Below are 54,986 nucleotides of genomic sequence, written 5' to 3'. Positions count from 1 at the left end.
GCCCGGCAATTACGACGTTGAAGTCATGCTCTTCGCCGATACCGTGATCCTTGCCCGCACAATCACTCATTTCGAGCTGGTCAAATCCGGCTTCGAGCAGCAGGTGGGCGAGATGGCCCGGGACTGGAGCGCGTTCTATGGCTTGGCAACAGCCGCGATCGCGATCTTCTTCGGCTGGATCGCCAGCGTGACCTTCAGGCGGGACTGATCTGCCTCAGCAAAAGGATTCCACGATGACGATCAGATGCGGAACGGTCCAGTTTCACCACAGGGCGAACGACAAGGGCTACAACCTGTCAGTCGTGGAGAAATTTTGCCGGGAGGCCGCTGAGCGTCAGGTCAAGATCCTGGCGTTTCCGGAAATGTGCCTGACCGGCTATTGGCATGTCCGCAATCTCACGCGCGACCAGCTGGAAGCTCTCGCCGAGCCGGTGCCTGCCGGCCCGTCGACGCAGGCTCTGGCTAGGCTGTCGGCCCAGCATGACATGGCCATCGGGGCCGGCCTGATCGAGCGCGCGGATGACGGACGGCTCTTCAACACCTACGTGGTGTGCCTACCCGACGGCCAAGTTCATCGCCATCGCAAGCTCCACGCCTTCGAGAGCGACGACATCTCGAGCGGCGATAGCTACACGGTGTTCGACACCCCATGGGGCGTCCGGGTTGGCATTCTTATCTGCTGGGACAACAACCTGATGGAGAATGCGCGCGCCACGGCCCTTCTGGGCGCGGACATCGTCATGGCTCCGCACCAGACCGGCGGCTGCAACTCGCGCAGTCCTCAGGCGATGGGGCTGATCGACCCGGCCTTATGGGAGAACCGCCACAAGGACCCCGAGGCCATCGAGGCTGAGTTTCGAGGCCCCAAGGGGCGGGAATGGCTGCTGCGTTGGCTGCCGGCGCGAGCGCATGACAACGGCTACTTTCTCCTGTTCAGCAACGGCGTCGGGGAGGATGACGGCGAGGTCCGCACCGGCAACGCCATGATCATCGACTGCTACGGACGGATCGTGGCGGAGACCTGGAAGGCGCAGGACGCCCTGGTCGTTGCCGATCTCGACCTCGATCTCCTGTCTCTCGCCACAGGGCGACGATGGATCCGGGGACGTCGACCGGAACTCTATGATCTTCTGACTCAGCCTCAGGGTCATGAGCTTTCCCCGAGGCAGGCGCGCTTCTCGGGGGCTCCCGTCAGCCACCCGAAGAAAGCCGCCTCACCGACCTAGCCAAGGCCCGGCGCAGGAGCTCAATCCCGGCAGAGCATCGCCTTCGCGATGGCGTAGATCCGCTCCTGCCCGATCAGGTGCGCCGTGAAGCCTTTCGGGAAGAGGGGCTTGAAGGCTGCGTCGCAGGCGTTGAGCCCACCCGCGTAGGCGCCGAGCGCCGGCATGATGCAGCGTGATCCGTCCGTGAGAAAGCACCGCCGCCGGGTCGAGCGGCCGCGCATCACCACCTTGCCGACCGGGTGGAGATGACCCGCGATCTCCGTTTGCGCGCCTTCCATCGGCTCATGGCGCAGGGTGAGCGGGCCGAGAGCCATCTCCTCCACAACCTGGCCGCCGATGCTGTCCGGCAGGGTGCGATCATGGTTGCCCGTGACCCAGATCCAGTCGCGCCCCGCCTGGACCTGTGTCAGCGTTGCGCGCTCCTCGTCGCCCAGACGGTCAGGCCCGCCGATATCGTGGAAGCTGTCCCCCAGGGCGATCACCATTCGGGGATCGTAGCGAAAGACCGCGTCGGACAAAGCACTCAAGGTCTCGCGGGTGTCGTAGGGCGGCAGCATCATGCCGCGCCGGGCAAAGGACGAGCCCTTCTCGAAATGGAGGTCCGCTACCAGGAGCGTATCGTCCTCGGGCAGATACATGCCTCCCGTGAGGTCGAGGACCGCCGTGCGTCCCGACAAGTCGATTTCGCTTGTTGTCTGTTTGTTCTTGAGCAAAGCCGTCACGCCAAAGCCTCGTCGAGAAGCGCTGCTTCCGCCTCGGCCAGAATCTCGTCCGCATTGTCGCTATAGACGCGCTCGCGGCCGATCTCCAGCATGACGGACACGCTTAAGGGAGAAACCCGGTCGAGCGGTTTATGGATGATTCGCCCCCGGATGCGTTGAAGCAACATGCCGAGGCGCCTCACGTCGAGGAGTCCCGTTGCCGCATCCGCCCGCGCGGCCCGCAGCAGCACATGGTCGGGCTCGTGCTTGCGCAGCACATCGTAGACCAGATCGGTCGAGACCGTGACCTGACGGCCGGTCTTCTCCTGCCCCGGGAAACGGCGCTCGATGAGCCCTGCGATGACCGCGCATTGCCGAAATGTGCGCTTCATGAGGGCGGACTCGGCCAGCCAGTCCTCGAGATCGTCGCCCAGCATGTCTTCGGAGAAGAGATCGTCCATGAAATCCGGGTTTCGGGCCGCTCGCCCGGCAATGTCCCCTGAGGCGTAGACCGCAAGGCCATAATCGTTGGCCACGTATCCCAGCGGCTTGAGCCCAGCCCGCTCCAGGCGTCGGGTGAGGAGCATGCCCAGGGTTTGGTGCGCGGGCCGGCCCTCGAACGGAAAACACGTCAGGTAGAAGCGGTTCTGCCGGGGAAAGGTCTCGACCAGGAGATCGCGGGGCCCGGGCACCACGGAGCGGCGGCGCTGCTGCAAGAGCCACTCGGTCATCTGCGGCGGCAGCCGGTCCCACTCGAAGGAATCGGCCAAAATCTCGCGCACCCGCGCGGCCAGGAAGGTGGAGAGCGGAAACTTGCCGCCGTCATAGGCTGGGATCTTCGGCTCCGTACCGGCGGAAGTGCGGGACGCAATCGCCTCGTCCTCATGGATGCCCTCGAACCGCAGCACCTCGCCGGCGAACAGAAACGTGTCGCCGGGCGTCAGCGTCTCGGCGAAATATTCCTCGATCTCTCCCAGGATGCGCCCGCGCGGCAGCACCGCCCCGGGCTTCGCGCGTGGCTTGCTCCCCACCCGCACCTTGATCATCGTCGCTTCGATGATGGTGCCCACATTCAGGCGATACTGCTGCGCAACACGGGCGTCGCGCACACGCCAGAGACCATCCGGCCCCTTGACGATTTTGGCGAAGCGCTCATAGGCCCGCAGGGCATAGCCGCCGGTCGCCACGAACGCGACCGCGGCCTCGAAATCCTCCCATGTGAGGTTCGCGTAAGGCGCGGCCGATCGGATCTCCTCATAGAGATCCTCAAGTCGGAAGGGATCCGCGCAGGCCATGCCGAGGATGTGCTGGCACAGCACATCGAGCGCGCCGACCCGCGCGTCCGGCGTATCCTGCGCGGCCTCGTGCACCGCGTCGAGCGCAGCGCGACATTCGAGAATCTCGAAGCGGTTCGCCGGCACGAGATAGGCCTTGGACGGCTCGTCCATGCGGTGGTTTGAGCGGCCGATGCGCTGCATGATCCGCGACGCGCCCTTGGGCGCGCCCACATTCACCACGAGGTCCACGTCGCCCCAATCGATGCCGAGATCGAGGGTCGCGGTGCAGACCACCGCCTTGAGCTTTCCGGCGATCATCGCATCCTCGACCCGGCGGCGCTGCGACACGTCGAGGGAGCCGTGATGAAGCGCGATGGGAAGCCCGTCGTCGTTGAGCTTCCACATCTCCTGAAAGGTGTATTCGGCCTGCAGCCGGGTGTTGACGAAAACCAGGGTCGTCTTGTTCTGCCGGATGAGATCGTAGATCGCCGGCATAGACATGGAGGCCGTATGGCCTGCCAGGGGCAGACGCTCGTCGAGTTCCATCATGCGGATGTCGGGTTTCGCGCCTCCCTGCACCACCACGAGGTCGGCGAGGTTGCTCTCACCCTCCCCAGCTTGCGGCACCAGATAGCGCCTCAGATCATCCGGCTCCCGAACCGTCGCAGAAAGCCCGACGGCCGTGAGCTGCGGCGCGATCCTGTAAAGGCGCGCGAGATCGAGGGACAGCAGGTCCCCGCGTTTGGACGTGACCAGCGAATGCAGTTCGTCCAGCACCACGCGCCGCAAGTCCTTGAACAACTCCCCGGCCTCCCGATGGGCGAGAAGCAGGGCCAGCTGCTCCGGCGTGGTCAGCAGGATGTCCGGCGGGCGCTCGATCTGACGCGCCCGCTTGTGGGAGGGGGTGTCGCCCGTGCGGGTCTCGACGCGGATGGGAAGCTCCATCTCCCGCACAGGTGTTTCCAGATTGCGGGCCACGTCGGTGGCGAGCGCCTTCAGGGGCGAGATGTAGAGGGTGTGAAGCGAACGCTTTTCCTTAAGCTTCGAGCCGCCCCTGTCGGCCAACTCGACGAGGCTCGGCAGGAAGCCCGCCAGGGTCTTGCCGGCTCCGGTGGGCGCGACGAGCAGGACGGAACGCCCGCTTTGGGCCTTCTTGAGCAGTTGCAGCTGATGCTTGCGCGGCTCCCAGCCACGGCTTTCGAACCATTGGCGGAAGACAGGCGGGAGGGACGCGAACGCTTTCGACATGAAGCATAAACATAGGATGCTTCGGCCGGTTCGCCATTCTGCCGATGATTTCAGATGTGAAAGCCTCGCCTCTCCGGCTTGCTATCGCGACCGGGCCGTTTCAGTTTGGCCCGACGCCAATCAAACAAAGACAACAACGCCATGCCGCAGACATCCCAGTTCGAGAACGCCATCGCGGTCGTGACCGGTGGAACGCAAGGCCTCGGGGAGGCCATCGCTCGAACCCTGGCCGAACGGGGCGCGGCGGGCCTCGTGATCTGCGGCCGCAATGCGGAGCGGGGCGAGGCCGTGGCGCGGGAGATCACGGCCCAGGGCTGCCGGACGGAGTTCGTCAAGGCGGACCTCGCCGATGTGGACCAGGCCCGTCAGGTTGCCGCGCGGGCCGACAGCGTGTTCGGGCGGGTGGATGTTCTGGTCAACGCCGCCGGCATGACGGATCGCGGCACCATCTTCGACACGAGCCCGGAACTGTTCGACCGCATGTTCGCCGTGAATGTGCGAGCGCCCTTCTTCCTCATGCAGGAAGCGGCCAAGATCATGCGCCGCGAGCAGATCCAGGGCGCAATGGTCAACATCCTGTCCATGTCGGCCCATGGGGGCCAGCCCTTCATCTCGGCCTATTGCGGCTCCAAGGGAGCGCTCGCCACGCTCACCAAGAACGCAGCCTTCAGCCTGATGCCGTGGCGGATCCGGGCGAACGGTCTCAACATCGGCTGGATGAACACTCCCGGCGAAGACCGCATCATGAAGACCTACCACGGGGCGCAGGATGGCTGGCTCGACAAGGCCGCCCAGGAACAGCCCTTCGGCCGCCTGCTCGACCCCCGGGAAGTGGCCCGCAGCGTGGCTTTCCTGGCAAGCCAGGAATCGGGTCTGATGACGGGCTCGATCATCGATTTCGACCAGTCGGTCCTTGGATGCTACGAGGATGCTCCGCATCCGTCGAAGCCGGCAGCCGCTTAACGCTCCAGCACCGCGAGGTAGCCCGGAACCGGCCGCCCCTGGTCCTGCCGGGTCGAGACGTTTTCGAAAAGGACGGCCGTGAAGCCGCTTTTTGCGGCCAGATCCCGCAGATAGGCTTCGTTGTGCGCGTACCGGGCGTCCTGGCCCAGCACGAAGCCTTCTCCGTCGTGGGCCTGGACCGTGAAGGCGAACAAACCCTCGCGCCCGAGCACCCGGTGCGCCTCGCGGAAGGCTGCCTCGAGGCCTGCCATGTAGACGAACACGTCCGCCGCCAGAACAAGGTCCGCCTCGCCTGTCGCGCGTCCCGAAAGGAAAGCCACCAGCTCGCCTTCGTGGAGGGCGTCATAAAGCTTCGTCTTGCGTGCTTTCTCAAGCATGAGCGGCGAGAGATCGACGCCCTCAATGGTCTCGCACAACCCTTCGAGGGCCTGCCCCATCAGTCCCGTTCCGCAGCCGAGATCCAGCGCAAGTCCGAAGCGGTAGGGACTGATGCGCTTGGAACAGGCTCGGCGCAGGGCGTCGGCGATAAGTTCCGGCCCTCGATAGGCCAGGGTTTGAGTCAGGTGCCGGTCGAAGCTTGGCGCATATTCGTCGAAAAGAGCCCGCACGTAACCGCCTGAAATGGCCTCTTCGGGCGCCAATGCGCCCAACTTCGCCAGATCGAGCCGCACCCCGAGGGCGTCGTCTGGTTCCAACTCGAGGGCCTTGCGAAGCGCATCCACAGCCTCCTCGCGACTTCCCTGCTCCGCCGCGGCACGGCCGAGAAGCGCATGGGCAGCGGCGAAGTCGGGGGCGATTTCAAGCACCTGCCGGGCCAGATCGGCCGCCGCCTCGAAGTCTTTTTCGTCGAAGGACGCGCGGGCATATTCATAGCGGCGGTCGGCATTGAGGTCGCCGGAGGAGCGATGGGTCGAGGTCAGCGGCATGGCTTTGCCATGGGGGAGACGAAACCGCCTGTCAACGCCTCTTACGGCTCCTATATCATCCGCCCATGGCGCTCCGTTCCACCGATATCCTGACTCAAACCCCACAAGGGCTCTACTGCCCCCTCGGCGACTTCCACATAGACCCGGTCCGCCCGGTCAAGCGGGCCCTCATCACCCACGGCCATTCGGACCATGCCCGCTCGGGCCATCGCACCGTCATGGCGACGCGCGAGACCCTGCTCATCATGGCTGTGCGCTACGGCGAGGATTTCGCGGGATCGACTCAGGAAGCACCGCTCGGCGAAAGCCTGCGCGTCGGGGACGTGACCGTACGGTTCACCCCGGCGGGCCACGTGCTGGGCTCGGCGCAGATCGCCATCGAGGTGGGCGGCACCCGCGTGGTCGTCTCAGGGGACTACAAACGCGCGGAGGACCCGACCTGCCTTCCCTACGAGGTCGTGCCCTGCGACGTGTTCATCACCGAGGCGACCTTTGGACTGCCGGTATTCCGGCATCCGGACACAAGGGGCGAGGTGCGCAAGCTCCTCGATTCCGTAGCCCTTTTTCCTGAACGCGCCCACATCGTCGGCGCCTATGCGCTTGGCAAGGCGCAGCGGGTCATGGCGCTCCTGCTCGAGGAAGGCTACGACAAGCCGATTTATCTTCACGGCGCCATGGAGCGTCTGACCGCATTCTATAAAAGCGAGGGCATTCCCCTGGGAGAAACGCCCAAGGTCGTAGCCTCCGAGCACTCGAAGCTGACGGGCGCCATCGTGATCTGCCCGCCCTCCTCCATCCAGGACCTCTGGTCCCGCCGCTTCCCGGATCCCGTCACCTGCTTCGCGTCCGGTTGGATGCGGGTTCGCGCCCGCGCCCGGCAGAAGGGCGTGGAGCTGCCGCTGGTGATCTCGGACCATTCCGACTGGGACGATCTCTGCCGCACGATCCGCGAGACGGGAGCCGGCGAGGTCTGGGTGACCCATGGCCAGGAGGACGCCTTGGTCCATTGGTGCATGACCCACGGCATCAAGGCTCGCCCCTTGCACATGTTGGGTTATGGCGACGAGGGCGAGGCGGAGGAAACGCCTCCGGCCAAGGAAGACGCGGGAGAAACGGCATGAACCGCTTCGCCGCTCTCCTGGACCGCATCGCCTATGAGCCGCGCCGAAACGCCAAGCTGCGTCTGCTGATGGACTATTTCCGCCATACGCCTGATCCGGACCGGGGCTACGCCTTGGCGGCCTTGACCAACGCGCTCATGTTCAAGGAGGCGAAGGCCGGTCTGATCCGTGGGCTGGTGGAGGAGCGGACGGACCCGGTCCTGTTTCGCATGTCCTACCATTATGTGGGAGATCTGGCCGAGACCACTGCGCTGATCTGGCCGTCGCCGGGGCATGAAAGCGTTGCTCCCACCGAGGGCGGGCGGGACACAGGTCCGCCCAGTCTCGGCCACAACAATCCTCCGCCTCATGTGCCGACGATCACCGAAGTCGTCGAAACGCTCGCCACCACGAGCAAGAGCGACCTGCCCGCCAAGGTGGCAGGCTGGCTCGATGCCCTGGACGAGACCGGGCGCTGGGCCCTCATCAAGCTGATCACGCGGGAGCTGCGCGTGGGCGTCTCGGCCCGCCTCGCCAAGACCGCCGTTGCCCAGCTTGGCGGGTTCGAGGCGGACGAGGTGGAGCTGATCTGGCACGGGCTGGAAGCGCCTTACGAGGATTTGTTCGCCTGGGTGGAAGGCCGGGGCGAGAAGCCCGAATCCGGCAACCCTGCGCCGTTCCGCCCGCCGATGCTGTCCCATCCTCTCGAAGAGGAGGATTTCGAGAAGCTTGATGCATCCGAATTCCTGGGTGAATGGAAGTGGGACGGCATCCGTCTTCAGGCCGTTGCGGGTCTTGCCAGCGACGGCCGCTCCGTTCGGCGCATCTATTCCCGCACCGGCGAGGACGTGTCTCGCGCCTTTCCAGACCTCGTAGAGGCGCTCAACTTCGAGGGCGCCATCGACGGAGAGCTGCTGATCGTACGCGACGGAAGGGTGCAAAGCTTCAACGTCCTGCAGCAACGCCTGAACCGCAAAGCCGTGACCCAGAAGCTCGTTGCTGAATTTCCGGCTCACCTGAGGGTCTACGACATCCTCACCGAAGGAGACGAGGATCTGCGCGACCTGCCTTTCCGGGAACGCCGCAAGCGCCTGGAGACCCTCGTCGCCCGCATCGACGACCCGCACATCGACCTGTCGCCAATGGTGGCCTTCTCGTCCTGGGACGAGCTTGCCGCCGCGCGGTCCGATCCGGCTTCCGTGGGCGCGGGCCCTGACGCCGACGCCATCGAGGGCTGCATGGTGAAGCGGGCCAGCAGCCCCTACTTGCCGGGCCGCCCCAAGGGCTATTGGTACAAGTGGAAGCGCGACCCGTATATCGTGGATGCGGTCATGATGTATGGCCAGCGCGGGCATGGAAAGCGTTCGTCATTCTATTCCGACTACACCTTCGGGGTCTGGCGCGACGGGCCTGACGGCGAGGAACTGGTGCCCGTGGGCAAAGCCTATCACGGGTTTACGGACGAGGAGCTGGTCAAGCTCGATCGCTATGTCCGCAATCACACGGTCAACCGGTTCGGACCCGTGCGCGAGGTGGAATACGGCAAGGACCGGGGCCTCGTGCTGGAGGTGGCGTTCGAAGGATTGCAGCGTTCGACCCGGCACAAATCCGGCGTCGCCATGCGGTTTCCGCGCATCAGCCGCATCCGCTGGGACAAGCCCGCCGCCGAGGCCGACCGGATCGAAACCCTGGAAAAGATCCTCGAGCGGGGGGAAAAGGAGATCCATCCCCTCAAGGGCCAGGAACCGGAAGGCCAGGAGACATGACGATGCCAGCCGTTGAAACCATTGCCGAGGGCAGCGTAACGCAACAGGTGAGCGGGCGCCTCGTGGTCGAGACGCCGGGACAAGGCTTTACCGACATCACCGACGCGACCGCCCGGTGGGTCTTCGGCACCGGCATTCTCCAGGGCCTGTTGACCGTCTTCTGCCGCCACACCTCAGCCTCGCTGGTCATCCAGGAAAACGCCGACCCGGATGTGCTCGCGGATCTCATGACGGCCTTCGACCGGCTGGCCCCGCGCGGGGCCAGCTATGTCCACGCCACCGAGGGACCGGACGATATGCCGGCTCATATTCGGTCCATGCTGACCGGGTCCGGCCTGAGCATCCCGGTCATGGAGGGCCAGATGGTTCTCGGGACGTGGCAGGGCCTCTATCTGGTCGAGCACCGGGATCGACCACATCAAAGGGACATCGTTTTCCACCTGATCGGGGCGTAACCTCCCTTCTCAGATAGTTTAACTCTGTATAACCCGCTCCATACCCCCTAGAGATTGGGTTAGTATTAGTCGTGGTCTGATCCCTGCCTTGCTATTTTGGCAGGGATACGGCTAAGGCTCAGGAGTTGCGTGGGAGAAGACCGGGTGCAAGCTCAAACCGCCACGATCGTGATTACCGACGACCATCCGCTGTTTCGTGGCGCCCTGAGGCAGGCCATCGCCTCGGTGATGCCGAAGGCCCGCGTGGTCGAGGCGAGCGGCATGGACGAGTTGAACGCCACACTGGGCCAGGAGCGGGATGTGGATCTCATCCTCCTCGACCTGACGATGCCCGGCGTCCAGGGCTTTTCCGGCCTCCTGTCCCTCAGAGCGCAGCATCCCGAACTCCCGGTCGTGATCGTCTCGGCCACCGAGGAGGCCACCGTGATCCGCCGAGCCATGGAGTTCGGCGCCTCGGGCTTCATTCCCAAATCCATCGACGTGGACAGCATCGGCGGCGCCATCGCGGCCGTGCTGGCGGGCGACACCTGGACCCCGCCGGATGTCGACCTCAACGCCGCCGAGGATAAGGAAACCGCCGATCTGGTGCGTCGCCTCGGCACCCTCACGCCGCAGCAGGTCCGCGTGCTGACCATGCTGTCCGAGGGCCTTCTCAACAAGCAGATCGCCTACGAGCTCAACGTCTCCGAGGCCACCGTGAAGGCTCACGTGTCGGCCATTCTGGACAAGCTCGGGGTCGACAGCCGCACTCAGGCAGTCATCGCCGCCTCCAAGATCGGCGTCACCCAGCGCCCCTCCCCGGCCGGAGCGGACTAAAGCGCCTTTACGAAATCATCGATCCGCGACAGAGCCTGCTCGGAGAGCGCGCTCTCGAAGCGCGGGAAGACGTGGCAGCCGCCCGGCCAGACGGCAAGATCGGCCTTGTTTCCGGCAGCGGCCCAGCGGGACGACATGAAGAGGGTGTCGTCCAGCAGGATATCGCGCGTGCCAACGGAGAAGAGCGCGGGCGGCAACCCTCTCAGATCCGCATAGAGAGGCGACACGTCCGGGTGACGCCTGTCGAGGTCCGGGCCGCAGAAATTATCGAAGATGATCCGGATGTTGTCGGTGTTCAGGATAAGTTTTTCCTCGCCCCAGTTCGCCACGCTCGGCGTCATGGTGAGGTCGTAGCAGCCGGCGAACAGGTTTGCGCCCCGGAAGGGCATCAGCCCATGCCGGTCACGCAGGCGCAGCATGGTCAGGGCCGACAGGTGCGCCCCGGCGGACTCGCCGCCGATGAAGAAGCGCGATGTGCCGAAATGGCTTTCAGCTTCCCGCAGGAGCCAAAGGGCCGCCGCCTCGCAATCGTCGGGACCAGCCGGATAGGGATTTTCCGGAGCCAGCCGGTATTCCACCGACACGGCCGCGAGGCCGCAACGCTCCACTAGGCGTTCGAGCCAGGGGTCCTGCTCATCGGCGGTGCCCAAAGTCCATCCGCCGCCGTGGATGTGGAGATACACCCCTGTGGGCTTGTCCGGCGCGATGACCCGCAGGGGCACCGGACCGGCCGGACCGTCGATCATGATGGTTTGGGCCCGGGGGCTCGTGGGCAGAAGGGGAAACGGCCCAAGGCCCTGCCGGCGGCGCGCGCGCACCACGGCCGGGGGAGCCGACCAGGCGTCCGGCAGGCCTGAGAGCTTTGCCACGATATCGGCGTTCTGGGCGCGGATTTCGTCGCTGACGGCGGCGGGGTCGAAAAGGGCGGGATCGATCATGCCAGGCTCGGGACGGGTTGCGTTCATCGCGGACCCTTGCGATGAAGCACACGCCAACGCCAAGGTCCAGCCAGCTCTTCGACGAGGATGAGAGGATGTCCGACATGAACCGATTTATTGGAGGCTCGCCCGGGTCCGTGCTGGTCAGGCTGCTTTTCCTGTCCCTTCTGGTCGGGGCCTTCATGGCGTTTCTCGACATCACGCCCTTCGGGCTGATCGAGGGCCTCTACAACTGGATCAGCTCGGTGCTGGATCTCAGCTTGGAGACCGTGCAGGAAATCGGCCTCTGGGTGCTCTATGGGGCAGTCGTCGTCGTTCCGCTCTGGGTCCTCTCGCGACTTTTCAGCCGGCGCTGAGAAGGCTTATGCACGGCTCCGTTTCCACGCGGCGGATCGAGGTCACGCACGGGCGCATGTTCGCCCTTGCGCTGCCCATGACCCTGTCGCACGTGACGACGCCCCTGCTCGGCCTCGTCGACGCCACGGTGATCGGCCGCCTGGGAGAAGCACATCTCCTCGGCGCAGTGGCGCTCGGTTCGGTGATCTTCGACTTCGTGTTCTGGAGCTTCGGCTCCCTGCGCATGGCGACCGCCGGCCTGACCGCGCAGGCGACCGGCGCGGGCGACCGGCATCTGGTGGATTGCACCCTGGCGCGCGCCCTCCTGGTCGCAGCCGTCACGGGCTTGCTGCTGATCCTGCTGCAATGGCCCATTGCGGCAATCGCCTTCCCGCTCGTGGGGGCGAGCGAAGCAGTGACGGGAGCGCTCTCGACCTACTTCTTCGTGCGCATCTGGGCGGCCCCCTTCACGCTTGCCAATTATGTGATCCTAGGCTCGACCCTGGGGCGCGGGCGCACGGATCTGGGCCTGCTTCTTCAGGTGGCGATCAACGTCGCCAATATCCTTTTGACCATGATGCTGGTGCTCGCATTCGATCTCGGAGTAGCGGGCGCGGCGATCGGCACGGCCGTGGCCGAAGTGGCCGGCGTGGGCCTCGGGGTTCTGGTCCTGCGCCGCCTCGGCTCGAACCCGTTTGCCGTGTCCATGGGCGAGGTTCTGAACAAGGCCGCGATGCTGCAGACCATGGCGGTCAATCGGGACATCATGATCCGCAACGTGGCTCTCATCCTCGCCTTCTCGATCTTCAGCGCCCTCGGGGCGCGCACCGGGGACGTGACGCTCGCGGCGAATGCGGTGCTCTACAACATGTTCCTGATCGGCGGCTATTTCCTCGATGGGTTCGCGACGGCGGCCGAGACCCTGTGCGGCCAGAGCGTCGGCGCCCGCGACGAACGCAGCTTCCGCCGCGCCATTGCGCTGAGTCTTGGTTGGAGCCTTGGATTCGGCCTCGCCGTCTCGACCATTTTCCTCGTCGGCGGCGGTTTCTTTATCGACTTCGTGACGACAAACCCCGAGGTGCGCGCTTATGCCAGGGACTACCTGGTCTTCGCCGCCCTCACGCCTCTCGTCGGCGCCGCGGCCTTTGCGTTCGACGGTATCTATACGGGCGCGACCTGGACCCGGTTCATGCGGGATCTGATGTTGGTTGCGCTAGCCGTCTATGGGTTTGTCCTGCTCGCAGCCGGAGGCCTCGGCAACACGGCCCTGTGGATTGCCCTTCTGGTCTTTCTTGGAACCAGAGGCATCGGCCAGGCGCTCCTATGCGCAAGGCTTACCAAGCAGACCTTCGCAACACCGTAGGAACGGCTCTCGTCAACCCCCCACGGCGAATGCTGTGGCGTCCCTGCCGACCGCTTGCGCGAGCGACGTGTTCTCGGCTGCGAGCGTTTCGACCAATCCCCGCTTGATGTCGTCGATCAGACCCGGCCCCTTGTAGACCATGGCGGAATAGAACTGGACGAGGCTTGCTCCCGCCCGGACCTTCGCCCACGCGGCCTCGGCGGAATCGACGCCGCCCACGCCGATGAGTGGGATCTTGCGCTCGACGCGCAGGAAAGTTTCCGCGAGCATCTTCGTTGAGACCGCGAAAAGCGGCTTGCCCGACAACCCTCCGGTCTCACCCGCGAGGGTCCTCTCCCTCAGGGTCGCGGGCCGGGCGACGGTAGTGTTCGAGACCGTCAGCCCATCGATGCCGCGCTTCAGCGCTGTGGCGACGATCGCATCGAGGGTCTCCAACGAGATGTCCGGCGCAATCTTCAGGAGAATGATCGTCTTGCCCCGCCCTTTATCGGCCTCATCCCGCGCCTCGATGCAGCGGGCCAGAAGATCGTCCAGAAACGCCTCGCCCTGAAGGTCGCGCAGGCCCGGCGTGTTGGGCGAGGAAACGTTGATCGTCAGAAAATCCACCAGCCCTGCAAGGCCGCGGATGCAGAGAGCATAATCCGCAATGCGATCGGTCGAGTCCTTGTTGGCCCCGATGTTGACGCCGACGATGCCGGGACGCCCCTGCCGTCCGGCCAGACGCTGCCGCGCAACATCGAGCCCATCGCTGTTGAGGCCGAACCGGTTGATAATGGCCTCATCCTGGGACAACCGAAATACCCGCGGCCGGGGATTGCCCGCCTGCGGCTTCGGCACGACCCCGCCCAGTTCGACGAAACCGAAGCCCAGGGACAGAAGCTGATCGGGAACCTCGCACTGCTTGTCGAACCCAGCCGCAAGACCAACCGGATTGGGAAAGCGCCGGCCAAACACGTCGACCGCAAGACGGGGATCGTCCTTTGGCGCGGGCGTGGCGGGCATCAGCGAAAGGCCCTTGATGGTCAACTGATGGGCGGTCTCGGGATCGATGGCGTGAAGAACGGTTTTCGCCAGGGGGAAGAGTGCGCTGATCATTGAGCAAGATCCGGAAAGACGTGTTGGCCGTCGCGGCCCAGCGGCAGCGGCTTGACCCAAAGGACAGCCGTGAGGGGAAGCGACGCATAAAGATGTGGAAACAGGTCCCCGCCCCGCGAGGGCTCGTAGCGCAATGCCGTGCCCAGGGCGTCAGCGTCGATTGCGATCAACAGAAGATCGTCCTGACCGGCGAAATGCTTCGCGGCCGTCTCATAGACCTGTTTTCCCGTCGAAAAATGGAGGTACCCATCAAGAACGTCGATGGGCGCGCCCGCGAAAAAACCGGTCTTCTCGGCGCTCCGCCAGAGATTTTCGGGACAGATTTTATAGACGATGTGCATGAGGACGCTGAGTACCGGGGTATTCCCTACGTAGCAACCCGAAGATGACGCGCCGCCGCTCCGTGGCGATCATGCTTGTCGGGTCATAGAACAACCTTAATTCCTAACCATAGCCTCGTGTACAGTTAAGTTTTTTCGCACCCCGCGAAGGTTCACAAAATGCTTTCCCATGATCGCGTTTGGGCTGCTATCGATGCGCTGGCCGCACGCCACGGCATGACCGCATCAGGGCTGGCTCGCAAGGCCGGTCTCGACGCGACGAGCTTCAACAAATCGAAGCGTACAAGTCCCGAGGGCCGGGATCGCTGGCCCTCGACGGAGTCGATTGCAAAGATCCTGCGGGCGACCGGTGCGACGCTGGAGGATTTCCTGCGCCTCGTCGAGCCGTCCGGTTCGCTTCGCCGCTCGATGATCCCCCTCATCAGCATGACCCAGGTCGGCACCGGCAAGCTCTTCACCGACGAGGGTTTGCCGACCGGCGGACCCGGGTGGGACGAGATCGACTTTCCGGATTTCGGTCAGGAGAAGGTCTTCGCCCTGGAGGTGACGGGCGACACCATGGTGCCGCTCTACCGGGACGGCGACATCCTGATCGTTTCCCCGACGGCGAGCGTCCGCAAAGGCGACAGGGTCGTGGTCCGCACCACGGGAGGCGAGATCCTGGCCAAGGAGCTCAGGCGCCGCTCGGCCAAGACTCTCGAATTGGCCTCCTTCGGCGGGGAAGCGGAGGACCGCGTGATCCCGGCCGAGGAAGTATCCTGGGTTGCTCGCGTCATGTGGGCGCGACAGTAGAGGGCGCTTACGCGGCGCGGCCCTTTTCCCTGCCCCGTAGGAATGTCTCGTGGTCCTTCACGAGGTCTCCGGCGAGCGCCTTCTCAATCAATGCCCGCGTTTCCCTCACGCCATAGAGAGCCACGAAGGAGCCGAAGCGTGGTCCGCGCGGTTCTCCGAGAAGCACCTGGTAGATCGTGTTGAACCACTCGATGGACACGCCTGGCCGCTCGGGCGTGGCGCCCTTGGCCTTGAAGTCCTGATAGCGCGGCTCCGCGCGGCCGACATTGTAGATCTCTTCCTGAATGGCTTCCGCGGTCGCTGGCCGGTCCCCAGCCTCGAAGGACGCCAGCACGTCCGACAGGCGACGCAGGGACGCAGCCTCCACGTCGTCCGGCAGGCGGTAGGTCTTCTGTGGCTTCACGAAGTCCTCGAAATAGCGCACGGCCCGCTTCACGAGGCTATCGAGGCGCGGATGCGTCTCCGGCGAGACACCGGGCGCATAACGGCGAATGAAGCCCCATAGCACGGCGGGATCTTCCGAATTCGCCACCGCCACGAGGTTGAGAAGCATCGAGAAGGAAATCGTCGTGCCCGGCTGGTTGCCCTCGCCCGACGAGACAAGCTCCGCCGCCGGGGGATTGCCCGCGTGCAGATGCCAGACGGGATTCATCAGACGCGCCCGGGCATCCTGCCCGGGGAACTTCTCCAGGAAGGTCAGGTAGTCGTCCACCTGGCGCGGGATGACATCGAAGAAGAGACGCTTGGCCTCGCGCGGCTTGTTGAACATGAACAGGCCCAGGCTGTCGGGCGTGCCGTAGTCGAGCCACTCGTCGATGGTGAGACCGTTGCCCTTCGACTTCGAGATCTTCTGTCCCTGCTCGTCCAGGAACAGCTCGTAATTGAACCCTTCCGGCGGAAGGCCGCCAAGCGCCTTGGCAATCTCGCCCGACAGCTTCACGCTGTCGATCAGGTCCTTGCCGGCCATCTCGTAGTCGACGCCGAGCGCCACCCAGCGCATGGCCCAGTCCGGCTTCCATTGCAGCTTCGCGTGCCCGCCCGTGACCGGCGTCTCGAAGCGCTCACCCGTATCGGGATCGCGCCACACGATGGTGCCCGCATCGAGCTTGCGCTCGTCGATGGGCACCTGCATGACGATGCCGGTCTTCGGATGAACGGGCAGGAAGGGCGAATAGGATTGCTGACGCTCCTGGCGCAGGGACGGCAGCATGATGGCCATCACGGCATCATAGCGCTCGAGCACCGTGAGCAGCGTCTGGTCGAACCGTCCGGACTTGTAGCACTCGGTGGCCGACAGGAACTCGTAGTCGAACCCGAAGGCGTCGAGGAATTCCCGCAGGCGCGCGTTGTTGTGGTGGGCGAAGCTCTCATGGGTGCCGAACGGGTCCGGCACCTGGGTCAGCGGCTTGCCGAGGGCCGACGCCACCAGCTCCTTGTTGGGGACGTTGTCCGGGACCTTGCGCAGGCCGTCCATGTCGTCCGAGAAGGCCACGAGGCGGGTCGGGATGGCGTCTCCGGTCAGGACCCGGAAGGCATGGCGCACCATGCTCGTGCGGGCCACCTCGCCGAACGTGCCGATATGCGGCAGGCCCGAGGGACCGTATCCGGTCTCGAAGAGAGCCTCCTTCTTGCCCGTGCGTTTGAGCCGCTCGACCAGCTTGCGCGCCTCCTCGAAAGGCCAGGCATTGGCGGTCTGGGCGGCTTCGACGAGGGCAGGATCGACAGACAGGGACTGAGACATGGGACCAGGATGATTGAATGAGCGCGGCACACAGAAACGTGGTCGGCAAAAGCGGCAGAGAGGCGATTACGTCTATGCTCTAAGGAGCACGGTTCCAGGGGTCAATGCGGCTTAAAAGGGGCTGACCGGGAAGAAGCGCAGGTAAAGCTCCGCATACTTGCCCTCTTTCCAGAGCTGCTGCAGGGCGTAATCGAAGGCGCGCCGCAGATTTTCCTCGTCCTTGCGCACGATGAAGCCGATGCCCTCTCCGAAGTAGCGGCTCTCGAGATACGGCCCTCCTGAGAAGTCGCAGCAATCGCTCGCCTCCTCGCCGCCCATCCAGAGGGCGAGGCTCAAGCCGTCGGCGAACAGATAATCAATCTCGCCAGCCTTGAGAGCCGTCTGGGCTCCCTGAACATCCGGGAATGGCTTGAGGGTCGCCGAAGGCAGGAACGCCTTGGCAAAGGCCTCATGAGCGGTTTTTTCCACGACGCCAATGGTCTTGCCCTGGAGCGCCTTGCTTTCAGGCGCAGGCATGTTGCGGTCCTTCCTAACCGCGAAGCGGGCGGGGATCTTGAAGTATGGAGCCGTCACGCCGAAGCGCTCCCGCAGGCTTCCGGACAACGGAATGGCGGCCGCCACCACATCGCCCTGCCGGTCCGAGAGGGCGTCAAGCAGCATGTCGAAGCGGCGCACCTGGATGGTGCAGGTCAGGTTGAGCCTCTCGCAAGCCGACCGGGCAAGCTCCACCGAAAAGCCGGTCGGGTTGCCGTCGAGTCCGGCGAAATGGAGAGGGGGAAACTCGTCATCCACTAAGAAGCGAACCGTGCGGACTCCGGTGAGGTCCGGGCGCTCGAGCTGAGCGCGAGGGTCCCAGAAATTGGGGATCGACACGCCCTGCGCTTGGCCTCCCCCCTGCGGGAGAACGGTCAGCAGAACGAGCAAGGCCGCACCAAGCAACCCGGGATGGGGCTTGATCTCCCGCAGGAAGCGGGCGACACATGAAACAATGTTTCTGTTCTTCAACGGCTGATGTCCTTTTGCAAGCTGCCTCGCATGATCCCCAGAAGCAGATCTTGCCCGTGAGGCAGGGTCTAGCGGAGGCACACCGACAGTCAACCGTTGCCGCGCGTGCGCTGCCGGTCGAGATCGGGTTTCTGGCGCGCCATGGATATGCGCCCAACGCGCTTCTCCAGGCATCGGCTCTCGCATCCTTCGCGGGCATTCCGGTCGATGAATTCCTCATCAAGGGCGGCTACATTCCCGAACAGGAGTTCTACCGCGCCTTGGCGAGCGAGCTGGGGCTTCCCTTTACGTCCTCACCCCGCCTGTCTTCCCGGGCTCACTATCCCAACAGCATTCTGGCCGGGCTCGCCCCCGCAGCCGGACAGGCTGCGGGTTTCATCCTGGCTCCTCGCGGCCCCACTCTCACCCAGCTCCTGAGGACCCGGCATCCACCCGGAGGGCCACTGCTCATCACGACGCCGTCCATTTTGGCCAGGGCCGTGATCAGGGCCCAAAGCCGCGCGGTCGCCTATCGGGCGGCGCACGAGCTCCCCGATCGCAGACGCGACCTCTCGAGCCTGCATGGCGCGTCCCTGGCCCAGATTGCCGCACTCGTCGCCCTTGCCCTGGTCGCCTCCTTCGCCGGTGTCATGGTGCCTGCGCTCACCATTGCGCTCCTGGGTGCTGCCCTGAGCCCGTTATTCTTAGGGCTGATCGTCCTGCGGTTGGCCTCTTCGATGCTGGGAGCCTCTGTCGAGCCGACGACCCGTCTGCCCAGGCAGGACGATGCGGCGCTGCCGGTTTATACGGTGATCGCTGCGCTTTATCGGGAACGGCGTGTCGCATCACGCCTTGTGGCCGCCCTTTCCCGGCTGGACTACCCGCCCGCCAAACTCGACATCAAGCTCGTGCTCGAGGCGGACGACCCGCAGACCCTCGCGGTACTCAGGCGCATTGCCATGCCGGGCTTCATCGAGGTGATCATTGCGCCGCCGGGCGAGCCGCGCACCAAGCCCCGCGCGCTCAACGTGGCCCTTCCGCTGGCGCAGGGCGATTTCACGGTGGTCTATGATGCCGAGGACGTGCCCGATCCGGACCAGTTGCGCAAAAGCGTCGCGACCTTCGCCTGTCTGCCGGATGAGTTCGCCTGCCTGCAGGCAAGGCTCACCATCGACAACACGGACGATTCCTGGTTGGCGCGGATGTTCACCATCGAGTATGCGGCTCTGTTCGACGTGTTCAATCCAGGATTGGCCGAAATCGGCAGCCCTATCGCGCTGGGCGGAACATCCAATCATTTCCGCACCGCGGTCTTGAAGGAAGTGTGCGGCTGGGATGCCTGGAACGTCACGGAGGACGCCGATCTCGGCCTGCGCCTCTCACGGCTCGGCTATCGCGTCGCGGACCTCCTCTCCGCCATCATCTCTATTTAATACTCTGTAACTGCAAGTAAAATTTTTCCGCTTGCAGACCCTTCCCCACCCCATTCCCCACCCACGGGCGCCGCTTGGGTTCAGACGGCTTTATTGTTGCGGCTATCAAGCCGCTCTGCGGCGTGCACCCGCCAGCGGCAACACTGCAATGCAGATGTCCTGAACACGTCACGCCCATCCAACTCACGTTAATCAGAAGCCCTTGGCTGCTCAACTCGGCCAAGGGCTTCTGCAATTTGGGGTCTGGCCTAAGAGCCTGCGATAGAGCAAGCATCCGGTTCATGCTAGTTTCAGGCTGCAGCGGTGCTGACCAGGATGGATGAACCAATGGGCAACAAGCATGACTGGCGCAGTTTGCTGTTCATCTTAGGCGCGGGTCTTGTTGTCGGCTGGATCAGCGGGCAGCTGGTCAGCCTAATCCCTTCACACGACGTTGCAACAACGGAGCGGCCAAGGCTCTCACCCCGATAAGGGCAGTCATTCCGAAAACTGGAAGAACGAGCGACCTTCCAGCCGGCGCCCTAGCTGGCCGATAGACTTGGCCATTAGCTATTTCGTAGGGAGCGCGGGCTACAACCTGTGACAGCTGGGTTAGCTTGACAAAGCCTCCCATGCACAGATTGCCAGAGCAACGAGCAAGGCTGCCCCGGCAAACACAAGCTCCTGCCATGATAGGTAATCGACCAGAACTTCACTCAAGGACACACATCCAAACGCTTGACAGCAGTGCAGCTTATTAGCATGAGCGCGAGCGACAGGAAACATGTCCTCAAATGCCTACCCGCCCGACAGGCCAGATGAAAAGGGAGGGGGCGGCAGTCCGTCCGTGCTCGCCCCTGGCAGTTGATCCTGCTGACGTCTTTAGGCTGTATGTTCGCTGCCCTTCCTGGGCAGTTCCTCCCGAAACTTCGAGCCGCTCTCACCGGCTGTCTTCAGCAGCCTGGGCTCGCCTTGGCCTTTAAATTAGCCATCGGAGAGCGAATAGTCGGACTGTCCCTAGGGTAAACCCCGCACTATTAAAGCCAAGTCGGCAAGCTTGTGCAGGCAGGAACATGGGCTCCACGAGTGGTGCAGGTATTCTGCCCTGCTAGTTACAAGTCACAGCGACGCTGACTAGAATAGGACAACCGATGAGGCGGGCGTGGCCGGCGTATGTTGTTGGTCGTTATGGTCGCAAGCCTTGCTGTCTGCTGAGCTAACAGACAACTGGTTAGCCTTATTTCTTCCCGAGACATTGCTACAACCAAGCGGCCGATGCTCTTGACGCAATGAGGCAGCCGTTGCCTCCAACGTCAAAGAAAGAGCGCCCTTCCGTCTGGCGCTCCAGTTAGGCCGCGTCTGCGACCATGTCAGGGAGGAATGTGCCGACAAGGCACAGGAGAAGGCTGCGCTTGAAAAATGAACAAACCGTGACGAGCGATTGCACCTCAATGCTGGATGATGAGTCAGCTCACCAAAGCCAGTGGCCCAATCACTCCTAGAGCGAACGATACCGCTGAGTGGGCCATGGAAACCTCCTGCCTGTCGATACACGATACCGCTCAACTGGCTTGGGCTGCTGTGTGTCGCAGCACGTCTTGCACGGGTTCATCGGGCTCAGACGTTGTCTCCACCTAATGGCTTCGCTTGTTGGATGGAGCCTTTCGCTGCTGCAATATCATCGGGATTGGTGGGCTGAGTAGCGCTCTTTCGGCTCTGCCGCTTGTAGAGCAGCCATGCCAAACCCGAGGTGAGGGCTGCAATCGCGACCAGAGCCGAACTCGGGTAATCACGGAAGCTGATGCGCGCGGCCTTGTCGAAATCATCTGGAACAGTATCGGGCCGGCCTTGGTCGTCATGCATTGGAGGCACCTCGTGGAACGCCGCTTCAGATATGGGCATCGCGACCGAGGTCTGCATCCCGATACTGACTGCTCTGGTTGTGCAAGCCGAGGCCGCATCATCGATCCGTCCTTGGAACAAAACAAGAACTTATGACGTTCCTGCCAAGCTAAGGGAGGGTCAGTGCGTTCGATGTCCAGTCGTCTCAAGGATGACGATATTGAGGCTGAGGCCCGCTCTATAATCCGGAAGAGGATCCAAGATGCAGGATGGTATCCCCGCGCTTCCAAAGAGGAGCGCAAGAGACTCATCGAACAAGACGTGGACCGCCACTGGCATCTGCTGATCCATGAGGCGGCAAGACGGTTGGCTGATAAAGAGGCTCAGGGCCCCTTAGGCTGAGGCTCAACCGCTCTATCAGCCCTGCTTGGCGTGAGCGTCATAGAAGGTCCAACAGTGCGCTTGGCCTAGAACATCAACTGGCCCTGCTTGCACTTTGGTCGTCCGCCTCCCAAACCTCCTTGTCTGCTTCTGCTCCATCCAGCCGTCTCAGCTTCGTCCTTAGCCAATCAAGAACCGCACGGACCTCGTCGGCTGCTTTTCCGGAGGGGGCAAACTCAGTAACGCCCAACCCTGACGCAAGAGCGTCCATGTGGTCAGAGCGAAGAGCGAGGGTTGCGTCACACAGGCTGCCGAGCAGTTGGAGCGCCATGCGCGCGTTGGAGGTCCGGCTCGTTCGTCCGCCCGTCGGGCATTGGTTGAGGACAAAGGCGAAGGGCTTGGCTCGCTCGTGCAGGTAGCGCACGGTGGCCTTGCTGGCTTCGATATCAGCCACGCTGGGCCGGACCGGCAGCAGGCAGAAATGAGCCTCTCTCATGCACCCTTGCGCGGCATGGCTGTCCGCTCCAGGAGTGTCCACGATTGCGAGGTCGTAGCCTTGCCGGTCGAGGGTGTAGATGCGCGAGGACAGATAGGTCCAAGGCAGGGAGTGTACCTCTGGCTGCTCGGCGGCGCGCCGCTTGTACCATTCGCCAGCCGTGTCCTGCGGATCGGTGTCAAGAACGGCAACCCTGAGGCCGCTCTGTACTGCAGCCACAGCAAGGGAGAGTGCTAGACTGCTCTTTCCAGTGCCTCCCTTCTGAGTGACGAAGGCAACAACGTGCATCAAGGCATCTCCGGTCAGCACCCGATTCGTTGAGCGTAAAGATACTTACTGGACTGCGCCAGACTGAAGATTGTGGTGGCATCCCCGCCTACCGTAACGGCTTCACCTCATGCCTTCTTAGGCGGCTAGCGCTTTGGCAGGTCGCTTACACAACCGGTTGCCAGAAATAATTCCGTCATCAGGGACCGGAGAAGGTTGCGCCTGAAAGCAGATAGCCTTTTGAGGTGAAGAAGTGGCGCCGCTATCGAAGCACCAACCCAGTGCCATGAGTCTTAGCATAAAGCTCTGAAGGTATAAGAGTGGCTGCAGCGCGAAAGGCATTCTGTGTTACAATGCTGATGCGGCCGGCAAAGGCGAACGAAGCCGGTTCGACGCGCTCCAGTCTCAAGGAGAGTCGCATGGCTCTGACGGGACACTATGACTTCCGTAGAACGATAACCGGTCAGCTCCGGCTGTGGGTCGAATACGACTCAAACGGCTTCTGGGACTTCCTCACACGCAAGAAAACCTACTGTCGCCGCTGGCGGAACGCCACCATCATGGATTTAACTGCGCCGCAGCTTCGGCACTTGATGGACATGCGCTTCACCGGTTCACAACGCATGCCACAGGCACGGAACACGATGAGGGACCGGCCCGAACACGTGCCTGAGCGCGAAAAGGCGTCCATCAGAGTGCTGCTTGCTCCGCCCGATGGGGAATACCCAAAGTCTGACCCGCTCCTGGATAAGTAGCCCAGCGCTGTTGACAGGTTAGACCATCACTAACCCGGCAAGGCGCATAGCACCTATCCGTCCCATCTTAATTCAACTAGGACGGACCCAAGCGCTTGAGGGGAAGACGGCTAGCCTATGCAACATCAACTGGAAGAAAGAAGGAAGACATCTACCGAGCCTGCTGCTTCTGAGGCAGCCACGGCGAAAGCCGGGGTCCTTTACGCGCTTGCTGCGTTCTTCATGTGGGGCCTGGTCGTCCCACTTCACTTCAAGCTTCTCTCGGCTGTGCCACCCCTCCAAATCCTTGCTTATCGCATCGTATGGTCAAGCCTGTTCGCTCTGGGCCTGATTGTCTTCGCTCGGCAGGTGCGGCAGCTCACTGACGCCCTGGTCTTCAGCCGACGGCTTGCGCTGCTATGCCTTTCAGCCGGACTGATTGGTGTGAATTGGCTGGTCTACATTTGGGCGGTGAATAACGGTCATCTTGTTCAAACGAGCTTGGGGTACTTCATCAACCCGCTCATCAATGTTGCCCTCGGCGTTCTCTTCCTCAGGGAGAGGCTTCATCCAGCGCAGGTGGTGGCATGTGGGCTTGCGGGTGCCGGCGTACTTCTGCTTGCTGTGTCGTCGGGCGAGATGCCATGGGTTGCACTGACGCTGGCTCTCAGCTTCGGCGTCTATGGCCTTGTCAGAAAGACTGTACCAGTCAGTCCCTTGATTGGCTTCAGCATCGAGTCTCTGCTGCTCACACCTCTGGCGCTTGGCTACCTAGGGCTCACCCTGCTCCAAGGCAGTACCATTGCCTTTCAAGGCGACTGGAGCCTCGACTTTCTGCTCGTCCTAACCGGACTGAGCACAGCGGCACCCCTCATCTGGTTTGCAGCGGCAGCTCGGAGGCTAAAGCTCTCAACCATCGGCTTGCTGCAGTACCTGGCGCCAACAGGCCAACTTGCACTTGGCGTGCTCGTTTATGGCGAGGCATTTGGGTGGGTTGAGGCGCTAGCCTTTGCGGCCATCTGGGCAGCGCTTGCGATTTACAGCGTTACAGCGCTGAGGTCTGCACATCACCCGACTGCTCATCCGAAACAGGCATAAGCCAGTGGTTACAGGAACGGGACCGCCCCAGTTGGAAAGGCTGGAGCGTTCCGATTCCCAAATCGGAATCTCTTGGCCAACGCAACTTCGTCACCCGTGCTGTGGGCTCGACGAGCTAGCGCTTAGCATGCGCAAAGAACATACTATGCCATTGTGCCAGCGATATGCCTGGAGGCGCCAATGGCGTGCGAAGACCTGGTTGCTCAGTGCTTCATGGATGAGCAAGCGCCCCTAGCGGTTCCTGAGCTAAACCGCGAACGGACATTGAAGTACCTGGAATGCTGCTATCAGCAGGGTATGTCGTGGGAAGATGCCAAGCTGCAGATCCAAACCTATCTTCAGGGAAGGGGTGTCCCACACCAGGGCATTGTGAGACAGCTGCAACTCGCCAAGCCGCTCCTCCAGTCCTGGTTGGACTAACCGTGGACCTCACGTAAAGCCGTTTTATCAGCCGCGCCCCTGCCACGGCAGGCTGACTATTAAGCATATCCTCGGCGGCGTCATATCTGCTACCCACCGCTCGTAGGTAGCCCACCGCATGACCTTCGGCTTGGGTGGGTCTCGCTCGCCCAAATCCTTTTTCTAAGGAGCCGCACCTTCACCTATTCACCCATTCAACTCACCGCAGCAGTTTAATGTAAGTTAAAAAACCCTTGCGGTGTGTCGGCTTCCCGACAGACCGATTGCTCCCGAATCAGCATAGTCCCATGCATACGAGGCGAGATTTCGGGGCGCGGTTACCGCCAGCATATTGCTAAGCATCAGTTTAAGAGGGCGATGGCATCGCTGTGCATGGGGTGAGTCAATGAAAGGCAATAAAAAGAAGCTGCTGCCGAGCAAGCGCCGGCAAATCAGCCGACTTGAGCGTCAACTCGCAGCCGTCGAGGCGCAAATCGCGCGCCTCGAAAAGGTTCAGGATTTGGGCCTTGCGGACCAGAATCATTTTTTCGTCTGGAAGCGGCCGTCCCTTTTTATGACTGAGCGCCCAGAGGTGCTCCATTAGTCTCCAATTTCTCAAGAGCCAGGCCTGCTCTCCGTAGATCTGCACCAGAGCCTCACACCATAGCGTCGCGCGTCAGCGACGTTACTCAAGAACAGCAAGAACTCGGAGGACCACAATGTCGTCTGCCATGCTCAAACGCTTGATCTCGGGAACGTCTCGACAGCCTCCTGACACCTACTCGCCAGATATTCTGCCTTTGATGCAGTCATTGCTGGGGGCTTTGGCCGACATCGATTTTGAGTTTCAGAAGGATCGGGAGACGATCCTGAAGAGCCCAATCGAAGAGCCTCTCAAACAGAGAGCCATTGCAACACTCGCGAAGTGCCATCGCGAGCGACGTGATCCCTACGTGCGAGAGATTGACAAGCTGGAGAGGCAAATCCAAAGGACATTTGCATAGAGGTTGTGCTGTCCGCGAAATGCCACTCTGGAGGCGATAGTCAGGTGACTGTAAGAACCTGAGCTACTCCCGTGCGGCCCAAAGACTGCAGACCGGCCTTTCTAGCTAAGACGACCACACATACTTCGTCGCTACAGCCGCTTCATCATCCGCGCTGCTGCCATGATGAGTTGCGCATCCAGCATCTTCTCCGCATCGTACTTAGCCCCCCATCGCTCATAAGTGCGCCACCGCACGCCCTTTTCAGGCCTGGACAGACGATCCTCTTCCATGCGGGCACCCTTCAACTCCCGCTTGCAATGCGGAGACTTTCTGGCCTTAGCCTCGCGGTTATGGTCCGCATCCGCGCCTCATGGGCAGCCCACATCTGCCGAACTGCCATCCTTCTGGCTTTCTGTTTTTCCTGAAGTCGAACGAGGTTACGGGCTTCTGCAGGAGACAGTCCGGGTGGGCCTGCCATCGCCAGCCGTAATCCCTTCGCGGGTCGCTGAGGAGGTAAAACGTGGACAGCTGAAGTTGCGCTCCCCTCTCTCCTGACAGGGGTGAAAGCAACAGATCTGGCCACTGCCTTGATGTCAGCGCTTACCACAGTCCTGGCTGCTCCAAAGGGAGTGGAAGCCACACCTTTTGCAGGAACGGCTCCAGCCCCCAGTGGAGATCCGATTGTGGCTAAGTGGCTCCGGACCCGCTGGCAATACTCCACGGAGAGCTGTGTCATACGCTCCTCGCCATGACCGGCGCGGTATTTCATCAAGGTGCGGCAGAGGTTGCCATCAGCAAGCTTCCAGGAACGAGCCAGATACATGACCCCATAGCGGATGTTGGTCTCAGGCTCGAACAGCCCATTCAAGGTGCCCCTGTAGCCGAGCATCGCCGCGGTCGTCGGGCGTATCTGCATGAGTCCGACCTCACCAACGCCCCCCACAGCTCGCGGATTGTAAGCACTCTCAACCTGCGCCACTGCATCCGCAATCTCGGCAGGAAGGCCCGCTTGCTCTGCCTCACGCCTGATAGTGTCGAGATGAGCCCGACGCCCTGGTGTATAAGCTTGTGGCATCCCTATGAGCTCCTCAATGACGGGAGGCAGGGGGATCAGCGGGAAGTCGGCATCCGACGTTTCTGCCGAGGCAGAAGAAGCAAACAACACGAAAGCACATGCAACGAAGGCGTTGGACTGTCTTGGATTACGCAAAGATTGCCCCCTAGTGCCGCTTAAGCTTATTGAGCCATGGAAGATGAAGGTAGCGTGAGGGCCTCCACGTTGGAAAGGAGCAACTTGGGTAGCTATAGAGCGCACCCCTCGGCGTCAAAGCGCTCTATTGACTTCGGATTGGAAATCTCCTCGCTAGAGCTGCGTCACGGCTATGGCTGAAAAGATATAGAGCCTGAGCGAGTGCGCTTGAAACATTCCTAAAAACTTCGTGATGGAATAGACTGGAATCTGCCTGCGTTTGCTGACCGACCGCTGTTAACCCGCATGCAGGAGAAGCTTATGAACACCATCCGACATTCCGAAGCCGTACGGAACATTCATTCGTACTCTGAGCACCTCCCCAATACCGGCCCGTCGTTCCAGCGCGCATCCGTGCTTTTTGTTGCCTCAATTGGTTCGTTCATCGGGGTAAGTCTTCTGCTGGCCAGCATCTGACCGGAATGCCGCGCCTTCCGCATGTCGTGTTGGGGCATACAAAAGATGATTGGAAGGGAACGGCTGCGCTTCCTGCCCGTTGAGACAATGAAGTTTTTCAGGAGTTTTCCCTTATGTCTCGCAGAATACTTATCGCTGGAGCCGCTCTGACGCTCCTACTGCCGACTGTGGTATTCGCGCAGTCGGGTGGGGGCGCAGCGACTGGAGCGGCGACAGGTGCGGTTGGCGGCGCAATTGTTGGCGGCCCGATTGGTGCCGCTGTTGGCGCAATTGGTGGTGCGATTGTCGGGGGCATCTCCGAGCAACAGCAGCCCCAGTTTCGTCAGTATGTCGTCACACAGAGCCCGCAACCCTACCGTTATGCGGAAGAGGTTCGCGTGGGTGCTGTTTTACCTGAATCCGGAGTGACCTATTATGAGGTTCCAGCCGAGTACGGCGTGCGCGGCTATCGATATACGATTGTCAACGACACCCCTGTTCTCGTCGAGCCGGGCACCCGTCGGATTGTTCAAGTCGTCCGCTAAAGGCTAATCCCTACAAGACCCTCTATCATTGGTGGAGGTCCGAATGAGCATCGACTCATTCGGACCTTTCTTGTGCAAAAGGCCCGCGAGCGTTCTCGGTCGGATGACGCATAGCGTTGATAGCCAAATCTAGTGGTTACCGCCACTTCATCAGCCGCGCTGCTGCCAGGACTAGATGCGCATTGAGCATCGCCTCAGCGGCATTGTACTCGGCCTCCCACTTCTCATATGTTGCCCACCGCATGCCTTTCGGCTTGGGCGGCAGGTCCCATTCGTCTGGATCCTCCTCTCCGAGGAGAGCCGCTTTGACCTTTGCCTTCGTTCGCCACGCCCGCCCGATAGGGTCAAGGAACTGCGAGGCATAGGCCGCCTTGCGGCCCCAACCGTGTCGACTGGCGAATGCAGTCGCTCCAACGTTCTGTAGAGTACGCGAGCCCGCCGTCTGCTTCTGGGACAGATGGCATACCATTGCAGGCCCCCAAAATGCCGTGGCGAAAACACCAGCGGGAATGTCTGTCGGTCACTACCGCATGACAGTTCCAACAAACCGCCATCCTCGTGCAGCTTGAGATCCGCTCTGACTATCTCGCCCGAGCCATAGGTGAGCACGCATTGGATATGGCTGCCCGGCCTACCAGAGCCGCTTGGGATGAGCTTTGCCAGATCCACCTTGGGCCCGCTCTCAAGTGTAAGGCGCAACCGGTCACGAGGCATGGCGGTGCCCTCCAACTTGCCCGCCCGCAACTGCTCCTGAGTGTTGTTCCACTTCCTCCACCCCACACCCCCTCTGGTAGATTATATGTGTACCTGTAGTGACACCGTTGGCGGCTTCCAAATGGCTGCAGCGGTCCCGTGTGGGGGACAGATCCCGGCAATTTTCTTTCGTGCGGCGGGTTACTGTCTCTGTGGTGGCACCGGCTGTACCTCTCGCGGTACCGGCTACAGATTCTGGTTGGTCAGGACGCCAGCTCATAAAGCGTTTTGAGGAACGCTCGCCGGTACGGTCGCATCGGTGCATCGTCAGACGGTACTCCGCCGCGTGCGGAGTCTTGCGGTCGAAATGCCCGCGAGAGCATAGGTCGGCAAAGCCCTTTTGTATCAGCTCAAAGAATGCCCGCGCGGCTGTGTTCTTGGAGCAGCGCATCCGTTCGGCGGCATCGCGGGCCGACAGTGCTAGGCGACCGTTGTTGCTACAGTTGTAGATGGCGGCGAGTTCGATAAGGATACTGCGCGCAACAGGCGAGAGCGAGCGCCAGGCAGGTGACAGCAGCATGTAGTGCGGAAGAGACACGAAGCGCTCTGTTGTACTTCGTCCCTTGTTATTGTGACGTCTGGGCATGAGGTGCCTTACAGCGGCCCTGAGAAGCTCAAGGACGCTCTCTCTTGATGATTGTCAAAAGGGGTGCAGCCGGAGCGCAAACCCCGGCTGCTGAGCTTCTTAGACTCAGGAAACGCTATCCGGCGCATAGCCTGCACTGTGGTCGTTCCTGCGTGCGGATCTCACAGCATCGGCTCTGCCGGAACGACGCTTATCCTCCGCAGTGACGACTTTTAGAACGGTCAGAGGCGCGCGTAGGACGTAACGCCCGTGAGCACCGGGATAAGGTCCTGCGTGGTGCTCTTCTACCGTGTCGATAGCAAGACCGCGCTTGCGCAGGGTGTGCACGTATGCGGACCAACGGGGCGCCGGCCTCTCCAATGGCGTGAGACCGCCCTCACCTACTTCAATCAGGCTGGCTAGTGTCCATGCCTCGCGGCCCTTCAATCTCAAGACTTCGCGGGAATCATCCCGTTGCACGAGGAGTTCGACAACACTGCTATGCATGGTCAGCCTCCATGCTAAGGCCAGCAAGTTCCGCAACGGTGATGGCCAAGGATGCAGACAATCCGAACCGTCGCGAGAGCCTTGTAACGACGTGAGGGCGGTTATGGAGCGGCTGCGCCGATGCCCACGCAAAGAGCGGAAGTTGGCACAGGTTCGCATTGCGGCGCGAGCGCCGATTGTGTAGTCTCTTCATAGCAAATTACCTTGATGCCCCGTGCGAGAAGCCCTCGTTCGGGGCTTTCTTTTGCACGGTCAGGAATGGGATGGGTTCAGTTTACCGAGCGTCTGAACTCAGTGTCATCACGCGGCCTCTGTGATGAGGGCGCGGATGTCCTCCACGCGCCAAGCGGTGATGCGCGGCCCGAGCTTCACGGGCTTGGGATAGCGGCCGTCTTTGATGCCCGCCCACCATGTGGATTTGCTGATTGGAATAGGCCCGTTCGGGGCAAGGATACCGGGGAGCCGGACAAAGCCGGTCAGAGGTAGTTGGGAAGGTGCCGAGACTTCAGTCTGCAGCCATGATTGTCCGTAAGGCAAGCCAAGATTTGGGCTCCTGTGTCGCTAGTGTTGAGTTGGCGCGACAGGCGAGGTTCACGAGTTGTGATTGACTCATCTCATGAACCCCCGGTAGGCTTAGCCCGCTCGTCCAAGAGCGCGGGTTTTGACCCACCAGAGCCGTCCACGATTGGCGTCGTGGGCGGTTCTCTTTTTCCTTATCGCTAGCCTTCCTGTGGAAGACCGGTCAGCAGCGGATCGGTCCGACCCGCGTAGGACAGTTATAGACAATGGCGGTAAATTTTTCCTGCGTCATCCCCGGCCAGCACAAACAGGTGGATTTTCCGTTAAGGCCCACCCGCACGGGAACACCTGTTGGATATCGTTAAGTTCTTAGATTGAAGAGCCTCTTGCGCCTGCATTCAGAGGCACGATATTGGCGCCAGAACCTTGACCAAGAAAGCCAGCCCAAGCGTCCATGAGGCGCCGCCGTTTCTCCAGAGCATCTCCGCGCCGGTAAGCCCGCTCGACAGCATCGCCCACGAGGTGCGCGAGAGCTGCCTCAGCGACTTCTCGTGGAAATGACGTGCGCTCGCCTGCCCAATCCCGGAACGCGCTCCGGAAGCCATGAACGGTTACAGCAACTCCCATACGTTGGAGAAGCAGTGGGAAAGCTCTCACGGAAAGAGGTCGTCCGCGCTTCACGCCGGGGAAGACAAATTCGTTGAGGCGGCTTTGCTGCATCTCTCGAAGAATTTCGACGGCGCGGGTTGGGAGCGGAACCCGATGTTCCCGACCAGCCTTCATCCGAGCTGCTGGCACGGTCCAGAGGCGAGCTTCCAAGTCAACCTCATCCCACCGGGCTCCGAGCACTTCGCCCGTGCGAGCCGCCGTCAGGACTAGGAACTCCAGTGCCCGTGCGGCAATCCCCTTCCGCTCTCGCAAGGCAGCAACAAAGATGGGCACTTCATCGAAGGGCATAGCCTTGTGGTGCCCACGTGTGAGCCTAGCGTGTTTGGGCAAAATTGCGTCTAAATGCCCCCGCCACCGGGCAGGATTTTCACCCGACCGCTGCCCTCGTACACGGGCAAAATCAAGCACTCGCTCAATGCGTCCTCGCAGACGCGACGCGGTTTCAGGTTTAGTCCTCCACAGAGGCTGCAAAACTTTCAGGACATCTTCAATTGCTACTTCTGAAACCGGCTTGGACCGGAATGGCGCGCAGTACGTAGTGACAGTCATCTTCCACTGAGCCCGATGCTTCTCATTTCGCCAAGACGAGGAGAGGTTGTCGAAAAGAGCATCCGCCGCCTCGCCGAATGTCATCACCTTGGGCCTCTTCCGGGCTGCAATTGGGTCAAGTCCGCCTGCCAGCTTCTGGCGGGCTTCTGCGGCTCTCTCACGGGCCTTGGCCAGGGGTACGTCCCGTAAGGGACCGAGCCCCATCTCCCGGCGTTTGCCGGCCACCTTCCACATGAACACCCAAGAGCGCGCACCACTGGGCGAGATGTTGAGGTAGAGCCCTCCTCCATCCGAGTGCCGCCCTGGCTCTGAGAGTGCCGCGACTGTTCTGGCGCTCAACGTGTGAAGCTGTCTTGGCATCGGCTATTCCCCACCGTCTTCCCCACCTTCAAAGCCGGATTGTAGCGGACAAAGCTGGATGCTAGAAGACCTACGTCATTAGGAACACAAGTCTTTTTGCTTGTACATCGGACATTATTGGACTGAAAAGGACTCTAGTTCGGCGGACCTCCCCTCCTCCACCCTGGAGGAAGCGCCGATTACCCTGCGCGCCTGGATGAATCAGCGCACGCGCTGGATGAAAGGCTACGTTCAAACCTGCGTGGCCCACTCGCGCAACCCTCGAACAACCCTGGCCCAGCTTGGGCCCTGGCGATTTCTCGGAGCGCTTGCGATCACGTTCGGGACCGTGCTCAGCGCCCTCGGATATCCGTTCTTCACAGGGCTTTTCCTCGCCTCACTCCTGCGCGGATCTCCAGACACCCTAGGTGGTTCATGGCATGCTGCGTGGTCGGCTGGATCGTATGCGCTTTTCGTTTCGGGCGCGGCGGCAATCGTCATCCCGGCCTGCGTGGCTCTCGGGCGCCGCAAGCTGTGGCGGCTGCTGCCATGGGTGGCACTCCTGCCGGTCTACTACGTGCTCGTGAGCGCGGCCGCCTGGCGTAGTCTGGTAGAGCTCGCCACCTCGCCATTCCGATGGAACAAGACGAGCCACGGCTTGGCGCGGACATCACGCACCGGCCTGATTCAGAAGCACATGGCGAGGCCGGCCAGGACCATGTCGTTGAAGACGGAGCCGCCATAGCGCCACCAGAGCAGCCCGCCCGATGCGACGAGGCACAGGACGCCGGCCACGATCAAGCCGCGGCCGAACTGCCGCTCCCGAGGCCTGGTCTGTTCCGTGCCGATGCTCATGCGGATCCCATATCTGGTCGAACCCTATTATAGGCATGCCGAGGTCGGTATGGAAGGCGCCAAGCTTTGCGGTCAGGACTGGAGCCAGGTTCGCAACCTTGACCAGCGTGGCTCTTCCTCGGCGGCGACCGCTTGCGCGAGGGCCGCACGGCTGCCGACCAGAATGACCAGGCGGCTGCCGCGGGTGACACCCGTGTAAAGGAGCTTGCGTCGCAGCATCGGCGCTTGATGAAGGGCCACCGGGATGACCACGGCCGAATATTCCGACCCTTGCGCCTTATGGATCGTCATGGCGTAAGCGAGAACCAACTCGTCGAGCTCCTTGAACGAGTACACCACGAGTCTGTCGTCGAACGCGACGCTGAGTTCGCGATCGCCCCGTCTGACCTCACGAACGATCCCCACCTCGCCGTTGTAGACGTCCCGGTCATAGTCGTTTCTGACCTGCATGACCTTGTCGCCCGGACCGAAGATCCAGCCCGCCCGGTGGATGCTGTCCGGCCCTGGCGGATTGAAGATCTGCTGTAATTCGGCATTCAGCATATGCGTGCCGAGCCGTCCCCGGTTCATGGGGCAGAGCACCTGGATGTCCCGCACGGGGTCGAGGTCGAACTTCCTGGGAATGCGGTCTCGAACGAGAGTTGTGATCTTGGCGGTGGCGTCTGCGGGATTGTCCGCCTCAACGAAGAAGAAATCAGAATCCGACCTCGCCTCAAGCTCAGGCATGGCTCCGCGATTGATGGCGTGAGCCGCCGCGATGATGCGGCTTTCCTGCTCTTGGCGAAAAACCTCCTTGAGGTGAACGACCGGTATGGCCCTAGACCCGATGATGTCGGCAAGAACTTGGCCCGGGCCGATGGACGGCAACTGATCCACATCTCCGACGAGCAGCAGGGATGCTTCATCCGGCAAAGCGCGCATCAGAGCCGCCGTCAGCCGGATGTCCAGCATGGAGGCTTCGTCCACCACCAGGAGATCGCAATCGAGCGGCGCTTGGGCATTGCGGCGGAAGCCGCCCTCGGAGGCTTCCAGGAGCCGGTGGATCGTCTTGGCCGGAAATCCGGTGCTCTCGGACAAGCGCTTGGCGGCGCGCCCTGTCGGTGCGCAGAGCGCGACCTTGAGCCCCTGCTCTTCCGACAGATGCGTCAGGCCTCTGATGAGTGTGGTCTTGCCGACGCCCGGCCCGCCCGTCACAACCAGCACCTTCTCGCGGCCGGCAGCCATGAAAGCCTCGCGCTGGCTTGGCGAGTACGCAAACCGGGCCGATGCTTCGATGCGGGTTATGACCTCCTCGACGTTCAAGTTGCTCCACGGATGAGGGCCTCTCGCCAAATCCTTCAGGCGCTGGGCGATGAAGAGCTCCGCTCCGTAGAGGCTCTTCAGGAAGACGCATTGCCTTGCATCCAGATTGTCGGCAATCAGCCGGCCTGCCTTACACTGGGTTTCCAGGACCGGCTGCAACCCGGCCTCCGGAACCTCCAGCAATGCGCTTGCCTGCCGGACCACTTCATCCGCCGGGAGGCCTGAATGGCCTTCCTTGACCGCATCCGCCAGAACGCTCGTCAGGCCGGCCTGCAGCCGCACGAAAGCTTTCGAATCGATGGCAAGCCGCATGGCGATCTGATCGGCGGCGGCGAATTCGAAACCCGGGATATCCAGTGCGAGGCGGTACGGGTTGCCAGAGATCGTCTCGATCGCATCCGCCCCATAGACGCGATAGATCCGCATGAGCAGGAAACCGCCGATCTCATGCTCTCGCAGGAAAGATGCGATGTCGCGCAAGGCGCGGTGTTCGGCCCAGGCCTCCGCGATGCTTTGCGCCTTTGCCATCCCAATCCCGTGCACACGGGTCAGGTCGTGCGGACGCCGCTCGATCACATCCAGGATGCGCGTTCCGAAGGATGCGATCAAACGTTGGGCGCAGGAAGGCCCGACGCCTCGAAGCAAACCCGATCCAAGGTACTTTTGGAGATCCTCGGCGCTCGTCGGCGCGGAGGTCGCAAGGGAACTCGCCCGGAACTGGACACCGTGGTTGCGATCGTTCAGCCAGTTCCCGCTGGCCTCGACGACCCCGCCGAGGGCGACGCTGGGCGCGTGGCCGACAACTGTGATCGGCCTGCGGTGACCGCGCGCCCGGACCTTGAGCACACAAAAGCCAGTATCATCGTTGTGAAACGTCACACGCTCGACAGAGCCGACCAAGTGTTCGGACAGGGTCAACGAACCCTGGTCGTAGGCTGCGGCCGTAGCGGAGGAGTTCTGCATCTACCGACTGGAATGCGCCGCGCCGAGGCGTGTCTTGAAAGGTATGAGCGAGGCGGCGTTGGGCCGCCTCGCATCGAAGAGTTTGGACGATCAGGCCGCCTTCTTGGTCGGCCAGCCAAGCTCCACGAGCCGGGCCTTCGCAAAGTCGCGAATTTCATCGCGCACGCCTTCCGGCAGGTCGCCCAAGATACGCTGCGTGTCCGCGCCCAGCATCAGGTCCGTGACCGCGTTGATGGTCTTGGCCTTGGTGATCTTCTGCTTGAGATCGGCCTCGATGGCGCTGTCGGAGCCGACAACTTCCACCTTGGTCTTCTCGGATTTCTCGACCTCCACATGCTGCTCGGCCGTGACCGGGCGGCTGTTCTTGAACTCGTCGGCTTCCTCCTCCGAGTAGACGAGGCCGTGCAGCTCGATGAGCTTGAGGATCACCCGATCCTTGGCGCGCTTCTCGGCCATGGCATAGACATAGGCCGCCTGCTTGCCGGAGACGCGATAGTTGACGCCGATCAGCGCCTCGCCGATGGACCATTCGAGCCGCTCACCCATTCGACCCGTCACCAGAATGACGGCCTCGTCGCGCTCGGCGCGAACAATCGTCGGCGTGTCGAACTGGATCTGGGCCTGCGCGGCGATGCGCTCCAAAGCCTTGTGATAGATCACGGCCGTGCCTTGGACGCGCCAGACGTTGCCGGCCATGGGTTCACCGAACTTCGCAAGCACCTCGGCAATTTTCTTGTCTGTCGTATTCATCCTCGATCCTAACTTTCACAGGAGCCCGCAACCGGTCTCACGCTCTTGTGCATGCCTCTCGCGAGGCGGGCGTGTTCGTTCTTTGTTCTATAGCAAAATCAGCTGATTCCGTCCAGTTCCAGGGGCGTATTCAAGGGGCCTTAATGCCTGTTTCCTAAGCGTTTTTCCGGCAGCGGCGTTTTGTCTCAAGATCATGACAGTCAAGCTATCCTCGAACGCCGCAAATCTTCGCTTCGATGCTGGAAGGGGTTTGACGGAAAACTGATTGTTCTATATTTGTTCTCGATACAACAACAAGTCAACACTTACGGTGAGCCTGCCAGGAGGTCTTGCCCACAGCCACTGCTACGCTGGAGAACCTGATGTCAGCCCAAGCTCTCCTTGATCTTTCGTCCCGCCGCCCAGCCACGCGACGAGCCCGGAAGCAGGCGGCCACTCCCCTGACGCGCAATGTGCTCATCACCGATTTTCTGACCATCTGCGAGTTCGACCCGGAGGTGGAATCCCTGCGCGCGCCGGCCGAGTCCGCCGAATTCCAGTTCGGCGACCGGACGATCGAGCACGTGGCGGATTTCGAGATCATCCGGGACGGCTCGTCTTACCTCGTGGATGTGGTGACCGACGAAGACCTCATGCTCCATCCCATGCGGGCCGCCGCTCTCCATGGCACGACCTCAGCCGACGGGCGTCCCTTTATGATCGAGACGGCGGCGAGCATTCGGGCCGAACCACGCTTCACGACCGTTCGCCTCATCATGGCGTGCAAGCGCACGCCCGTGACGGCCGGGGACCGGGTGCGCATCCTCCACCAACTCGATGAGACCGGGGCCATGAAGCTTGTCGATTGCGCCAGCACCGTGATGAACACGGCGGACGGCGTGGCGGCCGTGCTGGCGCTCGCCTGCGAAGGCCTGATCAGCGTCGATATCAGCCGCCCGATCCTGCCGGAAACCCAGGTGCGTCGACGCCGCCTGCCCTATTCGGATCCCTTTGCGTTCTAGCTGTTGGCGTGGCGCTCGACAGCCTCGCCCAGCAGAGACCGCACGATGGCCCTCACTGCATCCGAGGTGTCGTCCTGCATGAACTTGGCTTCGATCTCGTCGCGCACGATCGAGCCGTCGCCACTGCGCTTCAACTCCGTCGGAGACTCGGCCTGAAGCAGGGTCACGAACGCACTCTCGACCTCCCGTGCGACCACGGACCCATCCGCCGCATCGACCACCCGTCCGGTCAGGTCGAACACGTTCGTCTCGAAAGGCAAAGCCTGCGCTTCCAGCTCACCGCCGCCATCGAGAATCCACGCGCGGGGAACGTGATCCACGAGATCGACCGACTGACGTGTAATATTGCCAGGGTTCATCCAGCGCGTGCGCCCGGCCGTAATCCCCTTCTGGGTCTTGTGAATGTGCCCGTTGACGAGAAGATCGCACCCTTCGACCGCAAAGGGCGGCACTGCTCCGGGATATCCTCCGTCGAATGCGATGTCGTGATGCGTGAACCAAGTGTGCAGATCGGCGCCTGAGAAGGAGCCGCGCACATCCGTCGGAATGGTCTGGCCATACGGCGTCATGCCCACGCCAACGCGCCGCTCGCCGATCTGAAACTCGGCCACCGGAGCAGAGGCGGCGACCACGTCGACCACATCGCAAAGCCCGAGCAGCGCCAGTGTGTCATTGTCGGTGAGGGTCGTGTGCTGAATATCGTGGTTTCCCACATTGACGAGAGGCCGGCGCCTGAAGCCCTTCAGTGTGCGAATGAGCTGGTTCTTCAAGGCTTCGTCTGTCTCCACCGGACGGTCGAACAGATCGCCAAGGATCACCACGGCGAGATCGCGCTCGTTGGCGATGGCGACGCAACGCTCGAGCTTGGCGAGCACGGGGAGCGGCCACTGCGTATCCTTGCGGCGTCCAGGACGGCGCGATCCCACATGCGGGTCCCCGATGACGAGAAGCCCCTTACAGGACACAGGTGCGAGACGTTCTCCGGATAAGATCATGCGGTTAACCGTTCCATAGGCGAATGGGCGTGGTGGTCCAGAAGGTTGTCGGCGCTGACGGGAGACCCGCAGGTCGGGCAGAGCCCGCCGGTATCCTCTATGAGGCGCGCCATGTCAGCCTGCACGGATTTGATGCCCTCATCAATGCGAGCCAGCCGATCCTGGGCAATCGCGGCAGCTTTGCGAAACTCCTCCAGGCGACCTAGGATATTTTGACCTGAGGATGTGTTTTCAAGAGCGGGAACAGCCTCCGGGAGAGCCTTCAGGGACGCAAGGCGTGCCTTGGCGCGAGACAGCGCGCCCGCAAGTTCGAGAACCTGTCGGCCAACGCGATCCCGCTCGCGCGCGCGCTCAAGATTGCTCGTCAGCGTGATGAGACGCTCAGAGGCGGGCAATGTGCTTGTGATCTCGGCTCGCGCCTGTGCCCCAGCGAGTTTCTTTCGAAGCTCGACCAGCGACGCTGCGCGGACCTGCAGGTTCTGCAGATGCGCCGAGACGCTCTTGATCTCCGCCATCTGTCGGCGGGTGGAAGCGAGCCGCTGTTTCAGCGGTTCAAGCTCCTTCAAGCCGTCGAGCATTTCGGTCAAGGAGATCAGTTCTCGCTCGCCATTGCGCACGAGGGCACTGTCCCGAACGCAACGCTCGCGGTGAATGACCAGCATGTCGCGGATGTAGCTTGCTTCCTGGCCGATCGACAGCACCGCCGAGCGACGAGAGGCGGTTTCGCCAAGGAGGAAGACTGGGAACTTCTGATGGGCGATGTGAACGTCGAGCTCCTCCACCTTCCTGATCTGAAACAGGTCCGCCACCCAGTCCGGGACAGTACGGCCGCCGGTCTCGTACCGCATCCCCTGCTCCTCGACGATGGAGCCATCCGCTTCATGCAGGGACCAGATGTTGACCGGCGTCCGGCGCGGCTGGCGCAGGAAGCGCAAGGTCCGGTTTCCGGCAACCCCGATCTCGACCCTTGCCGACTTCGCGCCGGCCCGCACTAAGCTGTCCCGCGCCTCCCCATAGAACACCGCCCGCAGCGCCCGGATGAAGGTCGACTTGCCGCGGTTGTTCGGCCCGATCAGCGCATTGACGCCGGGACCGAGATGAAGCGTCGCATCCTTGTAGGCCTGCACATTGACGAGGCGGATGTAGCGCAAGCCTGGCTTTGCTTCGTCCCATGCCGCGCTGCAATCCGCCGACTGAACATCGACGCCGGACAGCGGCTCACCGACGATGCGAGCGATATGGAACTGCCCGGAGAACTGGGACAAATCATGGTGCGATACCGCAAGGCACTGCACGCCGAGGCGCGCTGCCCCGTCCTCCAGCACGCGGTAGAAGGAGGCGACGCGATCTGGCGCGATCCAACAATCCGCCTCGTCGAGCGCCAGAAAACGGGCCACATCGGCCTTCACGACCGCGATCAGCCTCAGCGCCATGCCGATGACGTTGGTAAGGGCACCGCCATTGTCCTCCAACACGTCTTCCAGGGAGCCGTCCGGCCGCGCCACGCAGATGTCCAAGGACGCCAGGCCGCGCTCCGTCGAAAGGTCGAGCGCGACCGGCTTCTCACCAGGCAGCACCTCCTGCACAAGGGCGGTGAGCAGGGTCTCGAAGGCCGCCAGGTTGCGTCGGCTCGCGCTGCCGTGCACGGCTTCGATGAACGTCTCGACCTCGTCCTTGACCGCGAGTCGTCCCTTGGCAAGCTCGACCTCGCGCGTAAGCTGGCTGATCCGTGCTTCCACGGCATCCCGGCGGCCCTCCGCGCGAGCAGCGGAGGCCTCCACGCGAGCCAAATGGTGCTCCATACCCTCGACAGCCATCAAGGCTCGCCTCCGAGCTGCTTCAGGCGGGCTTCGATGTCCCGCAGCGCCATACCGAAATCCTCAACAAGCTTGGCGTTTTGCGCCAGCGCACCCTCGATCAGGCGCTGGATCTCCGCCTCGTCATCGGTGCCGAACTCAGTCCTGGCGAGTTCCCGCGCCCGGTCGAGCTCGTGGGTCAGGCGGTCGACCTCGCCTTCCGCCCGGATGCGCTCCGCGCGAAGCTTGTCGAAGGTGGAGCGCATCTCTTCGAGTCGCCTGAGGGTGTCCGATTCCAGGCGCGTCAGACTGGTCATTCCAAGATGGCTCCGTTGCGTTGCAGTCAATGAGGCGCAGTCAAGCTGGGCCGTATTCAAGCTTGAAACCTTCGCCTCAATTTCGGCCGGATCATAGAGGATCCCTTCAATCCTGCCGCTCCATCCCCCACATAGTGGCGGTTACTCCAAGATTACAGTCTCAAGACGCCACGTTTGCTTGACACGTGGGCTGCTAGCGGTATGTTCTTGGTTTGTTCCAGTTAGTAAATGCACTTGAGATTTGGCGTCAATGAGGCGGGCCCGGCCTGCCTTCCAGAGGGTGTCGGCATGGCGACGATGGCAGCAGAGCAGGCAATCTTCGAGAACGAAGACTGGCTCGTGACCGAAGACGGACTTGAGCACAAGACGACCGGCTATTTCATCGAGCGTGAAAGCTTGGCCAATCGCCGCGATGACGGCCTTTGGTCCTGGCCTTTGCACATGGCGGAAAAGAGCTGGTGCTCTATGACCGCTTTTGCTGAAGCCTTCACGTGCGCGGCTTCCGTCTACAACTTCGAGACGGGCACTGATCTGGCCCAAACATTCAGGATGGCGCGCGGTGAAATCGCCGTGTGGCCAAAGCCGTCGAAGAGGAACGAAAACCCGGCTCCGTTGGTGCGTCCGATCTTGCATTCCGCGGAACCCAATCCCATCTTATGGGAGGCCGGGCGTGCTGAAAAACCCGCGAAGACACTGGGTTCATACGCGTCGGACGAGAACTTGCGCAGACCTTTTCTTGCAGGCGCGCGAGTGTTTTCCGCAAACACGCGGTTACGAGATTCTCATATGGATATGGCGAGGACGAAGGCCCTCCCATGGCGAACATCGCGCCGAATCCACAAGACCGGCACGAAGCTGGTTCGACTGTTCCAGGCCGCCTGGAGCATCAGGTGAATTGAAGGCCGAGCTTTGGGTGAAACCATGAGCGATTTCGAATTTGGCATGCAGGGGCTAGACCATCACTTGGCTCCCTCGACTCCGGGCACGGCGGAGGAATTCGCCCAGTCCGTGATCCATGCGATCTGCCGGGCGAGCGTCACACCCAGCGTTGGCCGCCGCACCTATGAGCGCTGCATGAGAGCCCTTTCCTTTGGCTCAACGAGCAGGCTTGGCCTGCGCCATCCCGGCAAGGCGGACGCCATCGACTGGATCTGGCGCGAGCGCAGCCGTCTCTACGAGGAATATCTCGGCAGTTCCGACCGGCTCGACTATCTAGCGTCCCTCCCTTGGGTGGGGCCAGCCACAAAACACTCATTGGCCCGCCAGCTTGGCTGTCTCGTCGAGCATGAGCATAGGGCCGTTGCCTGAACCGTAAGAAGAACGACAAGAAGAGGTTTCATCCGATGTCTAATATCCGTGCAAGCCACGTCGGTTTCTGCGTCGTGGACAGCAATGCCGACGTGATCGCCGATAACCTTGTCCATCGGCTTCATGAGGCGACGGCCGAAATGGAAAGCCAGGTGAACCGCCTTTATCGGGGTCGTCAGGCTTACGATCTCAACGAGGGCTCGCGGCTCGAACTCGAGAAGGCAATCGAGCGGCTGAACTATATGGCGCAAACGCTGCGCGACGTGCACAACGAGCAGACGAAGGTCGTCTATCTGCAGGCTGCTGAGTAACGATCGAGGACAGGACATGCATCTGAGGCGGCGACAGTTTCTGTCGCCGCCGCGTTAATTTGCAGAGACAATAACCCGTTTGAGGTAGGGGTACCTCTTTGGGTAAATTGTCGAATCCAAAGCTTAACCTTAAAAGCCCTGCGTCGAAGGTTCTTCGTTAAGGCGCGAATCAAACATGCCACGAAGAGCTAACGCGAAAAAACAACGCTAAAGCACCAGTGGGGCATCAATGGAAAACCAGATCGAGCATGTCGCTCGGGCATTTTATGACGTGCAGGACAACGCGGCTGCTTGGGAGAATGCGTCGGAAGAAACAAAAGAGTTGTTTCGAGACGACGCGCGAACAGCCATAGCTCTCATGCATGAGGTGCAGGAACAAAGACTTCTGGAAGCGCTTAAGCCCCTCACCACAATTCTGCCGGCATATGACGTCGTCGAAACGCCGGCGAACCTCTCCGACGCCGCATAACGACGGCTTAGGAGGGACTGGCTAAGCTTCCATGAACGCCGGCTTCCGAGACCATTGGATGCCGGCGTTTCTTCTATTAATCGCCTCTCAAGGCATCCTGCACACGCTCATCCGCGGCACGCTTCTCAGCTTGAATTTTCCTTGGAACAAATGTAGAACACTTGGTGATGTCCCAGCCGGGACAGGAGAGCGTAAAACAGACCCGGATCTGGCGCAGCCGCCGATCAGGGAGAGAGAAGTGGAGAAACAGTCATGGCTGGCAGCGTGAACAAGGTGATCTTGGTGGGGAACCTGGGGCGGGACCCTGAGGTGCGGCGCCTGAACTCGGGCGAGCCGGTGGTGAACCTGCGGATTGCGACCTCTGAGACGTGGAAGGACAAGGGGTCGGGGGAGCGCAAGGAGAAGACCGAGTGGCACTCGGTGGTGATCTTCAACGAGAACCTGGCGCGGGTAGCGGAACAGTACCTGAAGAAGGGCTCGAAGGTGTATCTTGAGGGCCAGCTGCAGACGCGCAAGTGGCAGGACCAGCAGGGGCAGGAGAAGTACACCACCGAGATCGTGCTGCAGCGCTTCCGCGGCGAGCTGACGATTCTGGACAGCCGCGGCGGCGGCGCCTCGGAGTTTGGCGAGGAGGAGCCGGGCCAGATCAGCCGCGGCGGCGACTTCGGTCGCTCCTCCCCCATGGACAGAAAACCCGCCGCAGCGGGTGCAGGCTCCCGTTATACGGATTTGGACGACGACATTCCATTCTAGGAGCTGTCTTCGAGCTTTGCGAAAATCCGGGCCTCGCGCCCGGATTTTTTATTGACGCGAAGGCTTCTGCGAAACGCCGCTAAGCTTCGGTGCTTCGCGCATGATTGCGCGAGCGCTGGGCCCGTTCCATTTCCCGCAGCTTGCGCCCTCGCTCCTGCAGCTCCTCCCGGTTCGGCAACCACCATCCCCTGCTAGAACGCAGCGCCAGACCGTCCTCATCATGGCTGGCCTTGGTACGGTAGACCTCCCATAGCTCCGGCATGCGCCACCTCGCCCACACGTAGCGGCTAAGGTCGTTGTCGATATGGGGATAAAGATCCTTCACGGCCCCCTCATCGATCTGCTCGCTCCCGATATCCTCGAACACGACAACGCCCCACGAGAGCGTTGCAACGGGCTGGTCCAGCGGCGGAAGATCGTCGCCCGGCACCGGGTAACGCCTGCGGCGGCGTTCCGCCTGAAGCACCGCGCTTCTCCCCGCCTCCTGGCTTTTCCGATCAGCCTGCCGCTTTCGCTTCTCCTCCGGCTCATTGCGCCGCGCTGCATCTTCGATCTCCGGCCAGCGAAGCCGCAAGGCTTCGTAGGAACGAAACGGGATGCGCCACACCCTTTTGTCGGAATCCCACCAAGCCCATGGGATCGCCCGCATGGCCTCGACGATGGTGCGCGAATACGGAGTACGAACCCTCAGATCATCGGCAACCGACAGATAAGGGCTCTCCAGCGGATCAAACGTAAAGGCATCACGCCCCTTGGCGTCCGCATGCCGGTCAAGGGTCTCGAGCTCCTGTGACATCCATGTGTCGAGCCTGCGCGCAGCCGTCGTTCCGGGAACCCACCAAGCCTCCTCGTCAGCGCGCCATTTCGCCCGTGGGAAGGTTTCGCGAAACCGTCTCACCAGTTCCCGATCATAGGGAAACTTCGCGAAAGCGCCCAGCTTCTCACCTTCCGACGGCGTGATCTGAAAGGTGGAGGATATCTCCATGAACAGGGTCCTGCACTGACCTGCGCGACACCGCGCCATCAATGGTCACAACCGTCATGGAGTGGCTTTTGATCCGCCACCCGCCTCTCCATGGAACCCGCCTCGACCAATACCAATTGGATAATGGAGGATTCCCATGCAGGTTCAGACCAGCATCGACCACCGGGCCTACGCGCCAGACTATCTCCGCCACATCCTCGAGCGGACGAAGACGATTGCGGTCGTGGGCGCAAGCATTGACCCGTGGCGACCCAGCTTCGGCGTCATGAGCTACCTGAACAGAGTGGGCTACAGGCTCATCCCGGTCAACCCTACGGCCATAGGCCAGAGCCTCAATGGTGAGCCTTTCCGGGCTCAGTTGAAGGACATCGGAGAACCGATCGATCTCGTCAACGTCTTCCGCCGCCCGGAATACATCCCAGGCATCGTCGAAGAGGCGATTGCCATCGGGGCCCCTGCCCTCTGGTTACAGCTTGGCATTATGCATCCTGACGCCGCCCGGCGGGCCGAGAGCGCCGGCATCCAGGTGGTGATGAACCGCTGCCTCAGCGTCGAGCATTCCCGCTTGATGCGATGATCATCAGGCTAAACGCCTCTCACCTTGGCCCTGCCGCGACAGCATCGCGGGCCGGAACCGAATAGTGCGGCTGATATCTCCAAAGCCTGTATTTTCCAGCAATTTGCGCAGTTGAGAGCACGCCTGAAGCCCGTTTTCTAACTCTTCATTAACCATAAAAGTCCATGCTTCCTCAGGCTGGCCAACCGGACAAGGTGAGGACCGGTCTCTCCAGGAGGTGAAAGCCTATGACGCCCAAAACCTTTGCCGAAACCATCGACAACAGACTCGGATCGATCGAACTGGCAGTTGATGCCATTGCGAAGGAGAGCAGCGAGGCCGAACTGCAGAAGCTGCGGGTTCTCGTGGTCGATGTGATGAGTTGGCTTGGACGAGATCCTGGGGTCGAAGCCGCCGCCGACGATCTATACGCCGCAGCGAGCGCCCTGGTCGTCGACAGTTCCGTAGGTTCGCAGCCCCTCGCCCGAAAGCTGCGCTTGCTCAAAGACGCCAGCATGCGGTTCCGGATCAGGCTACTCGGGGCAGCCGAACGACGGGCCCCGAAGGAACTCCCGACACCGGCCGATGTGCCCTCCGTCTACGTCGCCCGTGGGGCGCTCGGGAATGTCTGGCAAGGCTTCGACTGGTCGCAGGGCCGCCTCTCATAACGAACCTGTGAGCCGCAGGCGACCCATGCCGATCCTTGCCGTTGTGCGGGGCTTCCTGGCGGCTCAGCTATGCAGTGCCAAACCAACTGGACCGTATACGGGGCCGAATGCCCGCACCTTGGAGCTCTTGCCTGTTGTCTTGAAGCGCAAGCCCGAGGATGCCAACCGAAAGCCAGTCCCATCTTTTTCGCTCAGCCGCAGCAGAACGGCAGACGGAAACACAACAGCAGCTTGGTCTTTTCTGCATGTCTCCCTCACTTTGCAACGTCTCACCTTGCTGTCATAGTTTCGGCCGATTGGGCCGCTTATTGCCCGAGAACTATTGTCTGTGATCCGGCAGAATTGATGGTTCCAGACTTCCGTTCTCTCTTTCCTGTGGCTCGATGTTCAAACTCCCCATAAGTCTCGACGATGTGGCCATCCGTCATCTCCTGGAGGCCCTCACGGAAAGTGGGCAGGCAATATCCATCTATGACGCCGAGGACCGCCTCCGCTACGCGAACAAGACCTATCAAGGCATCTTCCTGAAGGGATACGAGGGACCCCTCACGTTCACGGACATTCTCCGGTACGGAGCCAAAAACGGGATCGGGGTCAGGATCGATGGCGGTGACGTTGAGGCGCTGATTGCCAGAACCCTTCCACGGCGGCGGAGCACCCCGCGCAAGTCATTCGAGACCGATTTCATGGATGGCCGGTGGTTCTGGATGGATCATACGATCCTTCCCAACGGTTGGGTCCTCACCGTCGGGGCGGATATCACGGCCTTGAAGCAGAATGAAAAGACGTTACGCAAGGCTCACGAAGAGGCTCTTCAGGCATCGCGGACCGATCTGCTGACCGGCTTGCCGAACCGTCGCCATATCCTCGAGCTGCTGGATGGAGCACTCGCGGGGAATGAGCCCGCAACCTCCGGCCTGTGCGTCGCCATCATCGACATCGATCGCTTCAAGGCCATCAACGATACCTACGGGCATGACGCTGGCGATATGGTCCTCCAGCATTTCGCCAATATTTGCCGCGAGAGGCTGAGGTCACAGGATCAAATCGGGCGGACTGGTGGCGAGGAGTTCCTACTGCTGCTTCCGGGCGTCAGACTCAACGAGGCCGCGCGCATCATCGATCGTTTCAGAGCGGACTTCCCCCCGCCAAATGTGACGCAAGCCCCTCCCGATTGCCCTACACTTTCAGCGCCGGCGTCGCCGAGGCTTTAGCGCACGACGACCGAAGCTCCCTTCTCTATCGTGCAGATCGCGCCTTGTACGCGGCTAAAAGCGAAGGGCGAAACTGCACTAGGGTCGGCTTCGCGAAGGAGACGCTGCCGCCCGCCGCCAATCAGCAATAGGACGCCTCTTCGGGTCTATGACCGGTTATCAAATCGGCCTCTTGCGCACAAGAGCATCCAGCCCGTCAGGGCTGGTGGGCCGGCTCGTCAGTGAATGCAACCCCGTGCTCTTTCCCAGTCGACCACACTAGGCGGACTTGAGCAGACGCTCCTTCCCGAGGGATCTGCAGCTCGAACTCCAAAGGGACTTCCGCAGGCTGAAGGAACCCGATCCGCGCGCCCGTATCGGAGATATCCCATACAGTGCACTCAATGAAGGATGAGCAATCATCCAGAACAACGCGCCCCTCCAGAAAGGTTTGGATGCGCTCGCTCGATCGACGCTGAACCAGCTCGTGTGTCATGCCCACGGCTCCCTGTCCCAAGAAGCATTTTTCTACCAGCAGAAGCTGGCGCGAGACTTTCTTCCGAGTGCTGGCACGCGCACACGATCAGCACCGGGGGGGGTCCGTATGGGCAAGCATATTTTATCGCATCCGCGCGAATAACCCGCGTGCGTTAACCTGCGGCGATCGCCGGCCAAACCTCAAGGGCGCCGCGATAGATCATTTCCGCAGCCACATAAAGGATCACCGCAAGGCCCACATATGCGATCCAATGGTGGCGCTGGAGTAGGCGCGCGATGAAACTCGCCGCTATGCCCATGAGGGCGATGGAAAGGCCAAGGCCAAAGACGAGAACGGCTGGATGCTCCCGCGCGGCTCCGGCTACCGCGAGAACGTTGTCCAGGGACATGGACACGTCCGCCACGACGATTTGCCAAGCTGCCTGCGCGAACGTCTTTCGCGGCGCCGATCCCGCAAGTACCTTGTCCCCATCGAGGTCCTGTTGCGCGAGGGCCTCGTTCGCTTCGAGTTCATCCTTCGCAGAGGTACGAAGCTCCCGCCACATCTTCCAGCAGACCCAGAGAAGGAGAATGCCGCCGGCAAGAAGCAGGCCAACTATCTCCAGAAGTTGCGTCGTGATACTGGCGAACGCGATACGCAGAACGGTGGCGGCAATGATTCCGATCAGGATGGCTTTGTTGCGCTGCTCCTTGGGAAGCCCCGCTGCGGCCAAGCCGATGACCACTGCATTGTCACCAGCCAGGACCAGATCGATCATGATCACCTGGAGCAAGGCCGATAGTGCTTCGGCTGTCAGCAGTTCGTTCATCGGTCCATCTCCCAAAAAAGCGAGAACCCTTCCTCGACAGATCCGCGTTGGTCACGCGGCCACCGACCGCGATTTCCCGTCCAGAGCCTCGCTGTAGATCGCGTACGCATCCGCATAGGCAACCTCTCGGGGATTGTTGACGAGCAAGCGTGTCTGCTTCATTGCATCCTCCGACAACCGAGAAAGATCGGCCTCCCGGACACCGACTTCGGCAAGGCTTTCCGGAACCTTGCAGTCGCGGCAGATCGCGCCCAGGCTGTCCACGAAATGGCGCCCTGCCTCCTGGACGGACAGGTTTCCGGCATCCGGATCAACGATAGGCGCCAGCTCCGCATAAAGCTTCTCGGCAGCAGGCAGGTTGAACCGCAGCACCCCCATGAGCACGAGAGCGTTCGACAATCCATGAGGGACGTGGAAGAGCGCCCCGATGGGATATGCAAGCGCATGGACGGCGGCAACCGGCGCGTTGGCAAAAGCCATGCCGGCCAGCATCGAACCGAGCAGCATCTGAGAACGGGCTTCGAGGTTCTGGCCGTTGGTGCAGACTTCGCGGATGTTCTGTGACAGGAGCGCAAGTGCCTGCCGGGCCAATTGATCCGACATCGGATTCTTTTTGTGCCGGCTCGTGTAAGCTTCGATCGCATGCACCATGGCGTCGATGCCCGTGGCGGCCGTTACATGCGGCGGAAGGCCGAGGGTGAGTTCCGGGTCGAGGATGGCCCAGTCCGGCAGCAGCCGGGGCGAGACGACACCCTTCTTCTCGCTGGTCGGTGTCGTCACGATGGCGATGGGCGTGACCTCCGATCCCGTGCCGGCCGTCGTGGGCACAAGCAGCAGCGGCAGCCGCTGCCCTTTCGCGAGCCCGACGCCGTAAACGTCATCGAGGCGATCGCCTGACCTGGCCAGGTAGGCGACGAGCTTCGCCGTATCGAGCGCAGAGCCTCCGCCGATCGACAGAACGAGGTCGATCCGCTCCTCGCGGCACAGGGACACCGCTTGCTCGACCACGTTCCACGGCGGGTCGGCCACGACGTCGTCGAATATGACCAGGTTACAACCCGCCGCTTGCAATGCCTCTTCGGCGCCCTGGGTCAGACCAGCGTTCCGGACTCCTTTGTCCGTGACCAGCAGAACACGTTTGGCTCCGAACTCGGCGGCGAGGCCTGCGACCTTTCTCGATGCACCGGTCTCGAAGAGAATGTTTGACGGGACTTGGAAGGTGAATGGATTCATGATGTCGTTTCCAGACGCTCAGGCGGTCTCGATTTGCGGAACGTGGCCCCGCAGCTCTTCGACGAGAACACGCGTGTTCTCCACATAGTCCACCGGAACAGCAACGAGATGCACGCCGCCCTCCTCGAAGGCGGCTTCGAGGGTCGGCGCCAAGTCCTTGGTGGCGTCGATGCGCCATCCCTTCGCGCCGTAGGATTGGGCATACCTCACGAAGTCCGGATTCCCGAAGGTGAGCCCCCAATCCTGGAACCCGTCGACGGACTGCTTCCAGCGGATCATGCCGTATCCGGCGTCGTCCAGGATGAGCACCACCAGGTTGAGCTTGAGCCGGATCGCCGTTTCCAACTCCTGCGAGTTCATCATGAAGCCGCCGTCGCCACAAACCGCAAGTACCCGCCGTTCCGGGTGCAAGAGCGCCGCCATCATGGCTGAAGGGAGCCCGGCCCCCATGGTGGCGAGCGCATTGTCGAGAAGCAGCGTGTTCGCCACGTGCGTCCGGTAGTTGCGGGCGAACCAGATCTTGTACATGCCGTTGTCGAGGCAGACGATGCCGTCGTCCGGCATCACCTTGCGGACGTCGTGAACGATCCGCTGTGGCGTGACCGGGAACCGTTCCTCATCCGCGCGGTCGTTGATGCGGGCCAGGATGCCCTGACGGAGGTTCAGGAAGTCAGGGTCGGGATCAAGCTTGCCTCCAAGTCGATCCGCCAGAAGCGTGAGGCTTGCGCCGATATCGCCCACCACTTCGGCATGCGGGAAAAAGACCTGCTCGACATTGGCCGAAGTGAAGCCGATGTGGATGACCCGCGGACCACCCTCGCCCATGATGAAGGGCGGCTTCTCAACCGTGTCGTGCCCGATCGCAATGATCAGGTCGGCACGGTCGATTGCGCGGTGGACGTAGTCCCGCTCCGACAGGGCGGCCGTTCCCATGTAAAGGTTCGATCCGCCGGTCACCGCACCCTTTCCCATCTGTGTATTGAAGAAAGGCAGGCGGGTGCGGCGAACGAAGCCGGACAGAGGCTCGACCAGATGCGGGCGACTGCCGCCGGCTCCGATCATGATGAGCGGACGCTTGGCCGCCAGGATCATGGCCGCCGCGCGGTCCAACGCCGCCGGATGCGCCACCGGCCGCTCGATCGGATGGACCGGTACGATCGGCGCGGCAACAGCCTCGACCTCCTCGGCCGCGACATCCTCCGGCAACTCGAGGTGCACGGGACCAGGCCGCTCCTCCATCGACACCCTGAATGCATCTCTGACAATGGTCGGGATGCTGGCCGCACTCACGATCTGCCGCGTCATCTTGGTAAGCGGTTTCATGGACGCGATGACGTCGACGATCTGGAACCGCGCCTGCCGGGCCGTCTTGATCGCCTTTTGCCCCGTGATCATGATCATAGGCATTGCGCCGAGATGGGCATAGGCGGCGCCCGTTGAAAAGTTCAAGGCTCCAGGTCCGAGGGTGGAGATGCAGACCCCGGGTCGACCGGTCAGTCTCCCGTGGGTTGCCGCCATGAAGGCGGCTGCCTGCTCGTGCCGCGTGAGCACGAGTTCGATCGACGATGAGCGGAGCGCCTCGACCACATCAAGGTTCTCCTCGCCCGGGATACCGAAGATGCGGTCGACTCCCTCATTTTCGAGAGCCGCAACCAGGAGGTCTGAACCTTTGGCCATCGCTTGACCTCTGCCTTTCGTCTGTGAAGGCATCGCTCCGGACATTAGGGCGGCTGCCTCGCTCCTCCAGAATCTTCCCGAAACCAACCCCCGGGGAAGCACCTGTGCGGGCTGACAGATTCAATGATCCTTCCCCGATACCTTAACCAGTTGGAAGGAGACGCAACAGTCTCTGTGTGTTCTGCTGGACGCCATGCTTCCTCAGCAATGGCCTGGACTTCTCGCCTCGCCCGGACACGCATCCCGACAAGATGCATGCTCTTCAGGCGACAGGCGACTTCGCCGACGGGAAACTTGTATGAAGTCTGGGCAGAGGGCATCTCACAGACGATGCGATCTCTGCCCAGGTTTAGTGGCAAATCGTGCGTGAATGCGCCGGATTATTGTTTGGTGGAGCGGATTTTCTCCAACTCGGACATCATCTCGGTTGCGCTGGCCTGCCCGAATTCCTCCGTAAACTTGTCCCGAACCGCTTTGGTCTTGTCGCGCAGCTTCGTCGTCTCGGCTTCGGTTAACGAGGAAATCTCCAGGCCCTTGGCCTTGAGTTCGTCCAGGGCTGTCGTCTCAAACGCCCGGATGGTCTTGCGCTCAAAATCCTTGGCCTCATTCGCAGCCTCCACGATGAGAGCCTGCTCATCGGGCGTCAGCCTGTCCCAGAACCTCTTGCTCATGAGGAATGCCCAGACGCTGTAGATGTGGTTCGACTGGACCGCATATTTCTGAACTTCGTAGAACTTCGACGCGAGAATCGTCGCGAGGGGGTTCTCCTGGCCGTCGATCGTCTTCGTCTCAAGGGCCGTATAGACCTCCGTGAACGGCATCGGCACCGCGTTTGCCCCGAGTTCGCGGAACGTCTCGATGAACAGCGGATTCTGGATGACGCGAAGCTTGAGGCCGGCAAAATCCTCCGCCTTGGCGATGGGTCGTCGGCTATTGGTCACCTGACGGAAGCCGTTCTCCCAGAAGCCAAAACCGATGAGTCCCTTTTCAGGCAGCTTGGCCATCAGCTTCTGTCCGAACGGACCGTCGAGTAACTTATCGGCCTCTTGGCCGTTCTGGAACAGGAACGGAAGATTGATCAGCCCGAAATCCTTCAAACCGGAAATACCGACCAGGGTTGACGTATCCGGGATCGTCATCTCCTGGGTGCCACCTTGAAGCGCAGAGATCATCGTCACGTCGTTGCCGAGCGCGCCTCCGGCAAAAAGCCTGACCTTGATCTTGCCCTCGCTTTTCTGGCTGACGATCTCGGCGAACCGGGTCACCGACTGCCCCTGCGGATGGTCTGCGCTAAGACCGATGCCGACCTTGATGGTACGCTCACGAATGTCGGCGGCGGCGGCGGCCGAGATTGCGAACAAGCTGGCCATCAATGATGATGCTACAAGTTTTCCGATTGGCATGCTTTCCTCCTCTGAGAGACGGCGGCGACTGGCCCCGACCGCTCGATTCATTTTTGTCCTGCTGCTGCTCCTCGCCAACCTTGTGAGATTTGGCTGAGCAGTACAAGTTTTTGGGAAACGGCCTCGGCTTCCCGTCAGTTCCGCACAGAGAGCGGCCCCCTGCTCCCATGCCGTGAGGGGTCGTGAGGACGCTTAGAGGCGTGGCATGGTCGGAGGCGGCGCCAAGCGGGTTTGAGCCGCAAGGCGGATCGGAGCATTGACGGCGCCGAACCCTTCGTACCCCCGGCGTTCGACGATCTCAAAGAAGAAGCCACCCTCTAACGTCTTCGTATAGGCTTGAAAGAACTCGGCGGTTCCGTCCCGATCGTAGAGGACATTGACTTCTCTCAATTGATCGATCTGCTCGGCAGAGAGATCCGTGCGAGCCTCCAAATCGTCATAGTAATTCTCAGGAATCGGCAGAAGCTCGACGCCGTTGGCTCGCAGCCGCTCGACCGTCGCGAAGATGTCGGATGCCGCCAAGGCAATGTGCTGAACGCCCGAGCCGAAGATGTCGGTCAAAAAGCGTGAGGCCTGGGTGTGCCGGCTCTGAGAGGCATTGAGAGCGAGGCGGAACGTTCCATCTTCCGTCTCCACCACTTGGCTCTGCACAACGCCGCCAGGATCCATCACGTTCTGCGCAGGCGTCTTTCGCACATCGAGCAGGGATACGTAGAAGAGGAGCCACGTCAGCATCTCCTCGTAGTGCATGGACTGAGACAGGTGATCGACCGCAATGAGCCCTGCCCCGACGAAATCGCCGCTCGCTTGCCCGGTGGGCTCGAAGTCCGCATCCCACAGGCGATCAAGACCGCTTTTGCGGTCGACGAAATAGATCAGGCTTCCGCCTAGGCCACGGACGGCTGGGATGTCCAGCTCCCCCGGGCCCACGGCCTGCCTGAAAGGCTGATCCAGGAGCTTGACTGCCCGCTCAATGGTGGCTGGGGCGTCGTCGACCCGCAGGGCAATGGCGCAGACCGACGGCCCATGGGTGATGTTGAATGAATGAGCAAAACCTTCCTTGTCGCAGTTCACCACGATGTTGATGCCGCCCTGCCGCCAATGCGTCACGTCCTTCGAGCGATGCACGCCTGCCTTGACGAAGCCAAGACCGCCCAGCACCTGCTCGAAGGCTCTGGCACCTCGCTCGTCCATGGCGAACTCGACGAACTCGACGCCGTGGCATGCCGCCCGGGGAGGAAGATCGGGCAAACCAGAGACGTCATTGCCGGTTCGCCGCTGAAGCTGGTCGAGCATGAAGAGCAGGGAGCGCTGTCCGTCGACCGCTACGCTGCGGGCCGAACCGGCACGGAAACGGTCGTTGAAGATCTCAAGCGAGATGAGGCCGTCGAAGCCCGTGGCCTGCAATGCCTCCATGAAGTCGTCGACGGCGAGATCCCCCTGCCCTGGAAAGCACCGGTAATGGCGGCTCCAGGATAGATAATCCATGTCGAGCAGTGGAGCATCGGCAACTTGGACAAGGAAGATTCGATCCTTCGGGATCGAGCGGATCGCCCCCAGAGGAGTTGCTCGAACCAGGGCGTGAAAGGAGTCCAGCACAAGGCCGATGGATGGATGATTCGCGCGGCGAACAACCTCCCAGGCATCTCGATAGTCATTGATATGACGTCCCCAGGCCAGCGCCTCGAACCCCACCCGGATGCCGCGCCGCGCCGCGCGCTCCCCAAGCTCATGGAAGTCGGCAGCAGCCCGGTCGATGCCGCCCAGGGAATGCGGCGAGACATTGCTGCAGACCAAGAGCAGGTCGCAATTCAGTTCCTGCATTAGATCAAACTTGCGCTCGGCGCGATCGAACACTTTGGATCGCTGGGGCTCGGGCATGCCTTCAAAATCGCGGAAGGGCTGAAACGTGATCGTTTTGAGTCCAAGGTCATCGATGATGCGCCGCACATCCGCGGGCGTACCATTGAACGACAGGAGATCGTTCTCGAAGATCTCGACGCCCTTGAACTGGGCTGCCGCGATAGCTTGGAGCTTTTCCTCCAGGGTGCCGCTCAGTGAGACAGTGGCGATGGCGGTCTGCACGGTTCCGGTACCTTCCTTATGCAGGAGCCCAAAATTTGCGGCGACTGGCGATGGCGGCTGAAATCCGCCATCGCCAGTGTGATCCAAAGCTCAAGTTCAACGGGCGGCGCGGGTCTTCTCGACGGCGGCGAAAAGATCCTTCACGGTCGCAGCGTCCGCTTCCTTCGCGAACTTCTCGGTTACGGGTTTCACCTTCTCGCGAAGGCGCGCAATCTCTTCCGGAGAGAGTTCCGTGAGCTGCATGCCCTGAGCCTTGAGTTGTTCGACAGCCTTGGCTTCGGCATCACGGGAGGCCTGGCGCTGGAACACCTTGGCTTCTGCCGCGGCGTCTTCGATCAACTTTCTTTCTTCAGGATCATAGCGATCCCAGACCCGCTTGCTGAAAATCAGGATCTGGGGATTGTACACATGCCGCGTGAATGTGAGGTGCTTCTGCACCTCCGCGAACTTCGAGGTCTGAATCACCGTCACCGGGTTCTCTTGGCCGTCGACGGTTTTCTGCTCAAGCGCCGTATAGAGCTCCGGGAACGGCAGCGGTACGGCGTTGGCGCCGAGGGTATTGAACAGCTCGATATAAAGCGGCGACTGCAGGACGCGGATCTTGAGGCCTTGAATATCCTCGAGCTTGGCGACAGCGCGGCGGCCATTGGTCAGATTGCGAAAGCCCAGGTCCCAGTATCCAAGGCCAACCAGATTCTTCGGCGCCAAAGACTCGGCGAGCTTCTGGCCGAAGGGCCCATCAACCACGGCGTCAGCTTCCTTGCCACTTTCGAACAGGAACGGCAGGTCAAAGAGACCGAACTCCTTCACCTGGCCGACGAGCAGGCCAGCATTTAACACCGTCATGTCGATGGTGCCGCCCTGGAGTGATGAGACGGTTTGAAGGTCGCCGCCGAGCTGACCGCTCGAGAAAAGCCGGACCTTGATCTTGCCGCCGCTCTTCTGCTCAACCAGTTCCGCGAATTTCTTGGCTCCCTGACCCTGCGGGTGCTCCTGCGCATTCTGAAATGCGAAGCGGATGGTGTGCTCCTTGATCTCGGCGTTGGCGTCCGTTGGGACAAGGAAGGCGCTGCCGATCAAGATGCCCGCGGCGATTGTACTAATATGCTTCATGGTTCGTTTCTCCTTAACCGTTTCCTCAGGATGTCTTGTTGTTGGCGGCGCACCGTCTGAGGGCGCTCTGTCCCTATCCTCCGATCAGCCTGGCGGGCCACATCACGAGTTGCGGGAACAGGACCATCAGAAAGAGCACCACGAGCTGCGCCAGCAGGAACGGCCAGACGCC

Annotated in this window: 57 protein-coding genes and 1 pseudogene (1 of these 58 running past the window's edge); 27 read left to right on the top strand and 31 right to left on the bottom strand. The window is 61.7% G+C overall.

From position 1 onward, the window contains the following. Both DRB19_RS03720 and DRB19_RS03715 read left to right on the top strand, forming a co-directional pair. On the top strand, positions 1-208 hold the 3' portion of the coding sequence (locus DRB19_RS03720) for a TIGR02186 family protein (protein WP_114184694.1). 551 nt of this gene lie to the left of the window's left edge; 208 of the gene's 759 nt are visible here — the last part of the coding sequence; its start codon lies off the left edge, out of view; it ends in the stop codon at positions 206-208. 25 nt (positions 209-233) lie between these two features. Further along, complete coding sequence (locus DRB19_RS03715; protein WP_114184693.1) at positions 234-1,226, top strand: nitrilase family protein; 993 nt, start codon at positions 234-236, stop codon at positions 1,224-1,226. 20 nt (positions 1,227-1,246) lie between these two features. Here DRB19_RS03715 and pdeM read toward each other — a convergent pair whose 3' ends face one another. Then, positions 1,247-1,948 carry a ligase-associated DNA damage response endonuclease PdeM gene (pdeM, locus tag DRB19_RS03710; RefSeq protein WP_114184692.1) on the bottom strand — a complete coding sequence of 234 codons (702 nt, stop codon included), beginning with the start codon at positions 1,946-1,948 and terminating at the stop codon, positions 1,247-1,249. Then, entirely contained in the window at positions 1,945-4,452 is a 2,508-nt protein-coding gene (locus tag DRB19_RS03705) for a ligase-associated DNA damage response DEXH box helicase (protein WP_114184691.1), read from the bottom strand. The genes pdeM and DRB19_RS03705 overlap by 4 nt, the downstream gene beginning before the upstream one ends. Positions 4,453-4,593: 141 nt before the next feature. Between DRB19_RS03705 and DRB19_RS03700 the strand changes: the two genes are divergently transcribed. Next, complete coding sequence (locus DRB19_RS03700; RefSeq protein WP_114184690.1) at positions 4,594-5,415, top strand: SDR family oxidoreductase; 822 nt, start codon at positions 4,594-4,596, stop codon at positions 5,413-5,415. Here the strand turns inward: DRB19_RS03700 and DRB19_RS03695 are convergent. After that, complete coding sequence (locus tag DRB19_RS03695; protein ID WP_114184689.1) at positions 5,412-6,341, bottom strand: class I SAM-dependent DNA methyltransferase; 930 nt, start codon at positions 6,339-6,341, stop codon at positions 5,412-5,414. The genes DRB19_RS03700 and DRB19_RS03695 overlap by 4 nt on opposite strands. Positions 6,342-6,406: 65 nt before the next feature. Here DRB19_RS03695 and DRB19_RS03690 point away from each other — a divergent pair, with 65 nt between their 5' ends. From DRB19_RS03690 to DRB19_RS03675, 4 genes are all read left to right on the top strand, one after another. Continuing rightward, positions 6,407-7,462, top strand: a complete 1,056-nt coding sequence (locus DRB19_RS03690; RefSeq protein WP_114184688.1) for a ligase-associated DNA damage response exonuclease — start codon at positions 6,407-6,409, stop codon at positions 7,460-7,462. After that, a complete protein-coding gene (locus DRB19_RS03685; protein WP_114184687.1) occupies positions 7,459-9,207 on the top strand; it encodes a cisplatin damage response ATP-dependent DNA ligase in 1,749 nt (582 codons plus the stop codon). The genes DRB19_RS03690 and DRB19_RS03685 overlap by 4 nt, the downstream gene beginning before the upstream one ends. 2 nt (positions 9,208-9,209) lie before the next feature. After that, positions 9,210-9,662: a secondary thiamine-phosphate synthase enzyme YjbQ gene (locus tag DRB19_RS03680; protein ID WP_245439267.1), complete on the top strand. Its 453-nt coding sequence runs from the start codon at positions 9,210-9,212 to the stop codon at positions 9,660-9,662. A 144-nt stretch (positions 9,663-9,806) separates the two neighbouring features. Next, positions 9,807-10,478 (top strand): response regulator, encoded by a 672-nt coding sequence (locus tag DRB19_RS03675; RefSeq protein ID WP_114184685.1) that lies wholly within the window; start codon positions 9,807-9,809, stop codon positions 10,476-10,478. Here DRB19_RS03675 and DRB19_RS03670 read toward each other — a convergent pair. Continuing rightward, positions 10,475-11,416: an alpha/beta hydrolase gene (locus DRB19_RS03670; protein WP_114184784.1), complete on the bottom strand. Its 942-nt coding sequence runs from the start codon at positions 11,414-11,416 to the stop codon at positions 10,475-10,477. The genes DRB19_RS03675 and DRB19_RS03670 overlap by 4 nt on opposite strands. A gap of 104 nt (positions 11,417-11,520) precedes the next feature. Between DRB19_RS03670 and DRB19_RS03665 the strand changes: the two genes are divergently transcribed. After that, positions 11,521-11,772, top strand: coding sequence for a DUF6460 domain-containing protein (locus DRB19_RS03665; RefSeq protein WP_245439266.1), 252 nt, complete (start codon positions 11,521-11,523; stop codon positions 11,770-11,772). 8 nt (positions 11,773-11,780) lie between these two features. Further along, a complete protein-coding gene (locus DRB19_RS03660) occupies positions 11,781-13,115 on the top strand; it encodes an MATE family efflux transporter (RefSeq protein WP_114184683.1) in 1,335 nt (444 codons plus the stop codon). Between the two features lie 12 nt (positions 13,116-13,127). Here DRB19_RS03660 and DRB19_RS03655 read toward each other — a convergent pair whose 3' ends face one another. After that, positions 13,128-14,210: a quinone-dependent dihydroorotate dehydrogenase gene (locus tag DRB19_RS03655; protein WP_114184682.1), complete on the bottom strand. Its 1,083-nt coding sequence runs from the start codon at positions 14,208-14,210 to the stop codon at positions 13,128-13,130. Further along, positions 14,207-14,551, bottom strand: a complete 345-nt coding sequence (locus DRB19_RS03650; RefSeq protein ID WP_114184681.1) for a DUF952 domain-containing protein — start codon at positions 14,549-14,551, stop codon at positions 14,207-14,209. The genes DRB19_RS03655 and DRB19_RS03650 overlap by 4 nt, the downstream gene beginning before the upstream one ends. A gap of 159 nt (positions 14,552-14,710) precedes the next feature. Here DRB19_RS03650 and DRB19_RS03645 point away from each other — a divergent pair, with 159 nt between their 5' ends. Further along, positions 14,711-15,343 (top strand): S24 family peptidase, encoded by a 633-nt coding sequence (locus tag DRB19_RS03645; protein ID WP_114184680.1) that lies wholly within the window; start codon positions 14,711-14,713, stop codon positions 15,341-15,343. 7 nt (positions 15,344-15,350) lie between these two features. On the opposite strand, the gene DRB19_RS03640 is transcribed toward DRB19_RS03645, so the two are convergent. Then, entirely contained in the window at positions 15,351-17,084 is a 1,734-nt protein-coding gene (locus tag DRB19_RS03640) for a lysine--tRNA ligase (RefSeq protein ID WP_114184679.1), read from the bottom strand. A 111-nt stretch (positions 17,085-17,195) separates the two neighbouring features. After that, on the bottom strand, positions 17,196-18,023 hold the full coding sequence (locus DRB19_RS03635; RefSeq protein WP_373867392.1) for a transporter substrate-binding domain-containing protein: 828 nt from the start codon (positions 18,021-18,023) through the stop codon (positions 17,196-17,198). 122 nt (positions 18,024-18,145) lie between these two features. Between DRB19_RS03635 and DRB19_RS03630 the strand changes: the two genes are divergently transcribed. Then, positions 18,146-19,501: a glycosyltransferase gene (locus tag DRB19_RS03630; RefSeq protein WP_245439265.1), complete on the top strand. Its 1,356-nt coding sequence runs from the start codon at positions 18,146-18,148 to the stop codon at positions 19,499-19,501. A 1,596-nt stretch (positions 19,502-21,097) separates the two neighbouring features. Here DRB19_RS03630 and DRB19_RS03620 read toward each other — a convergent pair. Both DRB19_RS03620 and DRB19_RS03610 read right to left on the bottom strand, forming a co-directional pair. After that, positions 21,098-21,343, bottom strand: coding sequence for a hypothetical protein (locus DRB19_RS03620; protein ID WP_162815575.1), 246 nt, complete (start codon positions 21,341-21,343; stop codon positions 21,098-21,100). A gap of 454 nt (positions 21,344-21,797) precedes the next feature. Further along, positions 21,798-22,487 (bottom strand): ParA family protein, encoded by a 690-nt coding sequence (locus tag DRB19_RS03610; protein ID WP_114184674.1) that lies wholly within the window; start codon positions 22,485-22,487, stop codon positions 21,798-21,800. Between the two features lie 398 nt (positions 22,488-22,885). On the opposite strand from DRB19_RS03610, the gene DRB19_RS03605 reads away from it, so the two are divergent. Beyond that, positions 22,886-23,221: a hypothetical protein gene (locus DRB19_RS03605; RefSeq protein WP_114184673.1), complete on the top strand. Its 336-nt coding sequence runs from the start codon at positions 22,886-22,888 to the stop codon at positions 23,219-23,221. A 117-nt stretch (positions 23,222-23,338) separates the two neighbouring features. Further along, a complete protein-coding gene (gene rarD, locus DRB19_RS03600; RefSeq protein ID WP_114184672.1) occupies positions 23,339-24,298 on the top strand; it encodes an EamA family transporter RarD in 960 nt (319 codons plus the stop codon). An 802-nt stretch (positions 24,299-25,100) separates the two neighbouring features. Here the strand turns inward: rarD and DRB19_RS29740 are convergent. From DRB19_RS29740 to DRB19_RS31805, 3 genes are all read right to left on the bottom strand, one after another. Then, a complete protein-coding gene (locus tag DRB19_RS29740) occupies positions 25,101-25,346 on the bottom strand; it encodes a hypothetical protein (protein ID WP_162815574.1) in 246 nt (81 codons plus the stop codon). Positions 25,347-25,832: 486 nt separating this feature from the next. Next, on the bottom strand, positions 25,833-25,973 hold the full coding sequence (locus DRB19_RS29735) for a hypothetical protein (RefSeq protein WP_162815573.1): 141 nt from the start codon (positions 25,971-25,973) through the stop codon (positions 25,833-25,835). A gap of 11 nt (positions 25,974-25,984) precedes the next feature. Beyond that, positions 25,985-26,758 (bottom strand): lytic transglycosylase domain-containing protein, encoded by a 774-nt coding sequence (locus DRB19_RS31805; RefSeq protein ID WP_114184782.1) that lies wholly within the window; start codon positions 26,756-26,758, stop codon positions 25,985-25,987. A 435-nt stretch (positions 26,759-27,193) separates the two neighbouring features. On the opposite strand from DRB19_RS31805, the gene DRB19_RS29730 reads away from it, so the two are divergent. Both DRB19_RS29730 and DRB19_RS03575 read left to right on the top strand, forming a co-directional pair. Next, complete coding sequence (locus DRB19_RS29730) at positions 27,194-27,349, top strand: hypothetical protein (RefSeq protein ID WP_162815572.1); 156 nt, start codon at positions 27,194-27,196, stop codon at positions 27,347-27,349. A 113-nt stretch (positions 27,350-27,462) separates the two neighbouring features. Further along, a complete protein-coding gene (locus DRB19_RS03575; RefSeq protein ID WP_114184669.1) occupies positions 27,463-27,873 on the top strand; it encodes a DUF1236 domain-containing protein in 411 nt (136 codons plus the stop codon). 136 nt (positions 27,874-28,009) lie between these two features. Here DRB19_RS03575 and DRB19_RS03570 read toward each other — a convergent pair whose 3' ends face one another. The 3 genes from DRB19_RS03570 to DRB19_RS03560 all read right to left on the bottom strand — a co-directional run bounded on the left by DRB19_RS03570 (position 28,010) and on the right by DRB19_RS03560 (position 30,235). Further along, positions 28,010-28,342 (bottom strand): hypothetical protein, encoded by a 333-nt coding sequence (locus DRB19_RS03570; protein ID WP_114184668.1) that lies wholly within the window; start codon positions 28,340-28,342, stop codon positions 28,010-28,012. 975 nt (positions 28,343-29,317) lie between these two features. After that, the gene (locus tag DRB19_RS03565; protein ID WP_245439263.1) at positions 29,318-29,698 is read right to left on the bottom strand and encodes a winged helix domain-containing protein; all 381 of its coding nucleotides are present in this window, start codon (positions 29,696-29,698) and stop codon (positions 29,318-29,320) included. A gap of 300 nt (positions 29,699-29,998) precedes the next feature. Then, on the bottom strand, positions 29,999-30,235 hold the full coding sequence (locus DRB19_RS03560) for a helix-turn-helix transcriptional regulator (RefSeq protein WP_245439262.1): 237 nt from the start codon (positions 30,233-30,235) through the stop codon (positions 29,999-30,001). Between the two features lie 408 nt (positions 30,236-30,643). Between DRB19_RS03560 and DRB19_RS31655 the strand changes: the two genes are divergently transcribed. Further along, a complete protein-coding gene (locus DRB19_RS31655; protein ID WP_308494351.1) occupies positions 30,644-30,778 on the top strand; it encodes a hypothetical protein in 135 nt (44 codons plus the stop codon). Positions 30,779-30,781: 3 nt separating this feature from the next. On the opposite strand, the pseudogene DRB19_RS03555 reads toward DRB19_RS31655, so the two are convergent. Further along, a pseudogene (locus tag DRB19_RS03555) lies at positions 30,782-31,795 on the bottom strand (tyrosine-type recombinase/integrase); the annotation flags it as partial. Between the two features lie 196 nt (positions 31,796-31,991). Here DRB19_RS03555 and DRB19_RS29725 point away from each other — a divergent pair. After that, positions 31,992-32,519 carry a glycosyltransferase gene (locus DRB19_RS29725; protein WP_147022713.1) on the top strand — a complete coding sequence of 176 codons (528 nt, stop codon included), beginning with the start codon at positions 31,992-31,994 and terminating at the stop codon, positions 32,517-32,519. On the opposite strand, the gene DRB19_RS30565 is transcribed toward DRB19_RS29725, so the two are convergent. The 3 genes from DRB19_RS30565 to DRB19_RS03545 form a co-directional block, all read right to left on the bottom strand. After that, complete coding sequence (locus DRB19_RS30565) at positions 32,462-32,629, bottom strand: hypothetical protein (RefSeq protein WP_170148900.1); 168 nt, start codon at positions 32,627-32,629, stop codon at positions 32,462-32,464. The genes DRB19_RS29725 and DRB19_RS30565 overlap by 58 nt on opposite strands. A 72-nt stretch (positions 32,630-32,701) precedes the next feature. Next, positions 32,702-34,894, bottom strand: a complete 2,193-nt coding sequence (gene recD2, locus DRB19_RS03550; protein WP_114184666.1) for an SF1B family DNA helicase RecD2 — start codon at positions 34,892-34,894, stop codon at positions 32,702-32,704. A 90-nt stretch (positions 34,895-34,984) separates the two neighbouring features. Further along, positions 34,985-35,644: a trna delta -isopentenylpyrophosphate transferase gene (locus tag DRB19_RS03545; protein WP_114184665.1), complete on the bottom strand. Its 660-nt coding sequence runs from the start codon at positions 35,642-35,644 to the stop codon at positions 34,985-34,987. Between the two features lie 362 nt (positions 35,645-36,006). Between DRB19_RS03545 and DRB19_RS03540 the strand changes: the two genes are divergently transcribed. Then, positions 36,007-36,645 (top strand): hypothetical protein, encoded by a 639-nt coding sequence (locus tag DRB19_RS03540; protein WP_114184664.1) that lies wholly within the window; start codon positions 36,007-36,009, stop codon positions 36,643-36,645. Here DRB19_RS03540 and DRB19_RS03535 read toward each other — a convergent pair. The 3 genes from DRB19_RS03535 to DRB19_RS03525 are packed head-to-tail and all read right to left on the bottom strand — an operon-like array spanning position 36,642 to position 39,753. Further along, positions 36,642-37,640 (bottom strand): metallophosphoesterase family protein, encoded by a 999-nt coding sequence (locus DRB19_RS03535; protein WP_114184663.1) that lies wholly within the window; start codon positions 37,638-37,640, stop codon positions 36,642-36,644. The genes DRB19_RS03540 and DRB19_RS03535 overlap by 4 nt on opposite strands. Continuing rightward, complete coding sequence (locus DRB19_RS03530) at positions 37,637-39,457, bottom strand: AAA family ATPase (protein WP_114184662.1); 1,821 nt, start codon at positions 39,455-39,457, stop codon at positions 37,637-37,639. The genes DRB19_RS03535 and DRB19_RS03530 overlap by 4 nt, the downstream gene beginning before the upstream one ends. Beyond that, on the bottom strand, positions 39,457-39,753 hold the full coding sequence (locus tag DRB19_RS03525) for a hypothetical protein (protein ID WP_114184661.1): 297 nt from the start codon (positions 39,751-39,753) through the stop codon (positions 39,457-39,459). The genes DRB19_RS03530 and DRB19_RS03525 overlap by 1 nt, the downstream gene beginning before the upstream one ends. A gap of 288 nt (positions 39,754-40,041) precedes the next feature. Here DRB19_RS03525 and DRB19_RS03520 point away from each other — a divergent pair, with 288 nt between their 5' ends. From DRB19_RS03520 to ssb, 6 genes are all read left to right on the top strand, one after another. Beyond that, positions 40,042-40,647 (top strand): hypothetical protein, encoded by a 606-nt coding sequence (locus DRB19_RS03520; RefSeq protein WP_114184660.1) that lies wholly within the window; start codon positions 40,042-40,044, stop codon positions 40,645-40,647. 27 nt (positions 40,648-40,674) lie between these two features. After that, positions 40,675-41,061 (top strand): hypothetical protein, encoded by a 387-nt coding sequence (locus tag DRB19_RS03515; protein ID WP_114184659.1) that lies wholly within the window; start codon positions 40,675-40,677, stop codon positions 41,059-41,061. A gap of 35 nt (positions 41,062-41,096) precedes the next feature. Beyond that, positions 41,097-41,372: a hypothetical protein gene (locus tag DRB19_RS03510; RefSeq protein ID WP_114184658.1), complete on the top strand. Its 276-nt coding sequence runs from the start codon at positions 41,097-41,099 to the stop codon at positions 41,370-41,372. A 229-nt stretch (positions 41,373-41,601) separates the two neighbouring features. Next, the gene (locus DRB19_RS03505; RefSeq protein ID WP_114184657.1) at positions 41,602-41,841 is read left to right on the top strand and encodes a hypothetical protein; all 240 of its coding nucleotides are present in this window, start codon (positions 41,602-41,604) and stop codon (positions 41,839-41,841) included. 58 nt (positions 41,842-41,899) lie between these two features. Continuing rightward, positions 41,900-42,109: a hypothetical protein gene (locus DRB19_RS03500; protein WP_147022714.1), complete on the top strand. Its 210-nt coding sequence runs from the start codon at positions 41,900-41,902 to the stop codon at positions 42,107-42,109. Then, positions 42,094-42,594 (top strand): single-stranded DNA-binding protein, encoded by a 501-nt coding sequence (ssb, locus tag DRB19_RS03495; protein WP_114184655.1) that lies wholly within the window; start codon positions 42,094-42,096, stop codon positions 42,592-42,594. Before DRB19_RS03500 ends, ssb begins: the two co-directional genes overlap by 16 nt. A 79-nt stretch (positions 42,595-42,673) precedes the next feature. On the opposite strand, the gene DRB19_RS03490 is transcribed toward ssb, so the two are convergent. Beyond that, positions 42,674-43,579, bottom strand: a complete 906-nt coding sequence (locus DRB19_RS03490; protein ID WP_245439261.1) for a hypothetical protein — start codon at positions 43,577-43,579, stop codon at positions 42,674-42,676. A gap of 136 nt (positions 43,580-43,715) precedes the next feature. On the opposite strand from DRB19_RS03490, the gene DRB19_RS03485 reads away from it, so the two are divergent. The 3 genes from DRB19_RS03485 to DRB19_RS03475 all read left to right on the top strand — a co-directional run bounded on the left by DRB19_RS03485 (position 43,716) and on the right by DRB19_RS03475 (position 46,017). After that, the gene (locus DRB19_RS03485; RefSeq protein ID WP_245439260.1) at positions 43,716-44,156 is read left to right on the top strand and encodes a CoA-binding protein; all 441 of its coding nucleotides are present in this window, start codon (positions 43,716-43,718) and stop codon (positions 44,154-44,156) included. Positions 44,157-44,383: 227 nt separating this feature from the next. Further along, a complete protein-coding gene (locus DRB19_RS03480) occupies positions 44,384-44,803 on the top strand; it encodes a hypothetical protein (protein ID WP_114184654.1) in 420 nt (139 codons plus the stop codon). Positions 44,804-45,186: 383 nt separating this feature from the next. After that, on the top strand, positions 45,187-46,017 hold the full coding sequence (locus DRB19_RS03475; RefSeq protein ID WP_245439259.1) for a sensor domain-containing diguanylate cyclase: 831 nt from the start codon (positions 45,187-45,189) through the stop codon (positions 46,015-46,017). Between the two features lie 196 nt (positions 46,018-46,213). On the opposite strand, the gene DRB19_RS31800 is transcribed toward DRB19_RS03475, so the two are convergent. The 7 genes from DRB19_RS31800 to DRB19_RS03440 form a co-directional block, all read right to left on the bottom strand. After that, complete coding sequence (locus tag DRB19_RS31800; protein WP_114184653.1) at positions 46,214-46,492, bottom strand: PilZ domain-containing protein; 279 nt, start codon at positions 46,490-46,492, stop codon at positions 46,214-46,216. A gap of 154 nt (positions 46,493-46,646) precedes the next feature. Then, positions 46,647-47,303 (bottom strand): TerC family protein, encoded by a 657-nt coding sequence (locus DRB19_RS03465; protein ID WP_114184652.1) that lies wholly within the window; start codon positions 47,301-47,303, stop codon positions 46,647-46,649. A gap of 51 nt (positions 47,304-47,354) precedes the next feature. Next, entirely contained in the window at positions 47,355-48,536 is a 1,182-nt protein-coding gene (locus DRB19_RS03460; protein WP_114184651.1) for an iron-containing alcohol dehydrogenase, read from the bottom strand. An 18-nt stretch (positions 48,537-48,554) separates the two neighbouring features. Then, on the bottom strand, positions 48,555-50,213 hold the full coding sequence (locus tag DRB19_RS03455) for an acetolactate synthase large subunit (protein ID WP_114184650.1): 1,659 nt from the start codon (positions 50,211-50,213) through the stop codon (positions 48,555-48,557). 380 nt (positions 50,214-50,593) lie between these two features. Next, positions 50,594-51,616, bottom strand: coding sequence for a TRAP transporter substrate-binding protein (locus tag DRB19_RS03450; protein ID WP_114184649.1), 1,023 nt, complete (start codon positions 51,614-51,616; stop codon positions 50,594-50,596). A gap of 192 nt (positions 51,617-51,808) precedes the next feature. Then, positions 51,809-53,701: a bifunctional sugar phosphate isomerase/epimerase/4-hydroxyphenylpyruvate dioxygenase family protein gene (locus DRB19_RS03445; RefSeq protein WP_114184779.1), complete on the bottom strand. Its 1,893-nt coding sequence runs from the start codon at positions 53,699-53,701 to the stop codon at positions 51,809-51,811. Between the two features lie 96 nt (positions 53,702-53,797). Then, entirely contained in the window at positions 53,798-54,814 is a 1,017-nt protein-coding gene (locus tag DRB19_RS03440; RefSeq protein WP_114184648.1) for a TRAP transporter substrate-binding protein, read from the bottom strand. Between the last annotated feature and the right edge of the window lie 172 nt (positions 54,815-54,986).

It is taken from the genome of Microvirga aerophila (assembly GCF_003332305.1).
Taxonomy (GTDB): domain Bacteria; phylum Pseudomonadota; class Alphaproteobacteria; order Rhizobiales; family Beijerinckiaceae; genus Microvirga; species Microvirga aerophila.
This window is presented reverse-complemented; position numbering and strand designations above follow the sequence as displayed.

What these genes read in the sequence shown, in the direction of transcription:
- DRB19_RS03570 (WP_114184668.1), bottom strand. Translation starts at nt 28,342, where the DNA reads ATGGTATGCCATCTGTCCCAGAAGCAGACGGCGGGCTCGCGTACTCTA.
- DRB19_RS03645 (WP_114184680.1), top strand. Translation starts at nt 14,711, where the DNA reads ATGCTTTCCCATGATCGCGTTTGGGCTGCTATCGATGCGCTGGCCGCA.
- DRB19_RS03530 (WP_114184662.1), bottom strand. Translation starts at nt 39,457, where the DNA reads ATGGCTGTCGAGGGTATGGAGCACCATTTGGCTCGCGTGGAGGCCTCC.
- DRB19_RS03610 (WP_114184674.1), bottom strand. Translation starts at nt 22,487, where the DNA reads ATGCACGTTGTTGCCTTCGTCACTCAGAAGGGAGGCACTGGAAAGAGC.
- DRB19_RS03705 (WP_114184691.1), bottom strand. Translation starts at nt 4,452, where the DNA reads ATGTCGAAAGCGTTCGCGTCCCTCCCGCCTGTCTTCCGCCAATGGTTC.
- ssb (WP_114184655.1), top strand. Translation starts at nt 42,094, where the DNA reads ATGGCTGGCAGCGTGAACAAGGTGATCTTGGTGGGGAACCTGGGGCGG.
- DRB19_RS03465 (WP_114184652.1), bottom strand. Translation starts at nt 47,303, where the DNA reads ATGAACGAACTGCTGACAGCCGAAGCACTATCGGCCTTGCTCCAGGTG.
- DRB19_RS03620 (WP_162815575.1), bottom strand. Translation starts at nt 21,343, where the DNA reads ATGCATGACGACCAAGGCCGGCCCGATACTGTTCCAGATGATTTCGAC.
- DRB19_RS03700 (WP_114184690.1), top strand. Translation starts at nt 4,594, where the DNA reads ATGCCGCAGACATCCCAGTTCGAGAACGCCATCGCGGTCGTGACCGGT.
- DRB19_RS03500 (WP_147022714.1), top strand. Translation starts at nt 41,900, where the DNA reads ATGCCGGCGTTTCTTCTATTAATCGCCTCTCAAGGCATCCTGCACACG.
- DRB19_RS03455 (WP_114184650.1), bottom strand. Translation starts at nt 50,213, where the DNA reads ATGGCCAAAGGTTCAGACCTCCTGGTTGCGGCTCTCGAAAATGAGGGA.
- DRB19_RS29725 (WP_147022713.1), top strand. Translation starts at nt 31,992, where the DNA reads ATGAATCAGCGCACGCGCTGGATGAAAGGCTACGTTCAAACCTGCGTG.
- DRB19_RS03715 (WP_114184693.1), top strand. Translation starts at nt 234, where the DNA reads ATGACGATCAGATGCGGAACGGTCCAGTTTCACCACAGGGCGAACGAC.
- DRB19_RS31805 (WP_114184782.1), bottom strand. Translation starts at nt 26,758, where the DNA reads ATGCCACAAGCTTATACACCAGGGCGTCGGGCTCATCTCGACACTATC.
- DRB19_RS03670 (WP_114184784.1), bottom strand. Translation starts at nt 11,416, where the DNA reads ATGATCGATCCCGCCCTTTTCGACCCCGCCGCCGTCAGCGACGAAATC.
- DRB19_RS03490 (WP_245439261.1), bottom strand. Translation starts at nt 43,579, where the DNA reads ATGGAGATATCCTCCACCTTTCAGATCACGCCGTCGGAAGGTGAGAAG.
- DRB19_RS03575 (WP_114184669.1), top strand. Translation starts at nt 27,463, where the DNA reads ATGTCTCGCAGAATACTTATCGCTGGAGCCGCTCTGACGCTCCTACTG.
- DRB19_RS03510 (WP_114184658.1), top strand. Translation starts at nt 41,097, where the DNA reads ATGTCTAATATCCGTGCAAGCCACGTCGGTTTCTGCGTCGTGGACAGC.
- DRB19_RS03535 (WP_114184663.1), bottom strand. Translation starts at nt 37,640, where the DNA reads ATGATCTTATCCGGAGAACGTCTCGCACCTGTGTCCTGTAAGGGGCTT.
- DRB19_RS03640 (WP_114184679.1), bottom strand. Translation starts at nt 17,084, where the DNA reads ATGTCTCAGTCCCTGTCTGTCGATCCTGCCCTCGTCGAAGCCGCCCAG.
- recD2 (WP_114184666.1), bottom strand. Translation starts at nt 34,894, where the DNA reads ATGCAGAACTCCTCCGCTACGGCCGCAGCCTACGACCAGGGTTCGTTG.
- DRB19_RS03480 (WP_114184654.1), top strand. Translation starts at nt 44,384, where the DNA reads ATGACGCCCAAAACCTTTGCCGAAACCATCGACAACAGACTCGGATCG.
- DRB19_RS29735 (WP_162815573.1), bottom strand. Translation starts at nt 25,973, where the DNA reads ATGGAAGAGGATCGTCTGTCCAGGCCTGAAAAGGGCGTGCGGTGGCGC.
- DRB19_RS03655 (WP_114184682.1), bottom strand. Translation starts at nt 14,210, where the DNA reads ATGATCAGCGCACTCTTCCCCCTGGCGAAAACCGTTCTTCACGCCATC.
- rarD (WP_114184672.1), top strand. Translation starts at nt 23,339, where the DNA reads ATGCAACATCAACTGGAAGAAAGAAGGAAGACATCTACCGAGCCTGCT.
- DRB19_RS03565 (WP_245439263.1), bottom strand. Translation starts at nt 29,698, where the DNA reads ATGCATAGCAGTGTTGTCGAACTCCTCGTGCAACGGGATGATTCCCGC.
- DRB19_RS03515 (WP_114184659.1), top strand. Translation starts at nt 40,675, where the DNA reads ATGAGCGATTTCGAATTTGGCATGCAGGGGCTAGACCATCACTTGGCT.
- DRB19_RS03520 (WP_114184660.1), top strand. Translation starts at nt 40,042, where the DNA reads ATGGCGACGATGGCAGCAGAGCAGGCAATCTTCGAGAACGAAGACTGG.
- DRB19_RS03545 (WP_114184665.1), bottom strand. Translation starts at nt 35,644, where the DNA reads ATGAATACGACAGACAAGAAAATTGCCGAGGTGCTTGCGAAGTTCGGT.
- DRB19_RS03695 (WP_114184689.1), bottom strand. Translation starts at nt 6,341, where the DNA reads ATGCCGCTGACCTCGACCCATCGCTCCTCCGGCGACCTCAATGCCGAC.
- DRB19_RS03485 (WP_245439260.1), top strand. Translation starts at nt 43,716, where the DNA reads ATGCAGGTTCAGACCAGCATCGACCACCGGGCCTACGCGCCAGACTAT.
- DRB19_RS03475 (WP_245439259.1), top strand. Translation starts at nt 45,187, where the DNA reads ATGTTCAAACTCCCCATAAGTCTCGACGATGTGGCCATCCGTCATCTC.
- DRB19_RS03650 (WP_114184681.1), bottom strand. Translation starts at nt 14,551, where the DNA reads ATGCACATCGTCTATAAAATCTGTCCCGAAAATCTCTGGCGGAGCGCC.
- DRB19_RS03440 (WP_114184648.1), bottom strand. Translation starts at nt 54,814, where the DNA reads ATGAAGCATATTAGTACAATCGCCGCGGGCATCTTGATCGGCAGCGCC.
- DRB19_RS03460 (WP_114184651.1), bottom strand. Translation starts at nt 48,536, where the DNA reads ATGAATCCATTCACCTTCCAAGTCCCGTCAAACATTCTCTTCGAGACC.
- DRB19_RS31800 (WP_114184653.1), bottom strand. Translation starts at nt 46,492, where the DNA reads ATGACACACGAGCTGGTTCAGCGTCGATCGAGCGAGCGCATCCAAACC.
- DRB19_RS03660 (WP_114184683.1), top strand. Translation starts at nt 11,781, where the DNA reads ATGCACGGCTCCGTTTCCACGCGGCGGATCGAGGTCACGCACGGGCGC.
- DRB19_RS03605 (WP_114184673.1), top strand. Translation starts at nt 22,886, where the DNA reads ATGGCTCTGACGGGACACTATGACTTCCGTAGAACGATAACCGGTCAG.
- DRB19_RS03540 (WP_114184664.1), top strand. Translation starts at nt 36,007, where the DNA reads ATGTCAGCCCAAGCTCTCCTTGATCTTTCGTCCCGCCGCCCAGCCACG.
- DRB19_RS03685 (WP_114184687.1), top strand. Translation starts at nt 7,459, where the DNA reads ATGAACCGCTTCGCCGCTCTCCTGGACCGCATCGCCTATGAGCCGCGC.
- DRB19_RS03690 (WP_114184688.1), top strand. Translation starts at nt 6,407, where the DNA reads ATGGCGCTCCGTTCCACCGATATCCTGACTCAAACCCCACAAGGGCTC.
- DRB19_RS03665 (WP_245439266.1), top strand. Translation starts at nt 11,521, where the DNA reads ATGAACCGATTTATTGGAGGCTCGCCCGGGTCCGTGCTGGTCAGGCTG.
- DRB19_RS30565 (WP_170148900.1), bottom strand. Translation starts at nt 32,629, where the DNA reads ATGAGCATCGGCACGGAACAGACCAGGCCTCGGGAGCGGCAGTTCGGC.
- DRB19_RS03680 (WP_245439267.1), top strand. Translation starts at nt 9,210, where the DNA reads ATGCCAGCCGTTGAAACCATTGCCGAGGGCAGCGTAACGCAACAGGTG.
- DRB19_RS03505 (WP_114184657.1), top strand. Translation starts at nt 41,602, where the DNA reads ATGGAAAACCAGATCGAGCATGTCGCTCGGGCATTTTATGACGTGCAG.
- DRB19_RS29730 (WP_162815572.1), top strand. Translation starts at nt 27,194, where the DNA reads ATGAACACCATCCGACATTCCGAAGCCGTACGGAACATTCATTCGTAC.
- DRB19_RS03450 (WP_114184649.1), bottom strand. Translation starts at nt 51,616, where the DNA reads ATGCCAATCGGAAAACTTGTAGCATCATCATTGATGGCCAGCTTGTTC.
- DRB19_RS03525 (WP_114184661.1), bottom strand. Translation starts at nt 39,753, where the DNA reads ATGACCAGTCTGACGCGCCTGGAATCGGACACCCTCAGGCGACTCGAA.